This window comes from Myxococcales bacterium (assembly GCA_016703425.1).
Lineage (GTDB): Bacteria > Myxococcota_A > Polyangia > Polyangiales > Polyangiaceae > JADJCA01.
The window spans coordinates 283,774-338,236 of record JADJCA010000015.1 but is presented as its reverse complement, the minus strand read 5'-3'; the positions used below and the strand labels follow the sequence as shown (position 1 = coordinate 338,236).

Genomic DNA, 54,463 nt, shown 5'->3' with positions numbered 1-54,463 from the left:
ACGTTTCGGCTCCGCCCACGAACGCGGCTCCGGTGAACGCCGACGGCAGCTTCAGCCTGAGCGGCGCCGGAGTGGGGAACTCTTCGTGGAACAGCGCGTTCACGCGCGTGGAGGGCCACATGCTTCCGGGCCGCATCGCCCGAATCACCAAGTTCGAGACCTGGGGCTCGAACGCAGTGACGCCGGGTCCGATTGGCGGTGGCGAGGTTCCGCATCGCGACGCCGCAACATCGCCCTTTGAGATCGCTCTGGCGCCAGCGCGCTAACGCAGCGCGCTCGTGTCGAGCAGCATGAGCGGTGTCTTGCGAGCTGGCTCTCCTCAGCGGGCCACGCTTACGAGACCGCGCAGCGCCGTGAAGTCGGCGCCCATGGCCGTGAACGCTCCTGTCAACCCAACGGCCACCCCGATGACGACCGCCACGACCAACGCGCGCCGGCGCTCGCGCCGCTCTTGACGATCGAGCTCCTTCCAGAAGTCCTCGGTCAGGATGGGGGCCGGCGCGGCGTTCGTCGCCTCCGTTCGAGGGCGAGGCTCCGGCTGCGGCCATTGAGGCGCCAGGCTGGGCGCGAGCATGAGCACAGGTGTCACTTCGCTGATGTCGCCCACGTGCGGCTCCATCAAGGCTGCGATGTCGAGCGGACGAAGGGCTGGCACTGTGCGGGCCGATTCTGCGCGTCGCCGCTTTCCCGTTTGGAGCGGGGGCGCCTCGGTTTCGTCTGCATCGACGTATCGGCGCTGCGGCTTGGCGAACGCGGCTTGGTGCATGACGAGCCCATACGCAAGGCCAAGGCCATGCCAGGCCTCGGCGCTTTTCAGGCACTTGCGCCGAGGGCCGCTCCCGAAGTCCCAACGCCGATCACCCCACTAGGAGCGAATCGATCACGGGGCGCATGTGGGGGCAGGCCCGCCTCAGCGGCTCCCTTCAGCTTGCGTCGCCGCTGGCCTTCTTCATCATGGCGGCGCGACGCTCGCGAAACTCACCGCGGATCGCGTCGACGTCTTCGGCGGTGAGCTTCTCGCGCAAGAGCGGAAAGAGCTGCTGCTCTTCGTTCTCGAGGTGCGCGTAGAGGAGCGTATGCATGCACTCTCCAAGCATCCGAAGCTTCTGCACCGCCTCACGGCACCGCGTCGCGTCGCCGCTCTCGAGGCCGTCGCAGACGTCGAGCAACTCGGGCAGCTTCGCGTCCAAGCACCGGTGCTCGAGCTCGAGTCGCTGGAGGAGCGGCTCCACTTCGGGCGCCCGCGCGCGCAGTCGCGGCAGGACGGAGTCGTGCTCGTCTGCGAGGTGGAGCGGGTAGGCCTCGGTGAAGTAGCGGCGGATCCGGGCGGCCGCTTCGGCCGCGTCGACGGGGCACGACTCGCCCTCCGCGAGGCGCACCGCCAGGTCTGCGAAGTAGCGGATGCGAGCGTGGCAATCGGCCAGCAAGTCGGAGACGCACGCGCAGTTGCTGGGAGGGTCCCAGGGCAAGAGCGAGCGACTTTGCTTGAGGGTCACGGCCGGCACTTCATGGGTGAATGGGACGCTGGGCCCCGAAGGCAAGGGTGTAAGCATACCTTGCAAAACGCCAGGTATGAACGCCGCTGAAAATCGTTCATCATTCCGTTCGTGACGCGGACCGGCTCCAACCAGCCTCACGACGAGCGGCGCGCGCTCATCTTGGCGGCGGCCGAACGGCTCCTTCGGCACTACGGCCCCCAGAAGACCACGATCGCCGAAATTGCCCGCGAAGCCGAGGTTGGCGTCGGAACGGTCTACCTCGAGTTCCCGTCCAAAGAGGCCATCGTCGAGGAGCTCTCGGCCGGCCGTCACCAAGCGGTTCTCGACGCGATGCGGCATGCCCTCGCGGGCGGCGGCACCTTCGTCGAGCGCTTTCGGCGGATGTTCGACGCGCGCCTCGCCGCCTTTCAAACGATCGAGCGGGAGGGCGCCCACGCGCGCGATCTCGTGCATTGCGTGAATCCGGCGGTGAAGACGGCGCATGGACGCTACAAGGCGGCGGAGCACGAGCTGCTCGCCGTGCTCCTCACGGAGGCTGTCGTCGCAGGGGAGTTCGACTGCCCGGACGTGGCCGACTGCGCCGCGGCGCTCCTCCAGGCTTACGCAGCGTTCGGCCCACCGATGGTGTTCGGCCAGTGTGCCGGCCTGACGGAACGCCTCGAAGCGCTTCACCGCGTCGTTCTTTACGGCCTCGTCCGGCGATAGCGACGACACGATCCCGCGAGGGCGAAGCGGCCCGGGGGGGAGGGCGCGAGGGCCGGGCCGGGGAGGGGCAGTTTGCATGCTAACTGTTGGGGCCGGCGCCCCGCGCGCCCGCCTCCCGACCGGCCGGTCGCGCCCGGCGACGCGTTCCGGTCTGTGGTCGCCTCCGTTGTCCTCCATCCGTCGCAGGCCCCCTTGACCGCCTCATGAACGAACTTAGGTTTCGTTCATCGCTCAACGGCGATGGCTCTGGGCCCGCCGGCTCAGGCAGAAAATCGGGCGCGGGAGCGCCCTCAAACCTCTTGCTCCTTCGCACGCGCACTCGTGGCGCGCGCGAGATGAGGCTGCATGACCACGCAATTTGGAAGTCTCCGCGGTGGCGCCCAAGCGCCCACGAACCCATTCCCGATCCTCCCCCTGCGCAACGGCGTCGTCTTTCCCGGCACACGGGTCACGCTGCCCGTAGGCCGCGAGAAGTCCGTCGCCCTTCTTCGTCACGTTCACCCGGGCGACATCGTCGGCCTCGTGACGCAAAAGCAGGCGTCGCTCCTCGACCCCGGTCAGGACGATCTCTACACGACCGGCGTTTTCGCCCGAATTGTGCAACTTACACGCGTCTCCGACTCGGAGATGCGCCTGGTCATTGAAGGGCTCGGACGCTTTCGCTTCGATCGCCTGACGGTGCGCGAACCCTACTGGCGCGGCGACGGCGAGCTGCTCTTGGACGTCAACACCGACGTCGCGAACGCCAACACGCTCGCGGAACGACTGCACCAAGATGTCCTCGCGCTCGCCGAGCGCGGCCTCGCGCAACCGCTCGCCTTCGCCGAGGGTGATGACCCGTCGCTCTTCGCCGACCAAGTCGCCTCAAGCCTCGGGCTCTCGACCGAGAAGGAGATGCGCGTCCTCGAGGCGCTCGACGTCGCGGAGCGACTCGAGCTCGTGGCCGCCTTCGCCGAGGAGCGGAAGGGCGCCGCCGACGTGAAGAAGAAGATTGAGAGCGAGGTGCGCAAAGAGATCGGCAAGAACCAACGAGACGCGCTCCTTCGTGAGCAACTGCGCGCCATCAAGAAGGAGCTCGGTGACGACGACTCGGACGCCGTCCAGCGTCTTCGAGAGCGCCTCGACGCGGCGGGGCTGCCGGACGAAGCGCGCGGCGTCGCCAACCGGGAGCTCAAGCGGCTCGAGTCCATGTCGGCGCAGTCGGCCGAGTGGAACGTCATTCGCTCGTACCTCGAGTGGCTCGCCGACTTGCCTTGGTCGGCGCGCGCCGACGCGAAACACGACATCGACGCCATCGCCCAGAAGCTCGACCAAGATCACTACGGCCTCGAAGACGTGAAGAAGCGCGTCCTCGAGCACATGGCGGTGCTCAGCCTCTCGCCGGAGAACCGTCGCGGTCAGATCCTGTGCCTCGTGGGGCCGCCGGGCGTCGGCAAGACGTCCCTCGGTCAGTCGATCGCCGACGCCACGGGCCGCCCCTTCGTGCGCATCGCCCTCGGCGGTGTGCGCGACGAAGCGGAGGTGCGCGGCCATCGTCGCACTTACGTGGGCGCGCTCCCGGGGCGCATCGTTCACGCGCTGCGGAAGGCCAAGGTCAAAAACCCCATCGTCCTCTTGGACGAGGTCGACAAGCTCATGGTCGGGTGGAGCGGTTCACCGGAGGCGGCGCTCTTGGAGGTCCTCGACCCCGAGCAAAACAAGACCTTCACTGATCACTACCTCGAGACGCCGTTCGATCTCTCGGAGGTCATCTTCATCTGCACCGCCAACACGCTGGAGCCGCTCTCGCCGCCGCTCCGTGACCGTCTCGACGTCGTCGAGCTCGGCGGCTACACGCTCGAAGAGAAGCTCCACATCGCGAAGAACCACCTCATCCCCAAGCAGCTCAAGGAGCACGGAATGGCGGCAGGCGCCGTCTCGATTACGACCGATGCGCTCAAGGAGACCATCTCCGCGTACACCCGCGAGGCGGGCGTGCGTCAGCTCGGGCGCCAAATCGTGCGCATGTGTCGCTCCGTAGCGCTGGAGGTTGCGCGGCGTCCAAAGACCCAAGCCGCGGATGCCCCTTTGGCGCCCATCACCCTCGACCAAGGCGATCTCGATCGGGTCCTCGGCAAGCCGCGCTTCTTCGCCGACGTCGCGGAGCGCACGGCGCTTCCCGGTGTGGCCACGGGCCTCGCTTGGACGCCGGTCGGTGGCGACATCCTCTTCATCGAGACGTCGCGCATGCGCGGAAAGGGCCGCCTAGAGATCACCGGGCAGCTCGGGGATGTCATGAAGGAGTCAGCGCGCGCGGCGCTCACCTACGTGCGAAGTCACGCCGAGCTCTTGGGCGTCGACCCGGACTTCTTCGAGAACAACGACGTGCACGTGCACGTGCCTGCTGGCGGCGTGCCCAAAGATGGTCCCTCCGCCGGCGTCACGATCTTCACAGCGCTCACGTCGCTCCTCACGAGCCGACCGGTGCGCCCCGACACGGCGATGACCGGTGAGGTGACCCTTCGCGGTCGCGTGCTCCCCGTAGGCGGCATCAAGGCGAAGGTGCTCGCGGCGCATCGCGCTGGCATGAAGCGCGTGATCCTGCCGAAGAAGAACGCGCGCGACCTCGACGACGTGCCGGCGGAGGTTCGCGCTTCGCTCGACATCGTCTTCGCCGAGGACATGAGCGACGTCCTCGCGGCGGCCCTCGCGGAGCCGACGATCGCCGCGGAAGACGCTGTGGCCAACGCCGCCGGCGTGGTCCCCGTCTGAGGCCGGGCGGGAAAAGACGGGCGCTCCGTCGGCCGCCAAGGTGGCGCCATGTTGGCGGTTCGCGCCGCGCCCCGTCGCGATAGACTCGGCCGCGCCGCCCGTTGCGGCGCACGCCAAGGAGTTCGCATGAGCCTCGTCACCTGGAGCTTTCCCACCCGCATCGTCTTCGGCGCCGGCGCCATCGCCGGATTGGCAGACGTGGTCAAAGCGGCGGGAGGCAAGCGAGCGCTCGTCGTCGTCGACCCTGGCGTCGTCAAGATCGGCATCGCGGCCAAGGTGCAGGGCATCCTCGAGAAGGGCGGCGTTCCCGCGGCGCTCTTCGATCGCGTGGCTGCCAACCCCGTCGAAGAGAACGTGATGGACGGCGTCGCCGCGTACAAGGCTCACGGCGCCGACATCATCGTCTCCGTCGGCGGCGGCGCGCCGCTCGACGTGGGCAAGCTCATCGCCCTCAAGACCACGCACGAGCGGCCCCTCGTCGACTACGACGACGCGACGGGAGGCGACCGCTTCGTCACCGCGAACGTGCCCCCTATTGTCACCGTGCCCACCACGGCGGGGACGGGCAGCGAAGTGGGGCGCTCCGGCGTCGTGACGCTGGCAGCCACGGGGCGAAAGACCGTGATCTTCAGCCCGTACCTCTTGGCCAAGACGGCCGTGCTCGATCCCGAGCTCACGACGAGCATGCCGGCGCGCATCACGGCCGCCACCGGGTTCGATGCATTGACTCACTGCCTCGAAGCCTTCGTGGCGCTTGGCGATCATCCCATGGCCGATGGCATCGCCCTTATGGGCTTGGAGCTGTGCGCGAAACACCTCGCGCAGGCCGTGGCGGTGCCCGGCGATCTCGTGGCGCGCGGCGCCATGATGAAGGCCGCGATGATGGGCGCCGTCGCGTTCCAAAAAGGTCTCGGCGCGTGTCACTCGCTCGCGCATCCGCTGTCGAGCGAGAAGGACATGCATCACGGGCTCGCCAACGCGTTGTGCCTGCCTGCCGTTGTCGACTTCAACGAGGCCGTGGCCCCAGAGAAGCTCGAACGTGTGAAGAACCTCTTTGACAGCAAGGCGCCGAGCTTGTCGCACGCGCTCCGGGACCTCCGCGCACGCATCGGTCTTCCGAGCGGCCTTGGCAAAGAGGGCGTGACCAAGAACGACATTCCGAAGCTCGCCGCGAAGGCCTTCGAGGACGCGTGCCATCGGTCGAATCCGAAGCCGACGACGGCTGACGATCTTGCAGCGCTCTACGAAGCGTCTCTCTAAGGCGACGTTTCGGCGGGGGCGGAAGCCGCCAAAATTAGCCACGATCGCAGCGATCATGGGCGGTGCTCTCGCCGATCATCGCTGCGAGCGACTGCACGCTGCGGCATCGAGCGGCCTCGACTCACGCGCGCGAGCGGCACCGCTGCAGACGCGTGCGCGCGATCTCGCGGAGATGCCGCTGGCACGTCGAGTGCTCCGTTGCCGCTCATGCAACAGCAGAGGAAGCAGACCCTCATCTACGGGCTCCTCACGCCGCAGAGCGGCATCCGCATTCCTGCCGCGGCGGCCGTCGACTCGGAGCGGACGGTGCTCTTCCCGGCGACGTACCCCGAGAATGTGCTCGAGACGTTTGCGCCCGACGTGCGCGAGGCGCCGCCCGCGAACGCTATCTCGCAAGGGGACCAGCACGACGAGGCACCAGTTTCGGTCACCGACGTCGACGCCCGCGAGCCGCCAACGGAGCCACACATCGCTGTGGCCGACCCCTTCGAGGTCGACGCTCAGCTGGCCGACATCGGTGAGAGCGCGGCCGCGCCGACCAGATTGACGACTCGGAGGCGGCGTTCTTCGCGTCGGCACCCGTGACACCCCTCAGATGATGCTCGTCGTTGACAGCCCGCCGCCGCCGAGCGCCCGCACGCTGTGCTCCGTCGGCGTCGCGCCGCCGCGGGTGCCCTCGCCGCGCGAGCTGCGGCAAAGGCGCCATGACCTCACGTTCGTTGGAAAGCGGCCAGTGGCGCCCCGCTTCGACGCGCAGCGGCGATGGTTCCTGTGGCTCTCAGGCTGGTCTTTGCCGCCGTTTGCCGCCTAGGACTCCTCTTCCGCCGGAACCGACGACCCTTGCGCGAAGAAAACATATAAACGATCGTGGTCGCCTCACTTCTCGCGAGGCCCCATGACCATCCAAATCGGCGACCCAATTCCTGACGCGACGCTCTACGAGTCCACGGAGTTTGGCGAAGCGTGCCCCGTTTCGCCGGGTAAGGTCTCGGTCCGCGAGGCCACGCAAGGCAAGCGCATCGTCGTCTTCGGCCTGCCCGGCGCGTACACGCCCACGTGCTCATCGAAACACGTCCCCGGTTACCTCGAAGCGTTGCCGGCCCTGAAGGCCAAGGGCGTTGATGAGGTCTGGTGCGTTTCGGTCAACGACGGCTACGTGATGGCCGCCTGGGGTCGCGAGCAACATGCCATCGGCAAGCTCCGCATGTTGGGCGACGGCAGCGGCGAGCTGACGAAGAAGCTCGGTCTCGAACTCGACCTCAGCGAGAGCGGAATGGGCCTTCGCATGAAGCGCTTTTCGATGTTCGTCGACGGCGGCGTCGTCAAGCAGGTCAACGTCGAGGCGCGTGGCAAGTTTGAAGTGAGCGACGCCCAGACGATGCTCAAGCAGTTGGGCTGACGGCATGCTCCCGGAAAAGAAGCAGGTCCTCATCGTCGACGACGAGGTCAACCTTCGGAAGGTGCTCTCGGCGCAGCTCTCGCGCGACGGCTACGACGTCATGACGGCGGAAGACGGCGCCGAAGGTCTGCGCCTCTTGGGTGAGAACCACATCGACCTCGTCATCACCGACCTCAAGATGCCCAAGGTCGACGGCATGACGCTCCTGCGGCGCGCGCTGGAGGAGATGCCCGATCTGCCGGTGGTGATGATCACCGCGCACGGCACCGTCGATACGGCCGTCGAAGCGCTCAAGATTGGCGCCTTCGATTACCTTACCAAGCCCTTCGATTGGGACGAGGTTCGGCAGATCGTCGCCAAGGCCCTCAAGACGAAGCAGCTCGCCGAAGCCGACGCATCACCAGCGAAGGCCGCCAAGGACGCGCGCTTCGACATCATCGGTCAGTCGCCACAGATCTTGGAGCTCTTCGCCGTGCTCGAACGCGTGGCCGACACGCCTACGACGGTGCTGGTGACCGGCGAGAGCGGCACGGGCAAAGAGCTCGTGGCCCGCGCGCTTCACGACCACTCGTCGCGCCGCGGAAAGCCGTTCATCAAGGTCAACTGCGCCGCGATTCCCAAGGAGCTCATCGAGAGCGAGCTCTTTGGTTACGAGCGGGGCGCGTTCACGGGCGCCGTGGCGTCGAAGCCCGGTCGCTTCGAGCTCGCCAACGGCGGAACCTTGTTCTTGGACGAGATCGGCGAGATTCCCCTCGAGATGCAGGTGAAGCTCCTCCGGGCGCTTCAAGAGAGCGAGTTCGAGCGCGTCGGCGGCATCAAGACCATCCGCGTCGACGTGCGGCTCGTGGCGGCGACGAACCGAGACTTGAAGAAGCTCAAGGCGTCGGGCGCGTTTCGCGAGGATCTGTTCTACCGACTGAACGTCGTTCCGATTCAGCTCCCCGCGCTCCGCGACCGTACGAGCGACATTCCCCACCTGGTCGATCACTTTCTCGGCAAGTTCAACGAGCGCCTCAAGAAGGCCATCACGGGCGTCGACGCGGAGGCGATGGACGTGCTCGTGAGCTACCCGTGGCCCGGCAACATTCGCGAGCTCGAGAACGTCATCGAGCGAGCAGTTCTGTTCTGCGACACGCAAAGGCTCACGATCGGCGCGTTGCCGCCGGAAGTCCGCGGCTCGCACGCGGAGAACGCCGCGCTCATCGCCGCCGAGGGCCACGACCTGGCGGAGGCCCTCGCCGGCGACGGCGGCCTCAAGGAGCACGTGCGCGTGGCCATGAGCCGCCTCGAGCGTGAGCTCGTGAGTCGCGCGCTCGCGCAGACGAGCGGAAATGTGACGCACGCGGCGCGCCTGCTGAAGATCTCGCGCAAGGGCTTGCAGCTGAAGATGAAGGAGCTGGGCCTTCGCGAGAGCGAAGGTCCGAAGGGCGACTAAAGGGGCGCCTTCATGCGTCGACGCACGGCCGCGCTCGCGACCACCGCGCTGGTGCTCGGCGGCTGCTCCATTCGCGACAAGGGGGGGAGCCTCGACGCTTCGGCGGCCCCTGCGGCCTTGCCCAAGGCGGCGACCGCGCCCGAGCGTCCGGGCATGATCCTCATCCCCGAAGGCGTGTTGCGCGCCGGCACGCCCAGGGGTCGCGCCCCTCGCATCGCCGAGGAAGAAGCCGCGGGCGTCCCCGTAGCGCTCAAAGCCTTCTACATCGACCGTCTGCCGTATCCGAACGAAGCGGGCGGGATCCCCACCACGAACGTGACCCGGGATGACGCGGCGCGAATGTGTTCCGCGGAGAAGAAGCGCCTGTGCACGGAGCTCGAATGGGAGCGCGCGTGCAAGGGCCCCAGCAACAGCACCTACGAATACGGGGACGCCTACAAGGAGAACGTCTGCGACACGGGGCGACCGGCTCTCGTGGCCGCACGGCGGCCATCAGGCGAACGGACCGCGTGCAAGAGCGGCTTCGGCGTCATGGAGCTGCACGGCGGTGCGTGGGAATGGACCGACAGCGTGTGGAATCGTGGCGCCGCGGCTCGCCCCGCGGTGCTGCATGTCCTGCGCGGAGGGAACGCCGAGGCCGGTGAGATCGTCGGCCGGTGCGCCAACGCCATCGCTCGCGGCGGGACGACGAAGAGTCCGGCCACCGGCTTTCGCTGCTGCGCCGGTGAGCCCAACCTCGCCGTCGTGAAGGTGCCGGACCCGCAGGTCATCGTCTTCGAGCGCGCCCTTGAGCTGCAGAAGGCCGCCACCGCGCTGAGGAGCGTCGGAACGAAGGCCCTCGGCGGCGGGCAAGGCGACGCCGAGTTCGTCGCCCGCGTCGCCTGGTTCTGGCGTCCGACGCCCAACGACGAGCTGCGCATCGTGTCGGGATGCATCGACAGCGTTGCGGCGCCCCGTGTAGACGCTGGCGTCGACAAGCGCGCGCGCTGCGGCGTGCTCGTCGCGCGCATCGTCGAAGCGGAGCCGACCGTTGACGAGCGCATGGACCAGCCGCCAAGTGCCGATGCCGGCGCGCCTCTCGTGCGCGCTGGTGGCGGGACCGTCGACGTGCAGCTCCTCGCGAGCATCGAGTCCGGCTACCAACTCTCGGAGGTCGTGCTCTTTGGCAACGCGAAGCGCCTTCGCATGTGGGGCATCGACAAGGCCGGAACGTTCGTCCGCGAATTCGGCTACAGCTTCGGACGCGTCGAGGTCGGCGAGCCTAAGCGGCATTGAGCTTCAAACAATGAGGTTTGAAGTACGCGCGCACAACCCCCAAACAAAATGTTTGAAAAACGCGCCGCGGACTTGACCGCCGGGCGATCCTGATGCACAAGTGAATGGTCGGCGCGCTTCCCGCGTCGAAGACCACGCATCCAACGAGCTCGCCATGAACTCCCCCTCCTCAAACTCGCAGCCAAACGCGCGACCTGCCTCGGTGCAGGGCTTGTGCGCGACCGTCGCGACGCTCGAGTGTCGGGCGGCGCAAGCCGGGCTCGGGCTCGAAGCCGAGCATGCCACCCTCCAGGGTGCGGTCATGCCGGTCCAGCGGGGGCCATCCTAGGGTACGCCAACAGAAGGTTTCAGACCTTCGAGGGCCACCTGGGAGACCCCCCCGGGTGGCCTTCCGCGTTTCAGGGCCGCGTGCGGCCCACCGGCGCGGTGTCGAACGCCGGTGCGCGCCTGTCTCGAGTCGTCCCGTTCGGGGCGCTCGGGATTGGCCGGTGCCACGGGCCCGTGTTCCGGGTGCCGCTCGCGCTCTTTTGCCCGAAGGTCCGACCTCCACCATCGGCGGGCCGGTTCGGAGATGCCGCCGCGTCTACCCCACGCGGGCAAATACAAACAAGATATTCAACACGGTAAAACGTTAACTCAATCACACTTGATGGCCCGAAGCCTCATGGCTTCGCGACGTTCCGGGATCGTCTAGCGGGAGGACGCTGGGCTCTGAACCCAGAAACGCAGGTTCGAATCCTGCGCCCGGAGCCCTGGCTTGCGTGTCGGTTGCGAGCTCGCTGCATCGAAGGGTGCCGCGCGCCCGCGCTCGCCTCCAAGCGCTGTTCTTTGACAACTCGATGCCAAGACGTTTTGGCGCGCGCGGTGATCGCCATCACCGCTTCGTGCGCGGAGGCCGCCTCAAGCGACTCTCGGCGCACGGCGCGCCACAACAACATTCCAGCGTGGCCCAATGGCAGGGCACCCGGCTGTTAACCGGGGGTGTGAAGGTTCGAGTCCTTCCGCTGGAGCCGCTCAAGTCGCTAGGACTTAGACTTCGCGCCGCCGCTCGCTGGCGCTCGCGGACGCGAAGTTACGAGTCCTTCCGCTGGAGCGAAATCTCTCGCGCTCGTTCCTGTCGTCCAATGGAGAAGATCTCCGGCTTTCACCCGGAAGATGCAGGGTTCGATTCCCGCCAGGAACTCCGATCGCGCATCGCACGCCGCTTCGTCGTGTGTCGCGCGCTCCATCGATGGTGACGTTGCTCGTCTGGGACGAGGGTCGGCCGTGAACCGACGGAGACGGGTTCGATCCCCGTACGTCACCCTGCGAAGCGCTCACGCCGGCTCAGCGTGACGCTCCGTGCATGAAGTTTGGGACCGTAGCTCAACGGGAGAGCACCCGGTTTGCACCCGGAGGATGTGGGTTCGATTCCCATCGGCTTCCACCGCCAGGTACCACCACGTCGCGCGTAAAAAAAAGTGGCGCGCGTCGTGGTGGTAGCCGGTATCCGCGGACATCGTCGAAAGGCAAGACCGCAGTCTTCCAAACTGCTGATGCGGGTTCGATTCCCGCTGTCCGCTCCACGTGCCACACGGCGCTCCTCCAAGCGTCGCCCGTGGCCACGTTCGAGCCGAATCTCTGAGAGGAGCGCGGACTGCAAATCCGTGCGCGAGGGTTTGATTCCCTCTCGGCTCTCGGTTTAGGGGAACCCTGGGCGGGTTCCCTCTTTCTTGCGTTCCGCAAGAAAGAGCCTCCCTCCGCCGCCTCGGCGGCCGAGGCGCTTCCGCTTCGGTCTTCGCCTCGCGGAAGCGAGGGCGTCGTTTCGAATGGGGCGTCGTCGCGGAGCCTGCCTCCGCCTATTGCTATGCTTTGGAGTGGTTCCGGTCTGGGGCCCCCCCCCCCCCCCCCCCCCCCCCCCCCCCCCCCCCCCCCCCGCCCCCCCCCCCCCCCCCCCCCCCCCCCCCCCCCCCCCCCCCCCCCCCCCCCCCCCCCCCCCCCCCGCCCCCCCCCCCCCCCCCCCCCCCCCCCCCCGCGACGCCTCCCCTCCGCCGCCTCGCCAGGCCGAGGCGCTTCCGCATCGGTCTTCGCCTCGCGGAAGCAGGGGCGTCGTTTCGAGTGGAGCGTCGTCGCGGAGCCTGCCTCCGCCTCGCCTACTTGCTACCTGTCCCCATCGTCTAGCGGCCAAGGACGTTTGGTTCTCATCCAGAAAACACAGGTTCGACTCCTGTTGGGGACGCTGGCGACTGACTCGCGCCTTCGTTCCGCCGGAAGCGGTCTCGAGCGTCCGAAGCTCGATGGCTCGGTTCGACTCCGAGCGGAGGCACAACAGAAACGACGACGGAAGCGGCAGATGCCGTGAGGACTACATCAACCTTGGGCGTTGAGAGCAACGATCGCTGATCGCTGCGCTCGTGTCTTCGCACACCTTGCTGCCGTTTACGTCCTTGCAAGCCGCCGCCCAGGCCCAGATAGCGGGGCACCTCACTGGTAACGAGGAGACGGAGGGTGCGATTCCCTCGGGCGGCTCGGCGCGAACGCTCGCGCGCTCGCGAAGTCACGAAAGCAAGTCACGAAAGCAAGTCACGAAAGCAACGCTGCGTCCCGGCAGGAAGGCGGGCCTCATAAGCCCGACCGTGGTGGTTCGACTCCATCCGCAGCGACCCACTCTTCCGGAGTCGTCCAACGGCCAGGACATGCGGCTTTGACCCGCAGAACGAAGGTTCGAATCCTTCCTCCGGAGCTTCGAACGGCCCGCCGCCTGCCGCGCGCTGCCGCTCCGCATGAATCATCTGGGTGTAGCTCAAAGGCAGAGCTCTCGGCTTGGGACCGAGAGATGCACGTTCGATCCGTGCCACTCAGACCAAAGGCACCGTGAGCCGCCCGCGCGGCGTCATGGTGCATCCGCGGGGGAAGCCATCTGGTGATGGCGTCTCTGTGACAAGGAGAATTGGGCGAGTTCGATCCTCGCTCCCCGCACCGCTGCCGCGCCTTCGCGGTAGCCAACTTCGCCGACGTAGCCCAACGGCAGAGGCCGCACGCTTAGAACGTGCTCAGTGTCCGTTCGAATCGGACCGTCGGTACTCATGCGTCGAGTCGTTCGACTCGATGCGTGCTTCACGCGTCACCGTGGTGGAACGGCATACACGGCAGGCTGAGAACCTGCGCGCGATTCGCGCATGAGGGTTCAACTCCCTCCGGTGGCACTTTTGCGGGGCTCGCTCTCTGGTGAGAGCACCTGCCTTACAAGCAGACCCAGGAGAGTTCGATCCTCTCGCCCCGCACCGGCTGGTCGCACGTCAGCACGATATCGGCGCTGTCGCGCGTCGCGCTCGTCAGCCGCGTGTGGAAGGTAAATTGGCCTCAGGGCCAAGCCTGTCTCGAAAACAGTGCGCGCCGCGAAGAGCGGCGTGGGGTGCGAGTCCTCTACCTTCCTCCTTCGCCGGGCGTCGTGCGCCCTTGCATGGCATCGGTTGTCGAAGAACCACCGCCCTACAAACCTGCGCATCTCCCGGACGTCCGCGCACGCCTCGATCTGGGTTGCTGGTGCGCTCGCGGAACGCGAGTACCTCTTGCTTCAGGCTTCCACCATCCCGCAGAAATCGCGCTCTGGTCGCAGAACCGGTGAGTCGCCCCCCCTATTTCTCGGGGAACCGCTTTTCGAAGTCGTCCACCACGGCCGCGCTCTCATTGACGACGCGCTGGCTAATCATCGCGTTCTTGCCGAACCAACCGAACGCGCGCAGCGACGACGTGAACCCTGAGGCCCCGCCGCGGAGCGACAGGTCGCGCGTCGACGTGAACGCGTCGGGCATCTTCGACAGCTCCGCCTGAAGGTTCTGCTTGGCATAGCCGGTGACGGCAGCCGAGACGTGGCACCCGGCGCAGGGCAGGTCGTCGGGTGAGTACTTCGCGGGATTCTCGATGCGCGCGAAGGCCCCCAGGGCCTTCTCGAGCGCCTCTCGCGACGCGGCCTTCGCGCCGTCGCTCGAGAGGAGCAGCGACGTGTCTTCGGGGGCCTTCTCGACGGGAAGAAAGTCGAAGCTGTAGCCGCCGTCCGACGGCGTGAGGATAACCCGTTGATTGCTCTTTCCAACGCCGACGATGTCGAGCTGCGCAAGGACCCCGTCCTTGCGGTCGAAGCCTCCAAAGAACCAGACCTCGTTGGTGGGCGGGGCCCGGAGGAAGAAGGTCATGCGAATGAAGTTCTGCTCGCCGGCGAGGCGAAGGACGAGCGCGTTCAGCGCCGTCGCGTACGGGCCCTCGCCGCCCTGGGCCGCAAACCCTGCATGCACGTCGAGCGGTCCGTCGGCTACCTCCGGCGCGAGCGAGCGGAGGCGGCGCAGCTCCCGCACCAGCCCCGGCAGTTCGGCGTCCGAGAGTTTGTAGAAGAGGTGAACGGCTGAATCGCGCGTGTCGCCCTTGTCCGTGATCGGCTGCATGACGAGACGAATCTGCGCCTCGCAGTCGCTCTGCGGGTGTCGGAAACATCCGTCGAAGCGCACCGCCACGGCGCGCAAGCGCGTGTAGTCGAGCCCTTGCTTTGGCACGACAGGGAAGGGCGGGATCGCGTCGTAGACAGCCATGGGCAGGAGCTCACCGCGCTCGCCCGCGCTGGTCGGGCCCAGGTACCCGGGAGCGGACGGCGAACTCGGGACCGGCAGGAGTACCGACACGTCGTTGAGACCAAGCGAAGGCAGCTTGGCCGCCGGCGCTGCCGCGTCGGGCGTCACGCTCGGTTCGGAAGAGGCTTCGCAACCGGCCGCCGCGAGCGCGAACCAAACGAACACAATGGCGGACCCACGCATGAGCGGTCTGCTAGCAGAGTCGCCTCGTGGGCGCCACCGTTCGGCCTCACCCCGGGCGTGCGTGACCTACCAGCCCGTCGTGCGGTAGTCCTTCAAGAACTTCCCGTACACGTGCGTCCCCGTGAGAAGGCCCGAGAAGAACGGATCGCAGATGCGGGCGGCGCCGTCGACGATGTCGAGCGGCGGCTGAAAGTCGTGCACGTCGGTCTTGCGCGCCGCGATGGCCGCCGGGTCTTCGTCGGTAACCCAGCCCGTGTCGACGGCGTTCATGTGGATGCCGTCCTTCACGTAGTCGGGCGCCGACGTGAGCGTCATCATGTTGAGCGCCGCTTTGGCCATGTTCGTGTGCGGGTGCTTGTCGGTCTTCGTGCCGCGCGAGAACTGCCCCTCCATGGCCGAGACGTTGACGACGTGCTTGTCGCGATTGGCCGTGCGCAACATGAGCGGCTTGAGCTTGCTGCACAGGATGAACGGCGCCACGGCGTTGACGAGCTGCACCTCGATCATCTCGGGGCTCGGCACGTCGGCGAGCGTCAAGCGCCAGCTGTTGATGGCGCGGAGGTCGACCTGCTGAAGGTCCGCGTCGAGCCGCCCTTCGGGGAAGAAGCTCGCGGCCGCCGGCTCGCCGTCTCCGTAAGGCATTTGCGACAGGAGCGCCGACGCGGCGATGCCCACGCCCGCACGCGAGTCCTTGAGCGGCCCGAGCAGGGCGCCACCGGCCAGCGAGCCAGACCCAGAAAGCGCCGTCATCTGCGGTGCTGCGCTGCCGCCGAGCGCGAGCTCAGCGAGGTGATCATGCGCGCGGAGGAGGGCACGCTCCAGCTCTGGAAGCTGCCTCGACGGCAAGAGCTCTCGCTCCAGGAGGTGCGCGTAGTAGGCCGGCGGCCGCCGGACTGTTTGCGCCGCGTTGTTGATGAGGATGTCGAGGCGCGGCTCGTTCTCCTCCAGGTAGCGCGCGAAGATCTCGACGCTCGGTGCGTGCCGGAGGTCGAGACCGTGCACCGTGAGCCGATGGCCCCAAGCCGCGAAGTCCGTCTCGGCGGCGTAGCGCTTCGCGGCATCATGCGGAAACCGGGTCGTTACAACGACGCGGGCGCCAGCACGCAGCATCATCAGCGCGGCCTGAAAGCCGATCTTCACGCGTGCTCCCGTGATGACCGCGACGCGACCGTCGAGCGGCGCCGACTGAAAGCGCTTGCCGTAGTTGAAGTCGCCGCAGCTCGCGCACAGAGCGTCGTAGAAGAAGTGGAGCCGCGTGAACTCGGCCTTGCAGATGTAGCAGTTGCGAGGCTGCGAAAGCTCGCGCCGCGCCAGTGCGTTGCCTGGCTGCTCGGGACGCGCCCCCGGTTCGGTGACCCCCGGTTCGGTGAGCCGTGCCGGCGCTGAGAAGACCTCGGCCTTCCGCGCCTCGCGAATCCCGGTCTCGCTCCGCAGCACACGATCCTGGTTCTTCTTCTTCTTGGCCTCCACGCGACGGAATGCCTTCGCCGTTCGCACCACCTCATGCCGAACGGGGCGTGACAGGCGGCCGGCCGCGATCAAGAGCGCCCGCCTCGTCGGTTCGTCGAGGTCGGTCAGTCCCGTGCGATCGGTCACGAGTGCCTCCAGAACACTGAGGCAGCGGCGGATGTCGTCGTCGGAGATGGAGGCCATGGGGACTACGGCCTCGCAGCATGGCGCAAGGAAGCCCTCGCGGAAAGACCGACTTCGTTGACGTCGCCGCGAAAATACCCGGAATTGCCCGGGGAAGAGCCTCTCCCGCATGAGCGTTCTTTGGGCATGGGAACGCTACGAGTCGTCTTCGCCTGCTCCGTTGCAACGGCCCTCCTCGCGGCTTGCAGCGGAGACCTCGGGGCGAACGATCGGTCGGCCCCGCTCGCCGAAGGCGCGGCGTCGATTGAGCCCATGGCGCCCGCCGCCGATGCTGGACCGACCCTTGCCGAAGAGCCCCTCGCGCTGAAGCCCGAGCCTCGCCAACGCGTTGTGCCGGGCTTGCTCATCGCCGCGCCCACGACGGGCGCCTTCGCCACGGTGCAGGGGTTGTGTCGTGCCGTGGTGCGGGACGCGCACCGCACCCTCTCCGCTCGGGTTCGAGAAGCCCGCCATGAGCTCTCGCCCGGCGTTCCGTCGTGCAAAGAGCTCGCGAGGTTGCCGTTTGTGCCGAGCGGTGACTTCCGCTCGCTTCACGCCATTCGCGTCGACGACGGCGTCGCCGCCTCCTCGCAGCTCGTCGTTGAGCGCGCGCGTGGCTTCGTCACGACCGGCGTCGCGTGGGATCTGGCGGACCCCCTCGACCCGGGCTGCGGTTCCATCGTTCGGCCGGAGGCCCTCATCCCCCTGCGCGTCGAGGGGCGGCACTTGGTTGCGAGCCTCGTGGCGTCGCGTCTCCTCTATCAGGAGCCCCCGGCGTCAGCGTCGGACCCTGAGGGTTCGTTCGCGGAGCCGCTCGCCGAGCGCGCTCACTTCAAGTTCCCCGGGTGGTGCGCCGACGAGTGCGGGACGTTCGGTTGCCGCAGCATGGACCTCTACGAGGCCCCGGTCGGCGTGCTGCTCCCCAAAGACAACACGAACCTCGCGCCGCTCGACGTCACGTGGCCCGGCGAGGCTCCCTTCTTCGTGGGCTCCGACGGCGCGCTCGTCGTATTCGACAAATGAGCCAAGCGCTCCGCCTCTCGAAGGCGTCTTCCAGCGGAGAACGTAGTAAGACGTGGCGTGCGTTTGGCCCGCGTTTTCCTCATCGTCGCCTTGGGCGCGTGCAGCGCGTGCGACCCCGAGAGCGAGCAGGCGTCGCCCTGCAGAGAGGCCTGCGGAGACGCATCGGTGCAAGATGCACGTAGCGACGACGGCGGCGCGTTGCCCTCGGCGTGGCGCTGCCTGAGTCAGCCGCCGACTCGGCCGTCCGCGGTGCCGGCCACCGTGACGAGCCGTCATCGCTTCTTGCGACTCTTCACGGAGACTGCCGTCGTCGGGATGCCCGTGGAGGCCTGTGAGCGCTTCGAGGTCGATGCCGCGTCACCCGACGCCGGCAGTCCCCTCCGCTGCGTCGGGCCGCTCGCACAAGGCACCACCGATGCGGCTGGGTACGTGGCCTTGGCGTTGCCCGGAGGAAAGACCGCCGCTCTCGCGCTTCGGCCCAGTTCGTCGTTCCCGGACATGTTGCCGGTGCTCACGGATCTGCCCGCGAAGTACGAGAGCGACGACGGCGCGCGGGAGATCGCAACGGCGGAAGCCCAACACCTCTTGAGCGTCGCGGACGTTGAGCTCATCGCGTCGGTTGTGGGGGTCTCGATCGATCGGAGCCTCGGCGCCGTGCTGGCGTTGGGCGTCGATTGCGATGGCAAGCCGGCAAGCGGAATGAGCGCGCGCCTCGCTGCACCGGGGCCGACGACGGCTGGCTATTACGTCGTCGCCGGCGTGCCCAGTACGACCGCGACGGAGACTGGCGAACGAGGCGAGTTGGGCTTCTTCAATGTTCCGCCGGGTCAAGCGTCGGTGACGTTAGCCGTGCCTTCGTCCGGCCTGTCACTCGGGACGCGCAACCTCCCGGTGGCACCGGGCACGATCACGATGAGCGGCTTCGGGCCGCGCTTGTAGGGCGCGCTCATGACTTGAGCGTCTCCGCCGATGCGGCGCACGCTCAAGAAGAGACAGCGACCCAACCAACGCAACGCGCAACAGGAACGCCGATCGCTGAAGCTAGCGACAGGCACCGCGGCGGGACGCTATGCTCCGAAGACGCCGCGGCGCGGCGAGCTCGATGAAGCGTTGGAGTCTCCTCACGGTCGTGGCGGTTGCCCTGTGGGTGTCGCCTTCTGCGGCGCAGACGCCGTCGCCGGCTGATCGTGAAACGGCGCGGACGCTGATGGACCAGGGCGACCGCGCCTACGCGGAGAAGCGCTTCGCCGATGCGCTCCGCGCCTACCGCGACGCCGACGCGATCATGCACGTGCCGACGACGGGCGCCGAGCTCGCGAAGGCCCACGAAGCCCTCGGACAGCTCCTCGAAGCCAAAGAGGCGTGTCGCCTCGTGCTCGCGTATCCGAGCGAGGCGACGGAGCCGGCGCCGTTCAAGGCAGCGCGCGAAGGTTGTGCGACCCTCGCGCAGTCGCTCGGCGACCGAATCCCGAGCGTGACGTTCCGCATCACGGGACTTCAGCCTTCCGATGCCTTCCAGATGACCATCGACGGGGTGCCGGTTCGCGGGACCTCGTTGGAGGTGCTCCGTCGCGTAAACCCGGGGCCGCACCGCGTCGTGATCGTTGCGCCGGGGTACGACGACACGGCAGCAACGTTCGCGGTCACGGAGCGGAGCGCCCAGCGCGTGGACCTCGCGATGCGCGCGTTGACGTCCGCAGCGACGCCGGTGACAAGACCACTGGCGGCGGAGCCCGCGAGGGCCGAGGCAACGCCTTCTGCGCGACCCGCTCCCGAAGAACACGCGGCGGTGCCGCTCTACGCGAAGGTCGCCTTCGGCGTTGGGGCCGTCGGCGTCGGCGTGGGCGCCGTCGTCGGGGCCATGGCGCTGTCCCGCGTGAGCCGCGCAAGGGAGCTCTGCGTTGGCAACGAGTGCGATCCCGCGGCGAGCAACGACATCGAGGCTTCCAAGTCGCTCAGTCACGTGTCCACGGCGGCGTTTGCCGTGGGCCTAGTGGGCGCCAGCATCGGGCTCGTTGGACTTCTCACGCGGTCCACGGCCGCATCGTCGCCGCGCGTCGAGGCCTACGTGAACGCGACCGGCGCCGGCGTCGCGGGGAGCTTCTGAGCGTGGCCATGAAGATCGCCAAGACGCGCCAGAAGAGGCCCCTTCGCGGCCTCATCGCCCTCGTCGCGCTCACCACGGCGTGCGAGCTCATCACCGGCGCCGATGATCTCTTCCTTCGCGAGCGCCCGGCCGCAACGTCAGACGCAGCCGCCGCCGATGCGGCCAACGAGGTCGACGCCAACGTTGACGGTGAAGCCGCCGACGGTGGTGTGTCCATCGATGGCGCCGTCGCCGACGCCTCAACAGCAGACGTCTCCCTTCTCGACGGCGGAGCAAACGATAGCGCTTTGACCGACAGCTCGAACGCCATCGACGCGAACGCCACCGACGCGAGCGCCACCGACGCGAGCGACGCGGCGCCGGGCGCGTGCGCGCTCGCGGGGTGCGATCCAAAAGCGACCTGCAGCTTCGTCGACGCGTCGGTCGTGTGCTCGTGCCCCAGCGGCTACGGCACTCCCGATGACGGACACACGTGCGTCGACATCAACGAGTGCTCGCCGGTGAACCCCTGCGGCAACGGCACCTGCACCGATCTCACGGGTGGGTTCTCGTGCAGTTGCCCCGGCGGCGGCTGCGTCGTCGCTTACGCCGCGAGCGGCCCGTACAAGTTCCGCGTGCCGTCGGGCGTCTCGACCATTCAGGTTCATCTCTGGGGCGCCGGCGGCGGCGCCTCGATCGGCAACAACGTCTTCGGCGGCGGAGGGGCTACACCACGGGCTCGCTCATCGTCGCCCCCGGCGCGACGCTCGACGTGCTCGTTGGAGCCGGCGGCGGCCCGGGCTTGAACGGCCCCACCACGGCGAAGGCGTTTGGCGGCGGCGGCGCCGGCGTAAACTACGGCGGTGGTGGTGGTGGTCGCAGCGAGCTTGGTCTCGGCGCGACGCCGTATCTCGTCGCCGGCGCCGGCGCAGGCGCCGGGTACCACACCCCAAACGTGCCTGGCGCCGGGGGCGGCCAACAAGGCACCGATGGCACCGCAAACTGCGTCGGCGGTGGTCACGGCGGAACGCAGACGGCCGGCGGCACGCCCGGCTCGGGCGCTGTAGTCGGCAACCCCGGTGCCGCCGGCGTTGGCGGTGACGCCACGTCGTCGCAGTCCGGAGGTGGCGGTGGTGGCTATTACGGCGGTGGAGGCGGCGGCAATACTTGCAGCGGCGGAGGAGGCTCCGGTTACGTTCGCGGCTCGTCGCCCGTCGTGTCGGGCACCACGACCGCGGGCAGCGCGACCACCCCTGCTGGGACGGCCAGCCCTCACTACGCCGGCAACGCCGGCAAGGGTGGCAGCGGTACGAAGTACACGGCGGTGACCAACGGAGGCATCGACGGGCGCGTCGTCGTCACGTGGTGAGACTCGTCGCGGCGCCCGCTCTTGGCTGGTTGCCGAGCGAGCTACGACCTTGGAATCTCGATGAGCGCGAAGGCCGCTCCCTGAGGATCGTCGCACACGGCCACTTGCCGGCCGTCCGGCAGGGTCGTCGGTCCGATCACGTGGCCGCCTTTGTCCGAGACATACGCCGTGGCTGAGCGCAGCTCCGCGACGCGGAAGAAGAAGAGCCACTGGGGATGAATGTGTGGCTTGCCCGTGATGTCGCCCAGCGAGCCGACGATGGGTCCGTCGCCCCACGCAAACGTTTCAAAGACGCCGTGGCCGGGTACGTCGAGGTGGCCCCGCATCGTCATCCCGAAGAGCTCGCCGTAGTCCTTCGTTGCGGTCATCGGATCCGACGTGAGGAGCTGCTCTGAGAGCACGTCGCGCCGCGAGGGCACGACTTCGGAGGTGAGGCCAAGGATCGCCCCGCTGGGATCCCGCAGCGCGTAGCCGTTGCCGAGCAACAGGGCGCGACGCGCGACGAAGGCGGCGGTTGAGGCGGCGACGTCAGGGACAGAGAGCTGCCCGAGCCAGTGCGGCTTCGCTCCTCGTGCAAGCGCGAGCTCGGGGAGCTTGGTCACGTCGGGCGCGCCCTCCTCGAGGACTCCTTCGTAAAACGATCGCGCCGCGTCGACGTCGAGCGTCCGCAGCACCCAGTGGACGAAGCCGGGGGACATGGGGCGACGCTAGAGGAGATCTTGTCGTCGCGCGCGGCCGAGTTGCGATCGGGCCGCCGGGCATCGGCCAGCACGACCGGAGCGCCTGCCGACCGCCGGCCTTTACGTCAGGACCCGCGTGGGATACGAGAGATTGGTTCGCGCCCGTAGCTCAGCTGGATAGAGCGGCGGCCTCCGGAGCCGTAGGTCGGAGGTTCGAATCCTCTCGGGCGCGCCAAAGCCAACATGGCTTTGGCTTGCCGAGAGGAATGGTCGATCACTCGGCTGGCTCGCGCCAGCCTCGTGCGAATCCTCTCGGGCGCGCCCTTGTAAGATACACCTATTATCGCGGAGCGCCCGAGCGGTCGGAATCGCTGCGGGTTCCGGGGCACAAGCCTCCGGAGCCGTCGGTCGAGAGTCGCCGACGGGCGCGCTAGGCCCGGTCTTGAGTCCAAAACCGCGTTCTCTGGGGCAGACTTCTCGGAGAGAAGTGACCCACGGCTCCGGAGGTTGCTCCGAGCGTTTGGTCGGCGACCACGGGTTCCCGGGGGGGACGGGCGGAGCGCCTCGAGACCATCACACGACTGCTCGGTGATGGGGCGATGGTCGTGAGTGCATTAGTCGATCAATGCGCACGCCTGTTGCACCGGTCGGGTCAGGTCCCGGCACGATAGCTTTCCTTGTAGTCCCTCTTGCGTTGACGTTTCTCCGACCGAGCGATACGTCGAGCGCATGTGGACGCGCGAGCCGACATATGCAGACGGGAGGTGGCGCGGGGTCTGGGGCGGGCTCGAGGTGCACAGCACGTGGTATGGCGCCGCAAAGTTCCGCAAGGGCAGTGCCCCGCCGTCTCGCGTTGAGAAGAAGCTCACTTCTCGCACCGAAGCCGTAGCCTCGAGGATCCCGGGCGATGTGAAGCTCGCCGCCGGCGAGCTGGCAAAGCTGTGGAACACGCAGTGGCGAGGAGCCAAGAAGGCGCTCGACGGCACGCACTTCGTGAAGGCCGCAAAGCCGACGCTACTACTCTTCAACGCCGGCGAGACTGGTGACGAGTACATGCTCTTCTTCCCGGTGATGCGCGAGTTCGGGGGGCGCGGGGCGCACCTGCTCGTAAGTCGCGGGGTCCCAAAGTACCTCGTCATCGACACGCCTACGGATGCCAAGGGGAAGCCGACGAAGTCTTGGCTCGGGGTCGAGAAGCAGCACGTGACCCTGAAGTCCGTGCCCGTGAAGTCCGCGAAGACGAGGAGCCTGAAGCCCGCGTCGAAGCCCGCGAAGCCGGTGAAGCTTGGGTGGCAGAAGCCGCTCCGGTTCGACACTGTCTCGAGCGAATGGCGGGGCACCGCGGATCTTTCGGGCAAGCGGCTGCCGGTCGTGCTGCGCGTACAGAGCGATGGGGAGGCCGCGCGCGCGAAGGCGACTCTGCAGCTCGAGGCTCTGCTCGGGAACCTGCCTGCCCTGATGACCGCTATCGGTGCTCGACTCGCGGTGCTGCACGAAGGATCCTGGGCAGACACGTCGAAGCCGCCGGTCGATGCCGTGACTGTGCTCCGCCGCGTGAGGCCGAAAACGCTAACGCTCGACGGCGCGCGCTTCACGCTCTTGTTGGCTGACGGCGGGCTCTTCGCCGGCCACTTCGTCGAGGCGACCGGCGAACGCGGCAAGCTTCGGAGCGTGGGGCTCGTGGGATGACCGCGGATGCACGAGATAGTGGCGCGTGCCCGCGGGCCGTGTCGCTAGAACGTGGTAGGCCGCGCTTCAGAATGAGTCGACGCACCGAGTTGGTGCAACCTACGATTGGACCCCATACAAACCGAGCACTCGCAGACTCTCGATGGAGAACACGCTCAACCCCGCGGTTCTCCATCTGTTCTCTGCATGGTTCCTAAGACCCGAGCGGTTCCCATCAAGACAAAGAGCAGTTCGTAAACGTTATCGTTTGGGGCGCCACTCGATAGCGGTTACGAACTTTGGTGACCCGGGGCTCCGGAGGTCGCCGAAGCGCATGAGCCGCTGGAATTGCCGAGGCGCGGCTCTCACGGCGCTCTCCACAAAGAGCAGGCGGTGCGTGTAGGGTGCACGCGAGTGCTCGGTTTACGCGTCGCGAGGGCGCTCTCCGGGGCAGACCTTCCGGAGGGCGCAGGTCAGTCCGCGCGTAATGCCTGGAGATTGCTCGGGGGGCGATCGCGACGAAGAACGGTCGGTTGTAAACACGACTGAGAGGGGTCCGGGCGTGGCGTGCACCAATTCGCCGGCTCACGACTCGACGCGCGGTGGGCTCGATCTAACGGCCATCGGTTCCGTCGCGAAGGACCTCGACGGCGTCGTCTTCGTCGCAGACTCGCAGCCCGCGCGGCAGGTGGCGAACGTCGACGCGATGCGGCTTCTCGAAGGCCACCCGAAGCTGAGGGATGCGCCCGCGGCGCTTCTCTACACACGCGCGACGTGGCCGATGTCGTGACCGTCGAGGAGATGAACCGCCTGCTCAATGAGCGGGCGCATCCCTTCTTCGAAGGGGAGGCAATCGCCGAGGTCGAGCGCTGGCCCGCGCGCTGCGTCGGCATCGCGCTCGACGAAGTAGTGGTCGAGCTCGTAGCGGGGGATGCCAAGGACCTTTCCGCGTGAGTCGCTCGCGAACCGAACAAGCAGGTTGAGCCATCCGGCGCAGCGCTTGCCCTGCCCTCACCGCGTGCGTCCGCATCGTCTAGCATCGCTTCGTGAGTCAGACGACCCGCCTGACGATTGCGTCCGCGGACGTTCGCGAAAGCAGCATCGTGCTCGTGGTCGGGCGCGAGCGCGTCACCGACGATTGGGGCTGGCCCGGCAAGCGGGAAGCGGAGGCGTCGAATTGGAAACAGCCGTTCGACCCCCAAGCCGCGTACGAGTGGCTCGCGGACTTCGAAGCGATGACGGAAGAGGAGTGCGAGCGTCGCGTCGAGCTGACGGTCGACTTCGACACCGTGCTGGCGCTCGGGCCGTTGACGGGATCCTTCGAACGGTTCGACTTCGAGACGGTCGCCGGAGCCGTGATCGTCGGCAGCGAGCGGGCGTCGGCGCTGATGGTGGAGGAGTCGGGCAAGTGGGTTGAGTGGCCTCTCGAGGAGGGGGCGCGAGAGCCTGACGAAGGTGAGCTGCCGGCGACGCGCGTGGAGAGCGTCGCAAGCGCGGGGGATGTCGCCTTCGTGCTGACGTCGACGGGGATCTTCCGGCGCGAGGGCGGTGGAAGCTGGCATCGATGGCTCGAGCTCGAGGCGCCGGCGGGTCACCGTCGATCCCGGTTCGAGTTGATCTCGGCACGTGGGAGCCATGACGTCGTCCTCGGCGGATCGGGGCCCGAAGTGATGCGCGTGAAGGAACAAGTGACTGAGAGCTGGGGCTGGCCCGCCGGTCGGGTCACCGCGCTCAGCGCGGGTGAGGGGCAGCTGATGGCGGGCACGTCGAATGGTCACGTCCTGCGGCTATCCGCGTCTGGCGCGGTCCAGCCTCTTGCCCAGCTCCCGAGGCCAGTCGGATCCGTGGTCGAGTTCCGCGGGGCGATCTACGCCACAGTTGGGCAGCGACACGATCGAACGCACATTCCGCTGCCACGTCGGGCTGCCGTGAGCGCTCTCTACTCCAACGAATCGGGTGAGTTTCGTCCGTCGAGCGACCGGCACGGCAACAGTCTCACCGTCGCCAACGGGCGGTTGTGGCTCGCTGGCCCAAACGAGTTGCGCCAGTTCGATGGCCACGATTGGGTGAACCATCCGCTCTGGTGAGACGCCACGAACACGGACAAGGCGTCGTGGCCCTCGCGCGCCGAAGACCGCACGCGACGCTGGAAGATGCCGCTGGCGGACGTGCCGAGGCAGAGCGTTCCGTCGAGGGCGACGTCGGCGGAGGCGGGAATCGCCGCCGGGCCGATGGCCGTGAACCCCGTACCGCCCGTCGTGCTCGCGAGTGGCCCCTGCGTCCCGCTCGCGTTGTCTGCGCCCACGTAGATGGACGCGGTGGCGACGGGGTCGACGGCGAGCACGGCGTAACGCGTCGCGACAGGCGTCGAGAGCGCTGCCCAACTCGAGCCGCCGTTCGTGCTCTTGAAGAGACCGGCGCCGTTGGTCTGCGCGTAGAGCGTCGCAGCCGCCTTCGGGGCGATCACGATGCGAAGGACGTTCGCACTGGCGCCGGCGTCGCCGAGCGGCAACCCGCGTTGGCTGCCGCGAAGGTACCGCTCCTGCGCCCGCTGCGGCGGTAGGCTCCAGGTGCGTGCCCTTGACGCCATCCCGACCACCGCTCGCGCTCCTCGGCCCGCCGACCCAATCGTCGCGTACGACGCTGCGCTCGTCTGACCGACCGCGAGCCGAGGGCGACGTGCGCCTCTCGGGTGGGCTTTGCGCCGCATTTCGCCCCGTTGCACCGCTGACGACATCCGCCCCTTTACCGCGCCCCTTCCCCCGCTCGCACATGCCGACCTCAGGTCGCTATGACTTCCTACCCCCCCTCTTGCCGATGGGGGCTGACGACACCTGCGTATGGATCGTCGTTGGAGCAGACTCCCTCTTCCCAGGTGCCTCGCGAGGCGAGGTGCGGCTCGCCTGCGACGATCAACGTTTCGCGTCGCTGCGACGATCCATCACCACATGATCGATGCCGCCGTGGATGGGCCGGCCATCGTCCTCTGGCTACGTGCGGGCAAGCTCCTCTCGACCAAGGAGCCCTTGGTCGTCGAGACGAGAGACTCGTGCGTCGAGGTTACGCCCGAGGGCGTGCGCGAGATCCCCATCGAGCAAGGCGAAGATCAGAGCCGGCGATGTGGACACTTCGAGCTCGTCCCGTACGAGTGGGCCGCGTTCGGCAAGCTCAGGAGGCGGCCCGCGCCGTGAGCGCTTCGTCGGTGAACCGGACAGCTGACGCAGCGCGAGGCGCGAACCGCGGCGCTGTTCTCGTCGATCTGGCCACTCCGCGATGACTTCCTCAACCACGCTCCGCGTGCGGCACGGCGCACCCGAATTGACGCCGTTGCCGCCCCAGCTCGCGCAAGGTTTCAGCTGTACATGCCGTCGGTCGATGGGGTGGACGGTGGCGTGGACGGTGATCGGGATCTGGCCAAGCGACGAAGTGTCGTTGCGACCGAGAACGAGCACAGGCCGCCGCTTGTCCGGTGACGAGAATCGGAACCAGCGCACGTCACCGCGGCGAATCATGAGAGCTCTGGCTCATCGTCGTCGGTCACAGGGCCTTGCGGTCCACGTTTAGCCCACGCGTCCCAAGCGCGTTGTTGTTCGGCAGGCTTCTCTGCTGGCAGATCGTCCACGGCCTCTACGGTGACGCGAAAGCGGCGACCCTCGAGCGCGGGTACAGCTTCGTCCAACTCAATCACGTTGCCGTGCACGACCCCGGACACTGCGGCTGCCATCGCTGCAATGTAGCGCGTCTTCATTCCGCGGCTTGCGAGCCTCGCGCGTTCGACGAGGCGAGCGCGCTACGAGCTGCTCATCGACACACCGGGCAACCCGTCACGACGCAGCGTTACGCGTTCGAGCATGGTCGCTGTGTGGTGCAGTCCAGTCGGCGGCGGAAGGATTTCGATCGGAAGCGAGGCTCGGGCGACGCGCGGTGTGCCACGTTGCGTCGCGCGCGATCTCCCGATCGCATCGCGGGCTGCACCCGCGCGATCCATCGCGCAGGGCGACGTGCGGCACGTGCGTTGCTGATGCCGCGACATGCGCTTCTTCGTACTCACCGTGCCGACGATCATCATCGCAATGGCCTGTGGCGGCACCGTCGCCACGGGGCCCGCGGAGCCAGACGGGGGCGCGTCACGGATTGGCGTGCCGCCGCCCGGGAGCGGGAGGCGCGCCGCCTCGTCGTGCCCTGAAGAGCTCCCGGTGAGCGGTGAGGCCTGCACACGCGAGGGGCTCGCGTGTGAATACGGCGGGGAGGAGGATCCGCGATGCAACGACGAGCGGACGTGCACGAACGGGCGCTGGACGACGACCCGTGCGGGCGCGTGCGCCGGCACCGTTCCGGTCGCGACTTGTCGGGCCGTGCTCGGGCCGCCGAGCGGCTTGCCAGCCCAATGCACACCAGAAGCCATGGGCGCGTGCACCATCGTCGAGGACAACACGTACGTGCGATGTGCATGCGAGCGCGGCACCGACGCGATCGCTCGACACCAGTGCCTCCTTGGGCTCCTCGACGCGGAGTGCGCCTCGCCTCGTCCGCGCGTAGGGGATGGGTGCGCGCGCGAAGGATTCACGTGTGACTACGGCTCTTGCTGGGAAGTTGGCGGCGGCGTCCGCTTACGATGCGTACGCGGGACGTGGGTCCGTGAAGCGCCGGTGTGCGATCGCTAGCCAATCGCGTCACAGATGCCAGCGCTTGCGCGACGTCGTGCGTGTCGATGACGAACGTGCCTTGCACGGATCGACCGGCTTCGGTATCGGCTTCACGATCGTGCAATTCCCACGTGCTCTTGGCGCATCGAATCGAGTCTCGCGTGAAGCGCGTACAACGCGTCTTCGTCCACGCGCCACTCGGGCTCTGCCTTGCGGTGGACCGCGCCCCCGCCTTCTCGATGACGAGATGCCAAACCGGAACGCTCCACGAGGGCGAGCCGTGGGTCACGATGCGCGCGCCGCCGAGGCCGATCTGCGACAGCTGCCCATTGAAGCGCTGAATCGTCCAGGGAGACGCGGCGTTGCTCATGAGGCGAGCGCTTTGCACCTTACGTCGAGGAGCGCTTGAGCCTGTCGTGCGCACGGACGCGCGGTCTGCACCAGCGAGGCTCGCAGGCGGAGGCTCCATTTGCGGTCGGTCTCTCGCTGGGCATTCTGTCCCGTGCTGGCTACTAATGCGATCCGCGCGTCATGCAGCGCGGCGGTAGTCGTGGTGCAGGCCGCCGAGAACGGCGACGGCTCGGATCGAGCCATTGACCTCGGGTGCTCTCGGGATGGGCTGCTCGTGGAGCAAACGGGCTTCGTTGTAGAAGTGCACGTATTCGGTGACGAGGTTGCGGAGGTGTTGCTCCCCCGAAGATGAGGACATGATCGAGCAGCTCGCGACGGAACGTTCCGACGAACCGCTCGGCGAAGGCGTTCATGTTCGGCGCGCGCGGCGCTGTCCGCACGATGCGGACGCCGACACCCTCGAAGGTCGATGCGAAGGCGCCGCCGAACTTTCCGTCGCGTTCGCAGACGAGGACTTGCGGAGCCTGATCCATCGTCGCGTTGCGGGCTTGCTGCGCGCACCACGCGTCGGTCGGAGCGTATGTCACTGCAGCGTGAACCACCGTGCGACGGCGAAGGTCGAGAAAGAAGAGCACGAAGATCTCGCGGAACCGGACGTCGACGGTGGCGGCGACCTCCGCGGCGGCGGCCTTGGCCGTGACGCCGCTGCGGACGAGCGACGCCTCGAGCTCGTCAACGGCGCTCGCCTCAGGACACGTCGCGGTCGCGAGGTGGGAAAGACCGGCGACAGTGGCATGTCGTCGAGTCCCGTAACCCCCGGTCGAACATGCACCTCCCATGAGCTCTTCGTCGCCCCGCTCTACACGAACGGGCCCGCTTTGGATCCATCGACCCCAAGAGCGCTGCGCAGTGTGGAGCTTTGCGTCTCGAGCGACGACGTCTACAAGGACCACGGCCCTTCGCCTTTGGACCCATGACGAATCCTCCTCGCGCGCTGACGTAGCGGCTCAACGCCCTCGCGTGAATCCATCTCCATCCGAGCAGCACTCCCTTTCTCCTCGTGAACGGTGACGCGGAGGTCCATGGTGGGCGCGAGAATCGCAGCCGGGGGAGCACCGAGCGACGGCGAGAGCGCGGCGCGCTGGCCGGCCCGAAGCCTCCGGTCCACCGTGGCCTTGGCGTCGCCGAGCAGCCATGCCGTATAGGACAGCAGTGTAGGTTCCTCGTTGGACGTGAGCACCAAGGGAGGTCTCGTCGGCGGGCACGTACAACGAAACATGCGAGCCATTCTCATGGGCACTCTTATGGCGATCGCATGCACGACGGGGCGCGAACTCCCGCTGTCCGAGGTGTGGAGCCTCGACCTCCACGTCGGGGGCCCAGGGAAGCGCGTTGCCACAACGGGGATATTGGAGAACGTCTCGTCCGATGGTGAATCGTGTCAGGCGGAGCTCGTTGACGAAAAAGAGAGGGTTGAAGTGGGCGCCCGCGGGTCCGTTTGCGAGCAGGTGCGCTCTGCGAACGGACGGCGCGTGAAGGTCGATGGGATCGCGTCACTCGGCTGCATGGAGCTGGACATCAACCTGCGACCCGATGGCGGTAGTCGGCCGTTCTTGGCCATCAACGCAACGCAGGTGCAGCTGGTTCCCTAAGAGAGGAGTGCATTGAGCAGGGTGCGGCTCCACAGCCCGAACCCTACCGTCAGCGCTTCAAGCGACGGCGATGGTGCGGTGGATCGATCCATTAGGAGTGAGCGAACGCGCTTGGTGAGCATGGTATACGCGCGTCATGAGCGATCTGCCGGCCTGCCCGAAGTGTGCGTCGACCTATGCTTACGAGGACGGATCCGGACTCCTCGTCTGCCCCGAGTGCGGGCACGAGTGGAGCGCGGACACCGCGGCGAAGGCGGTCGACGCGGAGGACGGCCCGCGCGTGTGGAAGGACACGAACGGGAACGTCCTGGCGGACGGGGACACCGTCGCGCTCATCAAGGACCTCCCGGTGAAGGGTGCGCCGAAGCCGCTCAAGGCAGGCACGAAGGTGAAGAACATCAAGCTCGTCGACGGCGATCACGACATCGACTGCCGCATCGAGGGCTTCGGCCAGGTGGGCCTCAAGTCGATGTACGTGAAGAAGGTGTGAGCGGCGGAAGCCAACCGCGCCATTCGCAACATGTTTCGGATCGTCTTCTCGTCCACCCCGAGTGCTCCTCGATCGCCTGAAGCGTCATGCAGAGCCTTAGGAGGAAGCGGCAATTGCTAATTAATTAGCGCCCGGTGCGCTCTCGATGCTTGCACCCAGGCCAACAGCAGGGTCGGCGCTGACCCTCCTCCAATTCCTCCTGCGTTCGGCGGATGCGGCGAGATCGGGTCGTCAACTGCTTGGCATCCTCGACCCAGCAGATGAACTCATTGCGGGCCAAAGGCGTGATGTCGATCCAGGCGGCGAGCGCTGCATCGTTCGCGATCAGCGCCTCCCGCAGATCTGCGGGAAGCTTGTGCACGACACCGCCGGGAACCCGCTGGCTGCTCACGGAGCAACGGTAGAAAGGAATGCGCTGGTCGCCAAGGAGCGCGCTCGCTGTCGTCCTCCCGCCCTGGCATGCGGATGAACCCGGTCACGCACCTCGGACGAGTCGAGCTCGGGCTGGAGCCCCAGCGCGGTGAGGCGCTCGAGGGCGACGGCTGAAGGGCTCGTAGACGATCCCGCCGACGGGCACGCTGTTCCGGAGCATCGTCGCGACGAGCTCCACTGGCTTCATCGTCGGGTGCTCCTCGTTCGAGGCGGCTTCGGCACCTCGAACACGCTCGCCTGCGCGTTGTCGCCGTACCAGCCTTCTCGCGCTCAGGCGCGATGGAATGCGTGGCTCGACGAGCATCGCGGTCGGCTCGCATGGAACGCCGAGGCCGGCGCCTTCGTCCCGGCTGGCGGCGCCAACTAATCCCAGAGCTCCCTTGAATGGATGCGTCAGGCGTGATCAAAGGCGGTCATGCCCGCTCCGCATCCGATCGAGCTTCGAGAGCGTGTCGTCCGAGCGTACGAGCGGGGCGGCGAGTCGATCCTCGTCGTTGCCGCACGTTTCGGGGTGGCTCCGGCGGCCCTGCAGCGATGGCTTCGACGCAAGCGCGAGGCGGACACTGTCGCTCCGCACCTCGGGGATCACCCAAAAAAGGGGGCCAAAGAGGATCGCCTGAAAACCGGCCAACGAGGTAGCGGAGGGAGGCGTTGACGAAGTCGCGGGGTTGAGGCCCCACGACGGGATGGGCAACGTCTTGAGCGACGATAAAAAGCAGCAGGTTTTGGCGCTTGGACGACTCGGATGGTCGCTAAGGCGCATCGAGACGGCGACGGGGATTCGGCGCGAGACGTCGAGCAGGTACCTGCGCGAGGCAGGAATTGCCGTGCGTCCGGCCCGGGGATGGGGACATTCAAAACCGGCCAAAGAGCCGATCCCCGAGTCTGATGCGGAAAGCGGGCCTGCAGGATCGGCGGCGCTCGAGCTGACAGGTCCAAAACCGGCCAAAGAAGCGATCCCCGACTCGACCGCCGGCGCGAGCCGCTCGCCGCGGGCGAGCGAGTGCGAGCCTCACCGTGCCTTCATCGAGGACGCGCTCGTGCGAGGCCGGAACGCGAAGGCGATCTATCAGGACCTCGTCGTGAGCCACGGCTTCGCGGCGCGCTACGCGAGCGTTTCGCGCTTCGTGAAGAAGCTCCACGGCACGCGAGAGCTTGAGGCGCACCCCGTGATCGAGACGCCGCCTGGCGAGGAAGCGCAGGTCGACTACGGCGAGGGCTCGATGGTCCGCGACCCTGCGACGGGAAAGTACAAGCGCACGCGGCTCTTCGTGATGACGCTGGGGTACAGCCGCAAGTCGGTGCGCCTGCTTTCGTGGCGCTCGAGCGCGCAGATTTGGAGCGAGCTGCACGAGCGAGCCTTTCGGCGTCTCGGCGGCGCACCGCGCGTGACGGTGCTGGACAACCTGAAGGAGGGCGTCCTCGCGCCGGACATTTACGACCCGGCGATCAACCCGCTCTCGATCAACCCGCTCTATCGAGACGTGCTGATGCACTACGGCGCCGTGGCGTTGCCTTGCCGCATCCGGCACCCGGATCGCAAAGGCAAAGTCGAGTCGGGGATCGGGCACACGCAGCGCACGGCGCTGAAGGGCCTTCGCTTCGAGAGTCTCGAAGATGCCCAGGGCCACCTCGACCACTGGGCCGCCCGGTGGGCAGACACGCGGATCCACGGGACGACGAAGCGTCAGGTTGCGGCGATGTTTGCCGAAGAGAAGCCACACCTCTTGGCGCTCCCTGTCGAACCGTTTCGCTACTACCGCTACGGAAAGCGCACGGTGCACCTCGACGGGCACGTGGAAGTCGACGGTGCGTACTACTCGGCGCCGCCCGGCACCATCGGACACGTCCTTGCCGTGCAGTGGGACGACCGGCGAGTGCGGATGCTAAACGCCACGGGAGAGCTTCTCCGGGAGCATGTGCCGCAGGCGCGCGGCAAGCACCGGACCCACGAGGCCGACAAGCCGAAGAGGACGCCCGCGTCGACCGAGCAGCTACTCGCGCGAGCGCGCGGTGCAGGCAAGTCGGTGGGCGCCGTCGCCGACGAAGTCCACCGCCGCGATGGGGAACTCGGGGTGCGCCGGATCGTGGCGTTGGTCGGGCTCGTGAAGAAGCACGGCCCCTTCGCCGTGAACGATGCGTGCGCCTTCGCTCTCGAGGTGGGCAACGCGACCTATCGCTTCGTGCGCCAGTACCTCGAGAAACAGCGAGGGCCGCAGTTGGCGCTCAAACAAATCGATCCGCTCATACGCGACCTCACGCACTACCGCGATCTCATCGCGCAAAGGACCCAGGAGACAGCATGAATCTCATCGAATTGACCCACGCGCTGATGAAGCTGCGCCTCGGAGGCATGGCGGCCGTGCTCGAGTCGAGGCTGTTGCAGGCGCAGACCGAGGCGCTGGCGCCCATCGACATCGAGCGCCGGCGCGGCGCGAATCGCTGCGAGGTTCACGGGTTGCCGCTCCGGAGCTCCGGAGCGGTGGGGCGCAGGTTCGTGGTCGGGCACGAGAGAGCCGGTTTTGGGGTCGAAAACGGCGGCCTCCGGAGAAGACTTTTCCGAGACCGAGTGACCCACGGCTTCGGTGGAAGTGACCGAAGGCTACCGGAGGTTTTCTCCGTAGCCGCAGGTCAGCCGTCCGGGCCGACGGCGGGCAGCGGTCCGCTTGCGCCAGTCCTCCTCGCCGCGGCAGTGCAGGAATCTAGGTCGCCTCGATGGCCTTCACCAGCGGGTGGTCGCTAAGCCGCTCGTCGTACTTCGCGTTCCGCTTGCGCGCTCTATTGCGGAGCTTGTCGAAGTCAAACGCGCATGTGATGCGGACGCCCGCGCTGACGGCCTCGCTCACGACCAAGTGGATCAGCGACGCTTCTTCCACCCAGAGCTCGGGCTCCGCTTGGTAGCGCGCGATCGGATACTCGCCGGTCTCGTCGGGCTCGCCCACGTAAAGGAAGATCAGCTGCTCGCCCTTGGGGTTCGAGTGGAGGGGAATGCACGCGGGCAGGTTCGGGTCGTCGTTCCAGACGGGGACGCGCGCGGGCAATTTCTTGAATGCCTTCGCGAACGGTGTCCACTTGTCCGTGCGGACCAGTTGGTCGACGTTCGCGGAACGTACCGCGCGCTTCGCTCCGATCATTGCGCGGAGCAGGGGCGCGTCGCCTTCCCACAGCGCGAAGTTGCGATCGTATCGCAAGATGGTTTTCGCGCTCTCCGGCAGCTTCACGCTGTTGCCGTTCACCCTGCGGTTCGGGAGGCGGAGCTGATCGATGGTGGCTTCAGGCAATGGCTTCGGAGCTCGCTTAGAGCCGTGAGTCTTCTGTAGCGCACGGGCGATCTCCCCAAACTTCTCGTGGAAATCGCTCGGCCTCTTGAGCTCGATGACCGGTGCACCCTCCAGAGGCTTCAATCGTCGCAACGCGTAGCCATCCTGCGGTTCCCACTCCAGCGCTTTTCTGTACCAAAAAGCTGCTTTGTCGGGTTCGCCTAGCCGTTCGCACAAGTAGCCCTGGTTCTTGAAGACCGTGACGTCTTGAGGATCGACCCTGTGCGCTCGTTTCATTGCACTCACAGCTTCGGCGAGCCTGCCTTGAAGGAGCGCGACGAGGGACGCGAACACCGCGACCGAGATGCGCAGTTTATGCCGGCCCTGCTCGCGAGTTCTCCGCGCGGCACTCACCTCGCCGAATCGAGCGCGAGCTTCGGTGAGGTCATCATTTCGTAGCGCGATCATTCCCAAATAAAACAAAGCCTCGGGGTCACCGCTGAGAACATGCGCCCGCTCGAAATGGCGCACGGCCAGCGAGTAGTCGATGCGCGTCGCCGGCTTCATGCGGCGTCGTGTGATCTTCGCGGGGGCTACCATCGCCTTGTACACCGGCTCAAAGTCCAGATCGTTGAATCGGCAGGACAGATCCGGACCGTCTTCCACGCGCGGTCGCTTCCAAAAAGCACGCTCAGCGATGAGGAATGCTTCGCGGCCGAGCGTGATATGGCATTGTGCCAAGACCTCGTTCGTTTCAGCGGAGCGCTTGAGATCTACCGTGTCCAATTGGTCGCGGTCCCACCTCGTGGCCTGCAAGCGGACTCGTTTGAGGCACGCCCTAAGGTGCTCGATCTCGCGCGCAACGGCTGCGGGTTTGACCATAGGTGAAAGATACACCTTGAAACGATCACCGGAGATCAGAGTCTCCGGCGGAGCGATTCGGCGTCTTGGCGACTACCAGCGAGCATCCTGATTCGCGGACGGGGGCCGTCAACATCCAAGCCGACGGTCAGCTCGAGCTTCCCGTGACGTGTCTCGCTGACGCGGGCTCGCTCGACGAGCGCGTCCCGTACGCGATGGCCGTCACGCTAAAGGTCGCACCCGGCGTGAACACGAAGATCTGCGACGAGGTTCGCGCACGCGTCGCCCCGCGCGTACCGGTGCGTCCGGGCGCCTGACTTACGCGCGTGGGACTCCACGGCGCCGCTTCCTGGGGATCGGAACCGGCGCGTCGTCGTTCAGGACCATCTCGAAGAGCCCGTCCGCGAGCACGTCGACGAGGTCGTCGTACTTCGATCGCTTCGGCGGCACGTACGGCGGGATTGGCGACGGCTCGGGCGGGGTCGGAATCGGGGAGGCGTTTGCTCGGTTTCGCATCCCACGACCGTTCGCTCCACTCGGCCGGCGAGATCAAGCGAGAAGAAAAGGTGCACCACACGAGTGGACCCCATACAAACCGAGCACGAACTCGTCTCCATGGAGAGCGGCGCGCATCTCCGGAGAACCCCGGTGTTTCTGGCTCTTTGTCTGGGCCGGTTCCCATCAAGACAAAGAGCGGTTCGTATTCGTTATCGTATGGGGTGCCAAAGCCAACATGGCTTTGGCTTGCCGAGAGGAATGGTCGATCACTCGGCTGGCTCGCGCCAGCCTCGTGCGAATCCTCTCGGGCGCGCATATTGTAATATGCATGTAAGTCTCTGGAGAGCCCGCGAGGCCGGAATCGCTGCGGCGTCAAGGGGTTGGGCCTCCGGAGGCCCGTTGGCTTCATGTAGGCTGACTACGTCGAACGGCTCATCTCGCTGGTAGCTCACCGCGTCCGCCCCGATGCCCATGGAACACCGCCCCTACCCCAAGATCCCGTCGCGCCCCGACCCGTCGCAGTCGAGCCCCGCCGGCATCTGGGTCGCGACGGAAAAAGTTCACGGCGCCCAGGTCGTCGTGGGGTGCGACGGCAGCGAGACACACATCGGCAAACGCAAGGCCTGGCTCGCAGACGGCGAACCCTTCTTCGGCTGGCAGCTCCTCCGCGCAGAGCTCGCCGCCGCCGCGCGAGGCGTCCACGCGGCGCTCGCCTCGCCTCGCGCCGTTCGTCTCTACGGCGAGCTCTTCGGCGGCGCCTACCCGCACCCCGCCGTGCCGCCGAGTCCCGGGATATCGGCAGTGCAGACCGGCATCTGGTACTCGCCGAACCTGCACTTTGCCCTCTTCGACGTCGTCGTCGAGACGGCGGCCGACGACGCGGCCGAGTTCCTCGCCCACTCGGAGGTCGAACGGCTCGCGGCCGCCCACGGCCTCTTGGTCGTGCCGCTCGTCGGACGCGGACCTCGCAGCGTCGTCGATGCCCTCCCCATTCGAGCGCCAACGCGAGTTCCCGCATGGTTCGGGCTACCCCCCATCGAAGGCAACGTGGCCGAGGGGCTCGTACTAAAGCCCGACGTCCGTGCCGCGCCCAGCGACCGCTTCGTCATCAAACGCAAGATCGTCGAGTTCGACGACGCCCGCTTCGACGAGGCCACGCCCTTCGAAGCCGACGTCGTCCTCGGTGTTGGCGAGCTTGCTTCGCATGCCGCACGCCTGGTGAACGACGCTCGCGTCGCCTCCGCGCGTTCCAAGGTCGGGACGGCGCTCGCGGCGGTTCTCGACGAGATGGTCCTCGACGTGCTCGTCGATCTCGAGGCCGCCTTCCCGGCCGCGCTCCGTGCGCTCACGCCCGATCAGGAGGCGCAGCTGCGCGACGAGATTGAGCGGTTAGCGACCGAGATGAGCGGGCTATTGCCCGGCCGATAGTCCCAGAGCGTCTAGCGCCCAATGACGGCAGTGCGTGGGCCGCTACGTCCTCGACTTCGCTATCCGTTCGAGCTCGGCGGCGATGGCGCTCTTATCGATGCGGCCTTCGGCGACGCTCATGGTGAGCTCGTAGAGGTCGTCGGACGGATGATCGATGCCGATGCCGTTCACGTCGAGGAACACGACCGCGGCGAGCATCCCCGTTCGCTTGTTGCCGTCGACGAACGGGTGGTTGCTCACGATGTGGAACAGATAGGCCGCCGCCATCGCGAACAGCCCCTCGTGGACGAGCTCGCCCCCGAACGACGTCTGCGGCTGCGCGACTGCGGACTCCAGGAGCCCGCGATCGCGAAGGCCCGCCGAACCGCCGTTTATTTCGAGCTGCGCAGCGTGCATCTCGAGCACGTCGTCGACGTCGAGGAGCAGCGGATCGCCCGAGCTCACTTCGCGAGCTTCCGCAGGGTCTCGGCGTGAATGCCCATCATCTTCTTGGTGGAGGCCCGGATGCGCGCCTTCTTCGTCAGCTTCGCCGGCCGGATGATGAGCGCCTCGCCGTCGGTCCTGACCTCAAGCTCGGTGTCCTTGTCGATGTCGAGCAGCTCGAGAATGGGGCGCTCGATGATGAGGCCGAGACTGTTGCCGACGGCGGAGAGCTTCTTGATCATGGGGCGCCTCGTTACACGTTAGTACTAACAATGGTGTAACGCGGTACGGCCTCGTGCGCCAGTTCGGCGATCTCCGGGGGGCGACCCCAAGCGTTCGCGGATGCGACGAGCGCTTGGTTCTCTCGAGGCTTTCGCTGAGGGGTGACCCACGGCTACGGAGACGAGACCTTTCGAAACAACGTGATTTTGTGACGACGTGCCCGCTCAGCATGGCAGGCCGAATTTGTGCCACTCGATAGCGTTTACGAACTTTGACGACCCACGGGTCCGGAGGTCGTGAATGTGCACGACGCGCTGGAATTCGCGAGGGTTGGCTCTCGGGGCGCTCTCTACAAAGAGCACGCGGTCCGTGTGGGGTGCATGCGAGTGCTCGGTTTACCGGTTGCGAGGGCGCTCTCCGGGGCAGACTCGGGGAGACGAAGTGACCCGCGGCTCCGGAGGAGAGACCCACGGCTACGGAGCAAGCAGGCACGTCGTGGAGATCGCTCGTGGCCGTGTTCTCTCGATCGGCCACGAGTTCGTAACCGTTACTGCATGGGGTTCATGCGTGGGGCCGTGCTGGCTACTAATGCGATCCGCGCGTCATGGCGCGCGGCGGTAGTCATGGTGTAGGCCTCCGAGGATCGGCACGGCTCGGATCGAGCCGTCGACCTCCGGTGCTCTCGGGATGGGCTGCTCGTGCAGCAATGCCTGATGCGGACGGGCCTTGTTGTAGAAATGCAATGTTCGGGGAAGACGACGTGACCAATGGCAGGTCTCAGTGCTTCGGGACGAATGGCTGAACGTCCGCCTTCCGGTTCATGACCGTCCCTCACCCGGGAGCACGATACAAGGCGTCTTGGTTACCAACCTCTTCGACCACGTAGCTGGCGGTTCCCATCGAGCCCGCAATGAGGTTGCGCGTCCCGGTAGGAACAGCGATCGCGCCATCGCGCTCTTTCGAGAGGCGTTCCGTCGACGCGGCGCATCGCCTCCCTCGTTAGGATCCCGGGTGACGGCGTCTGCTGGATCGGACACCATTCGCGAGATGGCAGGTACGGACGACGTGATTGCGCTCGCGTTCCGACAGCTCGATCTTGCTTACGGAGGTACGCCGCGCAAGCCCGACGCGGCGCGGAATGCAGTGCTCCGCCTCCCGCATGTCGACGCGCGCAGCACGACCCCGCACCACCTCCAGGGGACGGCGCTGCACGCGGTCGTTCGCTACGCCACCAGCGACGAGGTCGCCGACGCGACCTGGCGCAAGACGCCGGGTGGTGAGCGCGTCTCGCGGCGCAAGTTCGCCCGCGAACTCGTTGTCTTCATCCTCGCGCAGGGCGCGACGCCGGATCTCCGCGACGCGCACCATGACACCGCCCTCCACCTCGCATCCGACGGCGATCCGGACATCCTCCGCCTCCTCATCGACCACGGCTTCGATCCCAACGCAACAAGGCCGGATGGCTGGACGCCGCTGATGCGGGCGTGCGGCTCCCGTCGCGTTAGCGCGAAGAACGTGGAGCTGTTGCTCGCCGCCGGCGCTGACCCCAAGCGCCGTCTCCCCAACGGACGTACCGCGGTGCGAATGCTGGGGGGCAAGCACAGGGAGGTCGCGAAGCTGCTCGCGCAGTCGAGTGCGGGCCCCACCGAGGCCAAGGCCCCGCAGCCGAGCCGCAAACCGGCACGCGATGCACGGCTCGGCAACCTCGATGCGCTCTACGCGCTCGTTGACGAGGACGACGATGGCAGCCTCGCGGCCTACAAGTGGCTTTGCGCAGCGCGCGACTTCGGGCACGCCAAGGCCTCCAAGCTCGCCAGCGACGTCCTCGATGCGTGCGACGAATTCGACGACGACGGGTTCGAGCAGGCCCACGCGCATTGGGAGCTCGCGGTCGCCTACCTCGAAGGCGGCGACGGCCTGCCCAAGCACCTCGACCATGCGCGCTCGCACCTCGCGTTCGCGGCCAAGCTGCTCGGCCGGGAGCTGGCTAGCCAGTGCGATGCGAAGGGCGTCCGCAAACGACTCGCCGACGACGCGCGCGAGGTCCTCGACGGATTCCTCCCGCCGCCACGCGTCGCGGCACCCAAGACGCCGCGCAAGCGCGCAGCCGCGCGCCGTTGAGAGCGCCCCCTCGGTTCTCCACCCGCTCTCCGAGGACCACCTAAGACGAGAGCGGTTCCCATAAAGAGACGAGAGCGGCTCCCATCAAGACAAAGAGCGGTTCGTAACCGCTACCGTTCGGGGTGCGCGTCATGTCCTCAGCATCACTTATGAGCAGGCTATGCGGGGCGCGCAGGACACCACGGGCAAGGTTGGGCCTGACTGCGCCGAAGCAAAATTGAACGCCTTCGTCATCGCTTCGCACAGGCGGCCACGCTGCACCGGCACGACGGGCCCGCCGCTGCCGGAAGAGCGAGCCTACCGGCCTCCTCTCCGGCTTCATCCACGTGCGGTGCTCCGCAGCCATCTCCTCCACGTCCTCGCGGGGTTGGGCGCGCGGGGGTGCGACCATCGCGCGCGCCATGGCCTACGTCTCACGGAAGCGGCGACGAATCTCGGCTGGGCTGGCGTCCTCGTCCAGGGGCGATGCGGCAAACTGGCGGACCTGGTCGAGCGTCGTCGACTGGAGATAGGCGACGACGTTCGGGTCGTCGACGCTGCGGTTGACCGCGTAGCCGGGTGCGTGCGCTTGCGTCGCCGTCGAAGACGTTCTTCCACGAGTCGTAGGCCGCGACCTTGTGAACGACGATGGCGCCCGGTAGGGCGCGGTCGCGCCAGCCTCGTGCGAATCCTCTCGGGCGTGCCCTTGGAAGATGCATGTATTCTCTCCGAGCGTCGCCGCGATCGGAACCCCTGCGAGTTCCAGCGGTTGAGCCTCCGGAGCGCTGCTTTCCGGGAAGACGGGTTATGGGACCGAATCGGGCGCTCTCCGGGGCAGACCTTTCGGCGCCGCAGGGCAATGGCATCGGCCCCCGCGACGGCGGTTGACACGCGCGCCTTGTGAACCTAGTCACTGAACGCGTTCATAGAATGGTCAGTCGCAAGGAGCAGAAGGAGGAGACGAAGAAGCGCATCCTCGACGTTGCGCGTGCGCATTTCGAGCGCCATGGCTTCGAGGCGGCGAGCTTTCGGGCGATCGCCGAGGAAGCGACGGTTGCCGTCGGAACCGTCGCGTTGCATTTCGAGGACAAGCGAAGCCTGCTGCACGCCGCGCTCTACGACGACCTCGAGCGCGCGATCGCGCTGTGCCTCACCCGCGGCAGACGCGGATCGCTCGTCACGCGCCTCGCGGACATCTTCGAGCCGGCGTACGCGTACTACGCGCGCCGTCCGGAGCTCTCGCGGACGCTTCTCGAGAGCTCGCTCTTCGCGGCCTCTCCGTGGAAGGAACGCTTCGCCGGCCAAGCCATGCGTGTCCACGTGCGCATTGTCGAGGTTGCGGAAACGGCGCGCGATCGAGGAGAGATCGCGAAGGACGCCGACGTGACCGTCTTCGGGGCGGCGGTCTTCTCCTTCTATTACATGGCGCTGATTGGGTGGGTCCAAGGGCAGGTCGCCGCGCCGTTGCCCCTCTTTCGTTCGATGGTCGAGCAACACGTACGCGGAGTGACCGATGCCGGATGACGTGAAGGACCTGGGCGAAGAGTCCGTGGACACGGCCGTTGCGCTGCCGCGCCCGAAGGCGAGGGCGTGGGATTCGATGCGCGTCGTCGGCGCCGCGCTCGGTGCAATGCTCGGCGCGCTGTTCCGTCGTCTCGTCGGACGACGGCGGCATCCGAACTGGCCGTTCGCGTTCGAACTCGTCGTGTCCGCGACGCGTGGCTCTTGGGCGGTCATGCCGAAGATCGGCATGGTGCGGTGGCGAAACGTCGGTGAAGCGATGAGCCCGCTCAAGACCGACGGCCTTCCGCCTCGCTTCGTGAAGATCGATGCGGGCGAAGGTCGGCCGCTCTACGGGGCATGGCTCGAGCCACCCGATGCCGGCGAATCGGTCCTCCTCTACTTCCATGGCGGCGGCTTCGTCTTCGGGTCCCTGCGCACGCACGGCGAGATGATCGGCGCGCTCGCGCGCGCGTCGCGCGCGAAGACGCTCGCCCTCGAGTACGGGCTCGCGCCCGAGCACCCGTATCCGGCCGCGGTTGCCGATGCGGTGAAGGCGTATCGCTATCTGCTTGCACGCGGCCTCGCGCCGAAGCGCATCGCACTCGCCGGCGATTCGGCGGGCGGCGGTCTCGTCCTGAGCACGCTCCTCGCACTCCGTGCCGAGGGCATCGAGCTGCCCGGAGCGGCCGTCGCGATCAGCCCCTGGGTCGATCTGGGATGCTCCGGCGAAAGCTTCGCAACGAACGAACGCTACGACTTCGTCGGCAGAGAGCACTGCCTCCTCGCTGCGCGCAACTACCTCTCCGGCAAGGACGCATCGAGCCCCGACGTGTCCCCGCTCTTCGCCGACTTCGCAGGGCCGACGCCGGTGCTCGTCCAGGCCGGCGCGCTCGAAACGCTCGTCGGTCAGATTCGAGCCTTCGCTGCTCGCGCGAAGGAGCAAGGCGCTCCGGTGACCTATTCGGAGACGCCGGACATGGTGCACGTCTGGCATCTCCTCCGCGGCGTTACGCCCGAGGGTACGAAGGCGATCGCCGACGCGGGCACCTTCATCCGCGAGCACACGAGCGCGTCCCAACCCTAGAGCGACGTGGACGGAGTCCAGTGACGGCCACAGAGCCTAAGGCGGAGTGAACCTTGGTGACCGGCGGCCTCGGAGGTCGTGAGCGCGCACGTCGCGCTGGAATTCGCGGGTGATGGCTCTCGGGGTGCTCTCTACAAAGAGCAGGTGATCCGTGTGGGGTGCACGTGAGCGCTCGGTTTGCCGGTCGCGAGGGCTCGGCACGGGCGCTCGCCTTGGCCGTTCGACTACGTGCCGATCTGGAGCCGTCTCTCCAAGAGCTCCCGCACGGCATGGGTCGGGGCGGAGTTCACCGCGACATCTCGATAGCGTCGGGCGGCATGGTCGTGTCCGCAGCGCCGATGCAGGTCCGCGAGCACCGCTGCCCACTGATAGGACCCGGCGAGCCAGCTCGGCGGTTCAAAGCCCTCGAGCAATGCGAGCCCCGCCGCGGGGCCTTGCCACTGCGCGACCGCCACCGCGCGGTTGAGTTTGTGCAGCGCGGAGGGGGCGACCTGCTCGAGCAGCTCGTAGCACTCGACGACCTTCTCCCAGCGCGTCTCCGCGAACGACGGGGCGAGGCTGTGCTCGGCCGCGATCCCTGCCTCCGCGTGGTAGCGCGAGAAGACCTCGCCGCGGGCAGAATCCGCGAGCCAGGAGAGCCCGAGCTGGATCCTCTCCTGGTCCCACAGCGCTCGGTCCTGCTCCTCGAGCAGAATGAGCCCGCCCGAGGCGTCCTGGCGCGCCGTGATCCGAGCCGCGTGCAGATGCATCAGGGCGAGGAGCGCAGAGGTCTCGGGAGCCTCCCCGACTGGATGTTCCGCCAAGATGGAAGCCAGTCGTATCGCTTCGTCGGACAACTCCTGGCGGATGGCGGTCTCGGCGTGCGACGAGAGGTAGCCCTCCGTGAACAAGAGGTAGAGGATCTTGTGCACCGCAGGCAGGCGCGAGGCGTACTGCTCCGACGTCAGCTCGTCGATAGAGGGCGGAACTTCTCGCAGCCGATTGCGGGCCCGCTCGAGGCGCTTGTAGACATTGGCCTCGGTGCTGAACAGCCGGAGCGCGATCTCCCGAACGTCGAAACCGCAAAGCGTCTTGAGAGCCAAGACCAGTTGCGACTCGGGCGGGAGCCCGTCGTCGCAGCAGACGAACAGCATCCTGAGCAGGTCGTCTTGCATCTCACCGGCCAGGAAGGGCTCCGGAGCGTCCTCCGAAGCCCCCATGGGCTCGGACCCGTTCTCGCGTACGATGCGGCGGCGACGGGTTCGCTGGCGGAGCTCCCCGACGAGACCGTTGTGCGCGACTCGAAAGAGCCAGCCGGACGGATTGTCGGGCACGCCCGCCACGGTCCACGTCTCGAGCGCGCTCATCAGCGCGGACTGAACGGCATCCTCAACCGCCTCGAGGTGGTGCACTCCCAGGCGGCGCGAGAGCGTCGCGACAAGCCGGCCGTACTCGTGCCGGAAGAAGTGCGGAGCGAGGCGCGGCGCGCTCAAGGCGTGTGGATCTCGATGACCTCCACGCCTGAGCTGGGGCCCACCAGTCCCGGACACCCACGAGCGACCTCGATCGCTTCGTCGAGGTTCTCTGCCGAGACGATCATGTAGCCGCCGACCAACTCCTTGACCTCGACGAACGGTCCGTCCGCCGCCGGCTGAGAGGTGACGAGTCGTCCCTCTCCGAGCTTCCCCCCATGTCGACGAGGTTCTTCTTGAACTTCGCCTGCCAGGCGCCGAACTGGGCGTACATCTCCTGCATCTGGGCGGGCGAAGGCTTCTCACCCTTTGGGCCATTCGCAGTCCGTAGATTTCGTTGCATACACAGGTACTTGGGCATGATTTTGCTCCTTCTGCGGTTGGGTCGGTCAACGCGATCGACACACTATGACGCCCGAGCGGACGCGTCTTGGACACTGCCTCGTGCATTTTTCTGGAGGGCCGCCGCGCCGGGCGCTCCGGAAGCCCGCGCCTAGCGCGATGCTTCGGCCGTCCACGCATCTGACGATAGGCACGCGCAGCGCGGTCACGTCTCTCTCTCGTGGAGTTGAGCCCTGAGCTCGCGGACGAGCGCGTCGCGATCCGTGCGGACGCGTCGCGCGAAGCCTCGCGGCGCAGCGGTCTTCGCATCGTAGCGGGCGCTCCAGGCGATCATCTCGAGGAGCATGGGCATGAGATCCACGCCCTTCGGAGTGAGCGTGTAGCGCGTGCGTGCCGCCGCGGTGTGGATGACGTCCTTGGTGATGATCCCGTGCGCTTCGAGTCGCTCTAGACGTTCCGCCAGGATGTTCGTCGAGATGTGTTCATCAGACGCAAGCAACTCCCTGTAGCTGCTCTTGCCCTTGAACATGAGGTCGCGCACGACGAGCAAGCTCCAGGCGTCCCCGAAGATATCGAGGGCGAAGTGGATGGGGCAGTGTGAACTCGGCTGCGGTCGGCGCTTGGGCACGGCGAACGGTCCTTCTGGTGAAACTTGCAAAACGCAAGGCACACTGTTACACCCAAGCTTGCAAAACACAAGTCACGAAGGGGTGTGCCATGACGGTCCTGGAGAACTCGATTCGAATCAACGCCTCGCCAGAGGACGTCTGGTCGGTCCTGGGCAAGCTCGATGCCCTGCACGAGTACGATCCAGGCGTCACCCTGGCGAAAATCCTCGACGGAGCGCCTGCTGGCGTTGGCGCCGCAAGGCAGTGCGATCTGGCGCCGGGCGGCTGGTTTCGCGAGCGCGTTACGTCATGGCAGCCCGCAGAGACAATCGGCTTCGAGCTCTACGAGTGCGCGCTCCCGGTCAAGTCGCTCCGGCATACGTACACCCTCGAGAAGGCGGGCGACGAGACCGTTGTCCGTCAGCGAATGGAGTACGAGCTCAAGTTCGGACCTTTGGGCAAGGTGATGGACGCGCTCATGGTCCGCAAGAAGTGGGACTCGGGCATCAAAGGCTTCTTCGTCGGGCTGAAGCGCCACGTGGAGGAGCAGGCGCAGGCAGGCGGTGCGCGAGCCTCGTCGTCCGCCGGCGCGAATAGAAGCTCGCCGTCGCGATGAGCTACAACGAGCCATTCGCGGACAGGGTTCGCGTTGCGCTCGCCGATCGCGGGGACGTCGCGGAGAAGAAGATGTTCAGCGGGCTGTGCTTCATGGTCAAAGGGCACATGTGTTGCGGCCTCACGGCGACCGACTTCATGGTTCGAGGACTGGTCGATCACGAGGCTGGCTCCCGCCAGCCTCGTGCGAATCCTCTCGGGCGGGCCACTCGATACTGCGACGAGCGTGTTTCGCGGTGTCGAAGGAGTCGCCGATCTCCACCGCGTCGCCCTTCGTAAGCCCGCAATCATGGACCGGGAACCAGAAGCGACCGCGCGTCGCGTGATCGACGAGGACGCGGTCGCCGCCGACGAAGAATACGTTTGCCTTCTCGAGCGCGAAGGACGGGATCTCGATCGGAACCACGCGCGCCCGATACGTTTTCTTCGGCAGGTCGAGGATCGATCGCAGCGAGAGTCGTCGGTGGCCCTCCGATTCGATCCAAAGGCGTACGGCATGTCGGGACGCCTCGCCAATGTCCGGCCGCTGCGTGAGCAATGCCTGAAGAGGACGCGCCTCGTTGTAGTGTCGAGGAAGAAGGGCACGAAGATCTGCGGTCGTGTTTGACACGTGTCAAGCTTGACATATTTGTTATGCTAGCTACGTTTGTAGGGTGCTCCCACTCCCCGTATTCGATGACGACGGCCTGCTTCCCGCGGGGGACTACGAGCTCACGCTCGACGAGCTTCGCGCGTCGGCGCTGGTCTCCGGAAACGGCGTGGGGTCCGGCACGTGGGACGCGCGGTGGCGAGCATATCTGGTCGAGAGTCTCGCGACGCTCGTGCGGCAGCTCTGGCAGGTCGGCGTTCGCGACATCTTCGCCGACGGTTCGTTCGTCGAGGACAAAGATCATCCGAACGACATCGATGGCTACTTCGTCTGCGACCTGAAAACATTTGCGAGCGGCGAGCTGCAGCGCCAGCTCAACCTGCTCGACCCCCACAAGGTCTGGACGTGGGATCCCGCCGAGCGGCGCGCATTTCGCGGGTACCCGAAGAAGCAGCTGCCGATGTGGCACCAGTATCGCGTCGAGCTCTACCCGCACTACGGACAGTTCTCGGGCATCCGGGATTCGTTCGGCAACGAGCTCGAGTTTCCCTCGGCATTTCGCCTCTCTCGTACGGACGGCAAGCCGAGGGGCATCATCAAGATTGGAGGAGCGCCATGATCCGCAACGAGGCTGAATACAAGGAGGCGGTGCAGCGCCTGGCGGACGAGCGAAAGCGTCTATCCGACCACCGGGTGGCGCTGGCCAAGACGGGGCTGACGAAGACCGAGATCAAGCGGGCGATGGACCCGCTCCGTTCCTTTCATCTTCAGCTCGAGGAGGAGGTAGAGGCCTACGAGCGCCTGAAGCGCGGCGATCTCGGCGAGCTCGAGAACCTTCACGGGCTCGGGCGCACGCTGGTCGCGCTTCGCATCGCCCTTGGCCTCACCCAGAGGCAGCTCGCCGAGCGCCTCGACGTGAACGAATCGCAGGTGTCACGCGACGAGCGCAACGAGTACCACGGCGTCACCGTCGACCGGGCGAGTCGGATCCTCGACGCGATGGGCGTGAGTCTGAAGAGCGCGTTCGAGGGGCCGGTTCTCGAGAAGTCGACGGCGACCGCCAACGACGGTCGGTAGCTCGGCCGTTCGCGCGGCGTCGCCGTGGTGCCTACCAATGCGATCGCTGTGTCATGCGGCTGGATCGAGCCGACGAACCGTTCGGCGGCGTTCATGTTGGGCGCGTGCGGTGCCGTCCGCGCGACCCGGACGCCGACGCCTTTGAAGGCGCCGCCGAATTTTCGTCGCGATCTCCTGGAACCGGACGTCGTAGGCTTGGACGAAATCGCGTGCCCAGACCACGTGGTTGCTCCGGTAGCCGGCGGCTCGGCGGTTGACCAGCTTAGCCTTGCCGCTGAAGCCCTCGGTCATGCCGTTGGCGGCGCGGCCGTGGAAGTAGGCGGCCGCCTAGAAGCAGCAACGCGGAGAAGAGAAGACCACCGGAGCCATCTCCGCCTCGCGCCCCAACCGTGTGCACACTGCATGCAGCTCGCTTTTCACCAGCGCCCTCCGCGGCCTTGTTGACGAGGCCAGGACCGGTCGAAGGAGGAGGCGCGCCCGCGTCGTCGACAGAGCCCGCATCCACGTCACCAGCGGGTGCGGTTGCGTCATCGACGGCGATCGTACCGGCATCCACATCACCATCGGCTAGATCGGCGTCGACCGCCCCATCGACGGCACCACTGTCTGCGCCGCCTTCGGGGATACCGCCATCGTCCGCTCCGACGTTGACCGTTGCCGTCGCCGTCGCGCCGACCCCGTCTGTCACTTGCACGACGTCCACGACATTCCCTGTGGCGCCCGCTTGGTAGGCCCCCGTCGATGCGTTGACGCTTCCGCTCGATCCGTTGGTCTTGAGCACGAACGTGTAGCCCGGGACTCCCCCTGCCGCCGTGAAGGCCTTCGTTCCGAGCGGTGCGACGCTCGCCGGGTTCGGCGACACGAGGAGCAGCGCGGGAATTTGAAACGCGCCGATATCGACGGAAGTCGGGACACGCGTGACGCCGCGCTGGTCCAGACCTCCAACACCGGTCGGCAGTGCCGCGTAAGCCGTCGCGCTGTCGCCCGCACCGTGCGCGGGGCTGTTCGATGGGATGGCACACGTGGGCGTCGGTCCGCCATTGTCGGCGAGCGGTGCGAGCATCGGATCGGCCGAGACAAAAAACTTTGGTGGGGTGAACGCTCCGCCGTTTGCGAGAGAGCCGATGATGTTGTTCGCGCCGGAAAGATTGCTGTAGGAGGCGACGTCGCCATTGGGGTCGGACGGTTCGATGTACGCGATCGAGTCGTTGACGCTCGCCTGCGAGCCGCTGGCAAAAATAGCGCTTCCGTGACCCGCTCGACACTCGGAGAACGTGCTGAAGACGACGGAAACGACTCCGTTTCCAGGGGAGCCGAGGTACGAGGCGACGGCGCCCCCTGAGCTCACCCCATCGGCCAGAGCGTCGAAGCCACCGTGTCCCGGCCCGCCCTTCGCGTAGCACGCCGAAAACGTGCTGTTGGCAGAGACAAGCGCTCCGAGGACCGCGACGGCTCCCCCGAAGCCGTCGCCGCCGGTGCCCGGGCTGCCGCCTCCCTGCGCCGCGCACCGTGCGAACGTGCTCCCGACCGCGTTGAAGGTTCCCAGTGCGAAGACGCAACCGCCCATTCCCGCGCCGCCGCCGCCGTAGCCGATGCTTGTCGCGCTGCCGCTACCGCCGTTTCCGCCGCCGAGGGAACTCGCAGCGCCCGAACCCCACGTCGAGCCTCCGGCGCCGCCCCCGCCACCCCCGCCAATTCCGCCCGAGCCTCCAGACTTGCCCACGCTGCCCTGGTTGCCGCCGCCGCCGCCACCTCCGCCGAAGCCGCCGTTGCCACCGCCAGCCGCGGGGCCGACGCCCGCGACGCCCGCTCCACCTTGGCCGCCTCCACCAAAAGCACCATCGCCGCCGCCGCCATTGGGGCCACCACCCGTTCCGCTCGTAACGCCCGCGATGCTGCCTGCGCCACCCATGCCGCCGCCGCCTCCGCCGCCGCCCCCGCCACCTCCGTTCGGCCCGCCGCCGCCGTAGCCTCCTTGGGCTACGCTGTCGCGAACGAACAGGCGATCGAACGTGGCGGTCGCGCCCACGTCCACGAAGAGAACGCCGCCCGCGCCCGCGCCGCCGCCACCACCGCCGCCTCCGCCGCCGTCGCGTCCGCCGAGGGCGCCATCGCCTCCCTTCGCGAGTCCGGCGGCGAGTGTGAGATTCCGCACCGTGAGATCGCCTGCGGTGGCCGGACGATTGATCCCGGAGCCTCCTTGCCCGGTGACCGCAAAGAGTCGTTGTGTGTTGCCGCCGCTGATGACGAGGCCCGGCGCGCCTTTGCCGTCCATCACGAGCGTCTTGCCGTCGACGACGATGCCTGTCGGACCAAACGGCGCCGCGACGCCGTCCGTCTGGTTCACGAACTGCGTAGCCGTATCGGCTGTCGTCAGCGTGATGGTCTGCCCGGCGAGGGTCGCAGAAAACGTGATGGTGTCGCCCGTCGCGGCATCGAGAACCGCTTGGCGGAGCGAGCCCGGGCCAGCGTCATTCGTGTTCGTCACGACGATCGACGCTGCACGCGCATGGCCAGCGAAAGAGAGCGCGACAAGAAGCGAGAGCGGCAGGAGCGAAGCGGACGATGCGCGCATGAGCGCAGCGTATCGATGACTCGAACGTGGCGGGCTCCGAAACGCCAGCTCCCACCTTGGGCGGTCCGCTCCACGCGGACTGTACCGCCCGTGTATCGGGTGTATCAGCGGGTGCATCCGATACGGACGCCCATACGCACGCGGCCAACTGCGCGGAATTCGTGGGCACGCGCGTCTGCAATGCCTGGCTCGGATGATGCAAACCATCGAGACGTCCGCATCCACCACCAAGGAGCCCGTCTCATGTCATCCCAAAGCCGCTCGGTCCTCTCGCTTCTCCGCTTCGCCGTTCCCGTCGCCGGCCTCCTCGCCCTCGCGGTTGGCTGCGCCGCCGCGGACGGCTCCGACGATCCGAGCGCGTCGACGGTCGAAGGTTCAGACTCGGAAGGCAATATGCCGACGGTCGAGACCGATACGATCGCGCCGCAGGCCACGGGCAACAACTGCGCGTGTCCCGCGGGCGAGGAGTACCAGGCCGGCCTCTGCTACCCGAGGTGCGCGGCGGGCTACCGTGGCGAGGGCCCGGTCTGTTGGAGGAACTGCGAGTCAGGCTTCACCGACACCGGCTGGTTCTGTCAGCGCAACTCGAAGATCATCTCGGCCGATACGAGCTCCTGCCCCTGGTACAACAAGTGTGGCGTGGACTCGGACTGCAACAAAGTGCCCCGCGGGCTACAAGAACGACGGCTGCACCTGCCGTATCGACGCGTACATCTACGCCCAGCCGTCGTACGGCCGCGGCGCCGGAACCACTCCGTCCTGCACGACGTACTGACGCGGACCAAGAGCGCGGCAGCACCTTCCTCCGCTCGCCCGCCGGAGCTTCCTCGAGGAACGTCCGACGGCTCGCTTCACGAGGCTCATGCCCTCTTCAACCCGGCCCTCGCGTTGCGAAGTACGACACGCTTCACCGTGCGCCTGCGAGGTGGGCGCGTCGTCGTTCAGGACCTAGCGTCTTCGCATTGGCCTTCGACACGCCTTCGAAGGCGAGCGCCTGCGTGCGGACCTTCAAGCAGATCGCACGGAACGCCGCGTCCGCGCCGGTAGCCTCGTACTTCCACTCGGGCGTGGCGAACTTGTAGTGCATGGCCTCGTCAGGATGCTGGCGCTGCATCGCGGCGAGGTGCTGGGCGGTGTTGACCGACGGGCGCGTATGCCGCTCCGCGCTATCCTGGCGCGCCGATGATGCGACTCGCGGACATGTTGATGCTGGGCGATCCGAAGGACGTCCCGTCCGAGGCCGTGTTCCGTGAGGCGGAGGCCAAGCTCGGTGTGCGCCTGCCGGCGAGCTATCGCGAAGCGCTGGGCAGGCTGGGACGAGGGACCGTCGGCAGCTCGTGTTGGCTACTTCTGCCGAACTACCTCCAGACGTATGGCAGCCTCCTCGGTGGGGAATTCGTCAAGGGCGAGCTCGCCGACATGCTCGTCTTCGCCATGCGCGATGATGGACATTATTGGGGGTGGTCGGCAAAGGATCTCGCGCGCGGAGGAGAGTCCTCGATCCGTCTTATCCCGCGGACCTTCGACCTCGACGAGACGTCCATCGTGGCGGCGGACGTATTCGGGCTACTTCAGGAGTGGATGCACGACCTCCAGGTGCCCTACTTCGTGCCCGCCGGGCCTACTCTCTTGGTCAGCGATGTCGCCGCGAATGGACCTGAGCACGACGCGCTTGCTCTCCCTGGCTCGATCCGACTCTTCGGGGCCGACGGTATGTCGAAGTTCTACGTCGAAGACGCCGGGCTCATCGTCTCGATCCAAACGGTGCCCGCCGCGCACACGCGCGCGTCGTGGACGTCCGCGTTGCGTTTCCAGTGGCTCCGCGCCGACACCGTGATGCGCTCGAAGGTCGTGCTCGACGCCCTCGTGGCGGAGGGGTGGGAGCTCGTGGCGACCCCTCGTGTCACCTTCCGGTGGGAGGAGGCGCGTGGCCTCGAGGAGATCGTCGCGTTGTTCTCGTCGTACGGGATCGTGCTCGCGAGATGAACGGGAGCGTGTTCTTGCCGACGACGTGACGAGCGGCAATCCGTCACTTGCCGAGGCAGGATGGTCACGTCCCGACGGTCGATCACTCGGCTGGTTTGTAACCGCCCTGAGCGCTCCGATCGGGGAGCCGCTGAACGAGGAGGAGTCTCGGCTGCTTGCGCGGGCACGCGCGTCGCTCGCCGGCGGTACCAGGGCAACCAGCCCGTTGCGACGGGCTGATTGCCGCAAGGGGACGGTGCTTGCATCCACGATCGACTCGAGCATCCACGCTGCGTTTTCACGTACCCACGCTCTCGGTGCGGGAATTTCGTAGGCACACGGCCAGCAACCACCAGGGTCTGATGGAATCGGCCTTGCTCGGGCGCAGCCATGCCCCAAGCGCTGTCGGTTCGGTCGTGGTTGGTCGGTTTGGGTGTCGCGATCGCTGGGATCGCATGTGGAGGCTCTTCGGACGAAGGGGAGGGAGGCGGCGCCGGTGAAGTCGTCGACCTCGGCGTCACATCGCAAGGCCTGACGGCCAGCGACAGCCAACCCCTTGCGAACACGCAGGTCGCAGGCACGATGCAGGGCTCGCTGAACGTGACGCGTCTCGGACAAGCGCGCTACTCGGTTCCGCTCGCCATCACGCAGGGGCCGGGCGGCATGACACCGACGCTCTCGCTCGAGTACATGCACGACGGCGCCGATGGCGTGTTCGGCGTGGGCTTCTCGCTCTCGGGACTTTCAGGCATCACGCGCTGCAACAAGACGACCGCGCAGGATGGTGCACCCGACTCGTTGCGGTGGGATTACAACGACCGCTTCTGTCTGGACGGACAACGCCTCGTCGCGATCAGCGGCGCCTACGGCGGCGACGGCACCGAGTACCGCACGGAGGTGGAGTCGTTCTCGCGGATCGTCTCGCGCGGCGCCGCAAACGGGGGTCCCGTCGCCTTCGACGTGTGGACGCGCGACGGTCGGTACCTCCAATACGGCGCGACCGAGGACTCGCGGGTCGAGAAATGGCAAGCGGCCCAGGTGCACCGCTGGCTCGTCAATCGCGTAAGCGACCGCGTCGGCAACGGCTACGACGTCGTCTACAACGAGCACAACGGCTCGAGCACCGCGACGCCGTCGTGGATCCACTCGTTCGGCGCGAACGGCGTGCGCACCGGCCAGAGCATCGAGTTCAACTACGACACGCGGCCGGACGTGAAGACGGTGTTCCAGTCCGGGAACTTCTTCCGGCCGCATCGACGCGTGACCCAGATCGCCTCGCGCGACGGCACGAGCGTCGCCCGCAAATACAAGTTCGCCTACGACGCGGGCGCAGCCGGCGGACGGAGCCGACTCGTCACCGTGACGGAGTGCGGCGCCGGCGACGTGTGTTACGCGCCGACGCGCTTCACCTGGTCGGCGCCGTCGTTCTCCTACGACCGGCGATATTTCGGCGGTGGCGGCCAAGGTGGCCTCGTGCCCGGTGACTTCAACGGCGACGGCAAGACGGATCTGTTCACCTGGTGGAACGGCGACTGGCGCGGGTGGGTCAACTACTCGAACGGGACGAGCTTCACGGGCTGGCAAGAGAAGGTCTGGGACATGCCGCCCCAGCGCATGCCGGTCGTCGCGGACTTCAACGGCGACGGCAAGAGCGACCTCTTGACCATGTGGACCGACGGGCAAGCCTTCGTTTGGCTCTCGAACGGCAGCGGCTTCGGGCCCCGTCAAACCTGGGGTCAACGCGCCGATCTGTTTGGCAGCGTTCACGCGACGGACATCAACGGTGACGGCAAGGCCGACCTCGTCGACCGCCAGCCTGGCTGGGTGCACGTCTGGTACTCGACGGGCGGAGGCTTCGGTTATCTCGCCTCGATGCCGATCAGCGGTGATGTGTCGTTTGGTGACTTCGACGCGGACGGCCGCTCCGACATGATGGAGATCCGCGACCATCAAGTGTTCGTGCGCCGCGCGAACGGTGGCGGGTTCGATCCGGAGGTCTGGTGGGGCACGTTGCTTGCGGGCACACGCCAGTTCACGGACGTGAACGGCGATGGGACGACCGACGTCGTCGTGCGCGACGCGGGTGGCCAGTACCAAGTGTACTGGTCGGCGGGTGACAAGCTCGTCTACGCCAACTCGTACGGCATCTTCGGCGCGCAAGACGTGTTGGTCGACCTCAACGGCGACGGCAAAGCAGACGTGCTCGGCTACTCGGAAGGGGTCATTCGCGCGGGCTTCGCGCTGCCGCAAAGCACCGGCTTCGACCACATGCCCTCGTGGAGCGTGTGGTACGGGGCGCACGCCGCGCCAAACAAGCAGTTTCGACTCGATTCGACTTGGCTCACGCCGACCGGCGCCTTGCTGAACGGCGGTGGCGATCTCTACTGGGAGGCGAGCACGTGTCAGGAGCTCGGCTATCCCCCCGCGAACGCGGGCTTCGAGTGCGGTCACCGCTGGGGCAACGTCGACGGCATGGCCCCAAGCCACAGTAACCACTGTTACGACACGGGCGGCGAGGGGGGCGGACAGTCCTGCTACTCCGAGTGCAGCAACACGCCGCAGATCTGGAGGAGCAACGGGTGGGGTGGCAGCGAGCCATGGAACCCTCGATGGACTACACGCCCTCGCAGGTGAACTGCCGCGAGGAGTGCAACGCGTGGTGTGACTCCGGCGGAGAGGGCGGGGGCAGCTATTGCTGCGGCAACGGCACCATCTGCGACAC

General features: G+C 67.0%; 56 protein-coding genes and 16 tRNA genes (2 of these 72 running past the window's edge). 53 read left to right on the top strand and 19 right to left on the bottom strand.

Going from position 1 to position 54,463, the window contains the following annotated elements:
* Nucleotides 1-266 carry the 3' portion of a hypothetical protein gene (locus IPG50_28515; GenBank protein MBK6696108.1) on the top strand. 739 nt of this gene lie to the left of the window's left edge, so the window shows 266 of its 1,005 coding nt (coding positions 740-1,005); its start codon lies off the left edge, out of view; its stop codon occupies nt 264-266.
* A gap of 53 nt (nt 267-319) precedes the next feature.
* Here the strand turns inward: IPG50_28515 and IPG50_28510 are convergent, their stop codons facing one another.
* Together IPG50_28510 and IPG50_28505 are read right to left on the bottom strand one after the other, a co-directional pair.
* Entirely contained in the window at nt 320-766 is a 447-nt protein-coding gene (locus IPG50_28510; GenBank protein MBK6696107.1) for a hypothetical protein, read from the bottom strand.
* Between the two features lie 157 nt (nt 767-923).
* A complete protein-coding gene (locus IPG50_28505; protein ID MBK6696106.1) occupies nt 924-1,496 on the bottom strand; it encodes a hemerythrin domain-containing protein in 573 nt (190 codons plus the stop codon).
* 111 nt (nt 1,497-1,607) lie between these two features.
* Here IPG50_28505 and IPG50_28500 point away from each other — a divergent pair, with 111 nt between their 5' ends.
* The 23 genes from IPG50_28500 (at nt 1,608) to IPG50_28390 (ending at nt 13,739) form a co-directional block, all read left to right on the top strand.
* Nucleotides 1,608-2,204 (top strand): TetR/AcrR family transcriptional regulator, encoded by a 597-nt coding sequence (locus IPG50_28500; GenBank protein ID MBK6696105.1) that lies wholly within the window; start codon nt 1,608-1,610, stop codon nt 2,202-2,204.
* Nucleotides 2,205-2,549: 345 nt separating this feature from the next.
* Entirely contained in the window at nt 2,550-4,955 is a 2,406-nt protein-coding gene (gene lon, locus IPG50_28495) for an endopeptidase La (GenBank protein MBK6696104.1), read from the top strand.
* 126 nt (nt 4,956-5,081) lie between these two features.
* Nucleotides 5,082-6,215 (top strand): iron-containing alcohol dehydrogenase, encoded by a 1,134-nt coding sequence (locus IPG50_28490; protein ID MBK6696103.1) that lies wholly within the window; start codon nt 5,082-5,084, stop codon nt 6,213-6,215.
* Between the two features lie 207 nt (nt 6,216-6,422).
* A complete protein-coding gene (locus IPG50_28485; protein ID MBK6696102.1) occupies nt 6,423-6,800 on the top strand; it encodes a hypothetical protein in 378 nt (125 codons plus the stop codon).
* A gap of 10 nt (nt 6,801-6,810) precedes the next feature.
* On the top strand, nt 6,811-7,026 hold the full coding sequence (locus IPG50_28480; GenBank protein ID MBK6696101.1) for a hypothetical protein: 216 nt from the start codon (nt 6,811-6,813) through the stop codon (nt 7,024-7,026).
* Between the two features lie 84 nt (nt 7,027-7,110).
* A complete protein-coding gene (locus IPG50_28475; GenBank protein MBK6696100.1) occupies nt 7,111-7,614 on the top strand; it encodes a peroxiredoxin in 504 nt (167 codons plus the stop codon).
* 4 nt (nt 7,615-7,618) lie between these two features.
* A complete protein-coding gene (locus IPG50_28470; protein ID MBK6696099.1) occupies nt 7,619-9,049 on the top strand; it encodes a sigma-54-dependent Fis family transcriptional regulator in 1,431 nt (476 codons plus the stop codon).
* Between the two features lie 12 nt (nt 9,050-9,061).
* On the top strand, nt 9,062-10,324 hold the full coding sequence (locus IPG50_28465) for an SUMF1/EgtB/PvdO family nonheme iron enzyme (GenBank protein MBK6696098.1): 1,263 nt from the start codon (nt 9,062-9,064) through the stop codon (nt 10,322-10,324).
* Nucleotides 10,325-11,003: 679 nt separating this feature from the next.
* Nucleotides 11,004-11,074, top strand: a tRNA-Gln gene (locus tag IPG50_28460).
* A 188-nt stretch (nt 11,075-11,262) separates the two neighbouring features.
* Nucleotides 11,263-11,334 (top strand) — tRNA-Asn (locus tag IPG50_28455).
* A gap of 100 nt (nt 11,335-11,434) precedes the next feature.
* Nucleotides 11,435-11,507: transfer RNA gene (locus IPG50_28450), tRNA-Glu, on the top strand.
* Between the two features lie 171 nt (nt 11,508-11,678).
* Nucleotides 11,679-11,750: transfer RNA gene (locus tag IPG50_28445), tRNA-Ala, on the top strand.
* Between the two features lie 65 nt (nt 11,751-11,815).
* Nucleotides 11,816-11,889, top strand: a tRNA-Gly gene (locus IPG50_28440).
* Nucleotides 11,890-11,933: 44 nt separating this feature from the next.
* Nucleotides 11,934-12,001: transfer RNA gene (locus IPG50_28435), tRNA-Cys, on the top strand.
* A gap of 468 nt (nt 12,002-12,469) precedes the next feature.
* A tRNA-Glu gene (locus tag IPG50_28430) sits at nt 12,470-12,542 on the top strand.
* 217 nt (nt 12,543-12,759) lie between these two features.
* Nucleotides 12,760-12,832 (top strand) — tRNA-Thr (locus IPG50_28425).
* Between the two features lie 142 nt (nt 12,833-12,974).
* Nucleotides 12,975-13,046: transfer RNA gene (locus IPG50_28420), tRNA-Gln, on the top strand.
* A 49-nt stretch (nt 13,047-13,095) separates the two neighbouring features.
* Nucleotides 13,096-13,169, top strand: a tRNA-Pro gene (locus IPG50_28415).
* Nucleotides 13,170-13,209: 40 nt separating this feature from the next.
* Nucleotides 13,210-13,282: transfer RNA gene (locus IPG50_28410), tRNA-Val, on the top strand.
* A 31-nt stretch (nt 13,283-13,313) separates the two neighbouring features.
* Nucleotides 13,314-13,386 (top strand) — tRNA-Leu (locus IPG50_28405).
* A 40-nt stretch (nt 13,387-13,426) separates the two neighbouring features.
* A tRNA-Leu gene (locus tag IPG50_28400) sits at nt 13,427-13,509 on the top strand.
* Nucleotides 13,510-13,514: 5 nt separating this feature from the next.
* Nucleotides 13,515-13,587 (top strand) — tRNA-Val (locus tag IPG50_28395).
* Nucleotides 13,588-13,650: 63 nt separating this feature from the next.
* Nucleotides 13,651-13,739, top strand: a tRNA-OTHER gene (locus IPG50_28390).
* Between the two features lie 202 nt (nt 13,740-13,941).
* Here the strand turns inward: IPG50_28390 and IPG50_28385 are convergent.
* Both IPG50_28385 and IPG50_28380 read right to left on the bottom strand, forming a co-directional pair.
* Nucleotides 13,942-15,111, bottom strand: a complete 1,170-nt coding sequence (locus IPG50_28385) for a hypothetical protein (protein ID MBK6696097.1) — start codon at nt 15,109-15,111, stop codon at nt 13,942-13,944.
* 66 nt (nt 15,112-15,177) lie between these two features.
* Entirely contained in the window at nt 15,178-16,764 is a 1,587-nt protein-coding gene (locus IPG50_28380; GenBank protein ID MBK6696096.1) for an SDR family NAD(P)-dependent oxidoreductase, read from the bottom strand.
* A gap of 126 nt (nt 16,765-16,890) precedes the next feature.
* Between IPG50_28380 and IPG50_28375 the strand changes: the two genes are divergently transcribed.
* The 5 genes from IPG50_28375 (at nt 16,891) to IPG50_28355 (ending at nt 21,221) form a co-directional block, all read left to right on the top strand.
* Nucleotides 16,891-17,766, top strand: coding sequence for a hypothetical protein (locus tag IPG50_28375; protein MBK6696095.1), 876 nt, complete (start codon nt 16,891-16,893; stop codon nt 17,764-17,766).
* Between the two features lie 57 nt (nt 17,767-17,823).
* Entirely contained in the window at nt 17,824-18,705 is an 882-nt protein-coding gene (locus IPG50_28370) for a hypothetical protein (protein ID MBK6696094.1), read from the top strand.
* A 163-nt stretch (nt 18,706-18,868) separates the two neighbouring features.
* Nucleotides 18,869-19,873, top strand: coding sequence for a hypothetical protein (locus tag IPG50_28365; GenBank protein MBK6696093.1), 1,005 nt, complete (start codon nt 18,869-18,871; stop codon nt 19,871-19,873).
* Between the two features lie 8 nt (nt 19,874-19,881).
* Nucleotides 19,882-20,658 carry a hypothetical protein gene (locus tag IPG50_28360; protein MBK6696092.1) on the top strand — a complete coding sequence of 259 codons (777 nt, stop codon included), beginning with the start codon at nt 19,882-19,884 and terminating at the stop codon, nt 20,656-20,658.
* Nucleotides 20,625-21,221 (top strand): hypothetical protein, encoded by a 597-nt coding sequence (locus tag IPG50_28355; GenBank protein MBK6696091.1) that lies wholly within the window; start codon nt 20,625-20,627, stop codon nt 21,219-21,221. The genes IPG50_28360 and IPG50_28355 overlap by 34 nt, the downstream gene beginning before the upstream one ends.
* 41 nt (nt 21,222-21,262) lie before the next feature.
* On the opposite strand, the gene IPG50_28350 is transcribed toward IPG50_28355, so the two are convergent.
* Nucleotides 21,263-21,919, bottom strand: a complete 657-nt coding sequence (locus IPG50_28350) for a hypothetical protein (GenBank protein ID MBK6696090.1) — start codon at nt 21,917-21,919, stop codon at nt 21,263-21,265.
* A gap of 140 nt (nt 21,920-22,059) precedes the next feature.
* On the opposite strand from IPG50_28350, the gene IPG50_28345 reads away from it, so the two are divergent.
* From IPG50_28345 to IPG50_28320, 6 genes are all read left to right on the top strand, one after another.
* Nucleotides 22,060-22,136 (top strand) — tRNA-Arg (locus IPG50_28345).
* Between the two features lie 494 nt (nt 22,137-22,630).
* Complete coding sequence (locus tag IPG50_28340; protein ID MBK6696089.1) at nt 22,631-23,590, top strand: hypothetical protein; 960 nt, start codon at nt 22,631-22,633, stop codon at nt 23,588-23,590.
* Nucleotides 23,591-24,131: 541 nt separating this feature from the next.
* Nucleotides 24,132-24,359, top strand: coding sequence for a hypothetical protein (locus IPG50_28335; GenBank protein MBK6696088.1), 228 nt, complete (start codon nt 24,132-24,134; stop codon nt 24,357-24,359).
* Entirely contained in the window at nt 24,344-24,523 is a 180-nt protein-coding gene (locus tag IPG50_28330) for a hypothetical protein (protein ID MBK6696087.1), read from the top strand. Before IPG50_28335 ends, IPG50_28330 begins: the two co-directional genes overlap by 16 nt.
* Nucleotides 24,524-24,615: 92 nt before the next feature.
* Nucleotides 24,616-25,656 carry a hypothetical protein gene (locus IPG50_28325; protein MBK6696086.1) on the top strand — a complete coding sequence of 347 codons (1,041 nt, stop codon included), beginning with the start codon at nt 24,616-24,618 and terminating at the stop codon, nt 25,654-25,656.
* Between the two features lie 861 nt (nt 25,657-26,517).
* Complete coding sequence (locus tag IPG50_28320) at nt 26,518-26,760, top strand: hypothetical protein (GenBank protein ID MBK6696085.1); 243 nt, start codon at nt 26,518-26,520, stop codon at nt 26,758-26,760.
* Nucleotides 26,761-27,077: 317 nt separating this feature from the next.
* On the opposite strand, the gene IPG50_28315 is transcribed toward IPG50_28320, so the two are convergent.
* Nucleotides 27,078-27,293 (bottom strand): hypothetical protein, encoded by a 216-nt coding sequence (locus IPG50_28315; protein MBK6696084.1) that lies wholly within the window; start codon nt 27,291-27,293, stop codon nt 27,078-27,080.
* Nucleotides 27,294-27,600: 307 nt separating this feature from the next.
* Between IPG50_28315 and IPG50_28310 the strand changes: the two genes are divergently transcribed.
* Nucleotides 27,601-28,233, top strand: a complete 633-nt coding sequence (locus tag IPG50_28310; protein MBK6696083.1) for a hypothetical protein — start codon at nt 27,601-27,603, stop codon at nt 28,231-28,233.
* A 494-nt stretch (nt 28,234-28,727) separates the two neighbouring features.
* On the opposite strand, the gene IPG50_28305 is transcribed toward IPG50_28310, so the two are convergent.
* Nucleotides 28,728-29,153 carry a transposase gene (locus IPG50_28305; protein MBK6696082.1) on the bottom strand — a complete coding sequence of 142 codons (426 nt, stop codon included), beginning with the start codon at nt 29,151-29,153 and terminating at the stop codon, nt 28,728-28,730.
* A 6-nt stretch (nt 29,154-29,159) separates the two neighbouring features.
* On the opposite strand from IPG50_28305, the gene IPG50_28300 reads away from it, so the two are divergent.
* From IPG50_28300 to IPG50_28290, 3 genes are all read left to right on the top strand, one after another.
* The gene (locus IPG50_28300; GenBank protein ID MBK6696081.1) at nt 29,160-29,543 is read left to right on the top strand and encodes a hypothetical protein; all 384 of its coding nucleotides are present in this window, start codon (nt 29,160-29,162) and stop codon (nt 29,541-29,543) included.
* A 255-nt stretch (nt 29,544-29,798) separates the two neighbouring features.
* The gene (locus tag IPG50_28295; GenBank protein ID MBK6696080.1) at nt 29,799-30,218 is read left to right on the top strand and encodes a hypothetical protein; all 420 of its coding nucleotides are present in this window, start codon (nt 29,799-29,801) and stop codon (nt 30,216-30,218) included.
* A gap of 136 nt (nt 30,219-30,354) precedes the next feature.
* Nucleotides 30,355-30,708 carry an alkylphosphonate utilization protein gene (locus tag IPG50_28290; protein MBK6696079.1) on the top strand — a complete coding sequence of 118 codons (354 nt, stop codon included), beginning with the start codon at nt 30,355-30,357 and terminating at the stop codon, nt 30,706-30,708.
* Between the two features lie 124 nt (nt 30,709-30,832).
* Here IPG50_28290 and IPG50_28285 read toward each other — a convergent pair whose 3' ends face one another.
* The gene (locus IPG50_28285) at nt 30,833-31,099 is read right to left on the bottom strand and encodes a YdeI/OmpD-associated family protein (protein ID MBK6696078.1); all 267 of its coding nucleotides are present in this window, start codon (nt 31,097-31,099) and stop codon (nt 30,833-30,835) included.
* A 129-nt stretch (nt 31,100-31,228) separates the two neighbouring features.
* Here IPG50_28285 and IPG50_28280 point away from each other — a divergent pair, with 129 nt between their 5' ends.
* The 3 genes from IPG50_28280 to IPG50_28270 are packed head-to-tail and all read left to right on the top strand — an operon-like array spanning nt 31,229 to nt 33,446.
* Complete coding sequence (locus IPG50_28280; protein ID MBK6696077.1) at nt 31,229-31,507, top strand: hypothetical protein; 279 nt, start codon at nt 31,229-31,231, stop codon at nt 31,505-31,507.
* A gap of 48 nt (nt 31,508-31,555) precedes the next feature.
* Nucleotides 31,556-31,795 carry a helix-turn-helix domain-containing protein gene (locus IPG50_28275; GenBank protein MBK6696076.1) on the top strand — a complete coding sequence of 80 codons (240 nt, stop codon included), beginning with the start codon at nt 31,556-31,558 and terminating at the stop codon, nt 31,793-31,795.
* Between the two features lie 31 nt (nt 31,796-31,826).
* On the top strand, nt 31,827-33,446 hold the full coding sequence (locus IPG50_28270; protein ID MBK6696075.1) for an IS21 family transposase: 1,620 nt from the start codon (nt 31,827-31,829) through the stop codon (nt 33,444-33,446).
* A gap of 396 nt (nt 33,447-33,842) precedes the next feature.
* Here the strand turns inward: IPG50_28270 and IPG50_28265 are convergent, their stop codons facing one another.
* Nucleotides 33,843-35,282, bottom strand: coding sequence for a DUF5066 family protein (locus tag IPG50_28265; protein ID MBK6696074.1), 1,440 nt, complete (start codon nt 35,280-35,282; stop codon nt 33,843-33,845).
* Nucleotides 35,283-35,347: 65 nt separating this feature from the next.
* On the opposite strand from IPG50_28265, the gene IPG50_28260 reads away from it, so the two are divergent.
* Nucleotides 35,348-35,578, top strand: coding sequence for a hypothetical protein (locus tag IPG50_28260; GenBank protein MBK6696073.1), 231 nt, complete (start codon nt 35,348-35,350; stop codon nt 35,576-35,578).
* Between the two features lies 1 nt (nt 35,579).
* Here the strand turns inward: IPG50_28260 and IPG50_28255 are convergent, their stop codons facing one another.
* Nucleotides 35,580-35,777 (bottom strand): hypothetical protein, encoded by a 198-nt coding sequence (locus IPG50_28255; protein ID MBK6696072.1) that lies wholly within the window; start codon nt 35,775-35,777, stop codon nt 35,580-35,582.
* 453 nt (nt 35,778-36,230) lie between these two features.
* On the opposite strand from IPG50_28255, the gene IPG50_28250 reads away from it, so the two are divergent.
* Nucleotides 36,231-37,187 (top strand): RNA ligase, encoded by a 957-nt coding sequence (locus IPG50_28250; protein MBK6696071.1) that lies wholly within the window; start codon nt 36,231-36,233, stop codon nt 37,185-37,187.
* Nucleotides 37,188-37,229: 42 nt separating this feature from the next.
* On the opposite strand, the gene IPG50_28245 is transcribed toward IPG50_28250, so the two are convergent.
* From IPG50_28245 to IPG50_28235, 3 genes are all read right to left on the bottom strand, one after another.
* Nucleotides 37,230-37,583 carry a type II toxin-antitoxin system death-on-curing family toxin gene (locus IPG50_28245; GenBank protein MBK6696070.1) on the bottom strand — a complete coding sequence of 118 codons (354 nt, stop codon included), beginning with the start codon at nt 37,581-37,583 and terminating at the stop codon, nt 37,230-37,232.
* A 44-nt stretch (nt 37,584-37,627) separates the two neighbouring features.
* Entirely contained in the window at nt 37,628-37,852 is a 225-nt protein-coding gene (locus tag IPG50_28240; protein MBK6696069.1) for an AbrB/MazE/SpoVT family DNA-binding domain-containing protein, read from the bottom strand.
* An 811-nt stretch (nt 37,853-38,663) separates the two neighbouring features.
* On the bottom strand, nt 38,664-38,774 hold the full coding sequence (locus tag IPG50_28235) for a hypothetical protein (protein MBK6696068.1): 111 nt from the start codon (nt 38,772-38,774) through the stop codon (nt 38,664-38,666).
* 69 nt (nt 38,775-38,843) lie between these two features.
* On the opposite strand from IPG50_28235, the gene IPG50_28230 reads away from it, so the two are divergent.
* From IPG50_28230 to IPG50_28220, 3 genes are all read left to right on the top strand, one after another.
* Entirely contained in the window at nt 38,844-39,953 is a 1,110-nt protein-coding gene (locus tag IPG50_28230) for an ankyrin repeat domain-containing protein (protein ID MBK6696067.1), read from the top strand.
* 909 nt (nt 39,954-40,862) lie between these two features.
* Nucleotides 40,863-41,456 carry a TetR/AcrR family transcriptional regulator gene (locus IPG50_28225; GenBank protein MBK6696066.1) on the top strand — a complete coding sequence of 198 codons (594 nt, stop codon included), beginning with the start codon at nt 40,863-40,865 and terminating at the stop codon, nt 41,454-41,456.
* Entirely contained in the window at nt 41,446-42,519 is a 1,074-nt protein-coding gene (locus IPG50_28220) for an alpha/beta hydrolase (protein ID MBK6696065.1), read from the top strand. Before IPG50_28225 ends, IPG50_28220 begins: the two co-directional genes overlap by 11 nt.
* 224 nt (nt 42,520-42,743) lie before the next feature.
* Here IPG50_28220 and IPG50_28215 read toward each other — a convergent pair whose 3' ends face one another.
* The 3 genes from IPG50_28215 to IPG50_28205 form a co-directional block, all read right to left on the bottom strand.
* Nucleotides 42,744-43,991 (bottom strand): sigma-70 family RNA polymerase sigma factor, encoded by a 1,248-nt coding sequence (locus tag IPG50_28215; GenBank protein MBK6696064.1) that lies wholly within the window; start codon nt 43,989-43,991, stop codon nt 42,744-42,746.
* Nucleotides 43,988-44,224 carry a hypothetical protein gene (locus IPG50_28210; GenBank protein MBK6696063.1) on the bottom strand — a complete coding sequence of 79 codons (237 nt, stop codon included), beginning with the start codon at nt 44,222-44,224 and terminating at the stop codon, nt 43,988-43,990. The genes IPG50_28215 and IPG50_28210 overlap by 4 nt, the downstream gene beginning before the upstream one ends.
* A 293-nt stretch (nt 44,225-44,517) precedes the next feature.
* A complete protein-coding gene (locus IPG50_28205; protein ID MBK6696062.1) occupies nt 44,518-44,841 on the bottom strand; it encodes a helix-turn-helix transcriptional regulator in 324 nt (107 codons plus the stop codon).
* Nucleotides 44,842-45,029: 188 nt separating this feature from the next.
* Here IPG50_28205 and IPG50_28200 point away from each other — a divergent pair, with 188 nt between their 5' ends.
* From IPG50_28200 to IPG50_28185, 4 genes are all read left to right on the top strand, one after another.
* Nucleotides 45,030-45,536 (top strand): SRPBCC family protein, encoded by a 507-nt coding sequence (locus IPG50_28200; GenBank protein MBK6696061.1) that lies wholly within the window; start codon nt 45,030-45,032, stop codon nt 45,534-45,536.
* Nucleotides 45,533-45,814: a TfoX/Sxy family protein gene (locus IPG50_28195; protein MBK6696060.1), complete on the top strand. Its 282-nt coding sequence runs from the start codon at nt 45,533-45,535 to the stop codon at nt 45,812-45,814. Before IPG50_28200 ends, IPG50_28195 begins: the two co-directional genes overlap by 4 nt.
* A 374-nt stretch (nt 45,815-46,188) precedes the next feature.
* Nucleotides 46,189-46,743, top strand: coding sequence for a hypothetical protein (locus IPG50_28190; protein MBK6696059.1), 555 nt, complete (start codon nt 46,189-46,191; stop codon nt 46,741-46,743).
* Nucleotides 46,740-47,201 carry a helix-turn-helix domain-containing protein gene (locus IPG50_28185; GenBank protein MBK6696058.1) on the top strand — a complete coding sequence of 154 codons (462 nt, stop codon included), beginning with the start codon at nt 46,740-46,742 and terminating at the stop codon, nt 47,199-47,201. The genes IPG50_28190 and IPG50_28185 overlap by 4 nt, the downstream gene beginning before the upstream one ends.
* Nucleotides 47,202-47,252: 51 nt before the next feature.
* Here IPG50_28185 and IPG50_28180 read toward each other — a convergent pair whose 3' ends face one another.
* From IPG50_28180 to IPG50_28170, 3 genes are all read right to left on the bottom strand, one after another.
* Complete coding sequence (locus IPG50_28180; protein MBK6696057.1) at nt 47,253-47,492, bottom strand: hypothetical protein; 240 nt, start codon at nt 47,490-47,492, stop codon at nt 47,253-47,255.
* Nucleotides 47,464-49,776 (bottom strand): hypothetical protein, encoded by a 2,313-nt coding sequence (locus tag IPG50_28175; protein ID MBK6696056.1) that lies wholly within the window; start codon nt 49,774-49,776, stop codon nt 47,464-47,466. The genes IPG50_28180 and IPG50_28175 overlap by 29 nt, the downstream gene beginning before the upstream one ends.
* Nucleotides 49,777-50,683: 907 nt before the next feature.
* Nucleotides 50,684-51,172, bottom strand: a complete 489-nt coding sequence (locus IPG50_28170; GenBank protein MBK6696055.1) for a DUF4303 domain-containing protein — start codon at nt 51,170-51,172, stop codon at nt 50,684-50,686.
* A 959-nt stretch (nt 51,173-52,131) separates the two neighbouring features.
* On the opposite strand from IPG50_28170, the gene IPG50_28165 reads away from it, so the two are divergent.
* Nucleotides 52,132-54,375 carry a VCBS repeat-containing protein gene (locus IPG50_28165; GenBank protein MBK6696054.1) on the top strand — a complete coding sequence of 748 codons (2,244 nt, stop codon included), beginning with the start codon at nt 52,132-52,134 and terminating at the stop codon, nt 54,373-54,375.
* Nucleotides 54,339-54,463, top strand: the beginning of a protein-coding gene (locus IPG50_28160) for a hypothetical protein (protein MBK6696053.1). Its footprint extends 4,504 nt past the window's final position; only the first 125 of its 4,629 coding nucleotides appear in the window; its start codon is at nt 54,339-54,341; its stop codon lies off the right edge, out of view. Before IPG50_28165 ends, IPG50_28160 begins: the two co-directional genes overlap by 37 nt.

What these genes read in the sequence shown, in the direction of transcription:
- IPG50_28250 (MBK6696071.1), top strand. Translation starts at nt 36,231, where the DNA reads ATGGAACACCGCCCCTACCCCAAGATCCCGTCGCGCCCCGACCCGTCG.
- IPG50_28360 (MBK6696092.1), top strand. Translation starts at nt 19,882, where the DNA reads ATGAAGATCGCCAAGACGCGCCAGAAGAGGCCCCTTCGCGGCCTCATC.
- IPG50_28240 (MBK6696069.1), bottom strand. Translation starts at nt 37,852, where the DNA reads ATGATCAAGAAGCTCTCCGCCGTCGGCAACAGTCTCGGCCTCATCATC.
- IPG50_28165 (MBK6696054.1), top strand. Translation starts at nt 52,132, where the DNA reads ATGCCCCAAGCGCTGTCGGTTCGGTCGTGGTTGGTCGGTTTGGGTGTC.
- IPG50_28510 (MBK6696107.1), bottom strand. Translation starts at nt 766, where the DNA reads ATGCACCAAGCCGCGTTCGCCAAGCCGCAGCGCCGATACGTCGATGCA.
- IPG50_28255 (MBK6696072.1), bottom strand. Translation starts at nt 35,777, where the DNA reads ATGCGAAACCGAGCAAACGCCTCCCCGATTCCGACCCCGCCCGAGCCG.
- IPG50_28290 (MBK6696079.1), top strand. Translation starts at nt 30,355, where the DNA reads ATGAGCGATCTGCCGGCCTGCCCGAAGTGTGCGTCGACCTATGCTTAC.
- IPG50_28480 (MBK6696101.1), top strand. Translation starts at nt 6,811, where the DNA reads ATGATGCTCGTCGTTGACAGCCCGCCGCCGCCGAGCGCCCGCACGCTG.
- IPG50_28350 (MBK6696090.1), bottom strand. Translation starts at nt 21,919, where the DNA reads ATGTCCCCCGGCTTCGTCCACTGGGTGCTGCGGACGCTCGACGTCGAC.
- IPG50_28490 (MBK6696103.1), top strand. Translation starts at nt 5,082, where the DNA reads ATGAGCCTCGTCACCTGGAGCTTTCCCACCCGCATCGTCTTCGGCGCC.
- IPG50_28320 (MBK6696085.1), top strand. Translation starts at nt 26,518, where the DNA reads ATGATCGATGCCGCCGTGGATGGGCCGGCCATCGTCCTCTGGCTACGT.
- IPG50_28225 (MBK6696066.1), top strand. Translation starts at nt 40,863, where the DNA reads ATGGTCAGTCGCAAGGAGCAGAAGGAGGAGACGAAGAAGCGCATCCTC.
- IPG50_28340 (MBK6696089.1), top strand. Translation starts at nt 22,631, where the DNA reads ATGTGGACGCGCGAGCCGACATATGCAGACGGGAGGTGGCGCGGGGTC.
- IPG50_28270 (MBK6696075.1), top strand. Translation starts at nt 31,827, where the DNA reads ATGGGCAACGTCTTGAGCGACGATAAAAAGCAGCAGGTTTTGGCGCTT.
- IPG50_28365 (MBK6696093.1), top strand. Translation starts at nt 18,869, where the DNA reads ATGAAGCGTTGGAGTCTCCTCACGGTCGTGGCGGTTGCCCTGTGGGTG.
- IPG50_28265 (MBK6696074.1), bottom strand. Translation starts at nt 35,282, where the DNA reads ATGGTCAAACCCGCAGCCGTTGCGCGCGAGATCGAGCACCTTAGGGCG.
- IPG50_28315 (MBK6696084.1), bottom strand. Translation starts at nt 27,293, where the DNA reads ATGGCAGCCGCAGTGTCCGGGGTCGTGCACGGCAACGTGATTGAGTTG.
- IPG50_28375 (MBK6696095.1), top strand. Translation starts at nt 16,891, where the DNA reads ATGGGAACGCTACGAGTCGTCTTCGCCTGCTCCGTTGCAACGGCCCTC.
- IPG50_28200 (MBK6696061.1), top strand. Translation starts at nt 45,030, where the DNA reads ATGACGGTCCTGGAGAACTCGATTCGAATCAACGCCTCGCCAGAGGAC.
- IPG50_28470 (MBK6696099.1), top strand. Translation starts at nt 7,619, where the DNA reads ATGCTCCCGGAAAAGAAGCAGGTCCTCATCGTCGACGACGAGGTCAAC.
- IPG50_28385 (MBK6696097.1), bottom strand. Translation starts at nt 15,111, where the DNA reads ATGCGTGGGTCCGCCATTGTGTTCGTTTGGTTCGCGCTCGCGGCGGCC.
- IPG50_28195 (MBK6696060.1), top strand. Translation starts at nt 45,533, where the DNA reads ATGAGCTACAACGAGCCATTCGCGGACAGGGTTCGCGTTGCGCTCGCC.
- IPG50_28485 (MBK6696102.1), top strand. Translation starts at nt 6,423, where the DNA reads ATGCAACAGCAGAGGAAGCAGACCCTCATCTACGGGCTCCTCACGCCG.
- IPG50_28245 (MBK6696070.1), bottom strand. Translation starts at nt 37,583, where the DNA reads ATGCACGCTGCGCAGCTCGAAATAAACGGCGGTTCGGCGGGCCTTCGC.
- IPG50_28205 (MBK6696062.1), bottom strand. Translation starts at nt 44,841, where the DNA reads ATGTTCAAGGGCAAGAGCAGCTACAGGGAGTTGCTTGCGTCTGATGAA.
- IPG50_28465 (MBK6696098.1), top strand. Translation starts at nt 9,062, where the DNA reads ATGCGTCGACGCACGGCCGCGCTCGCGACCACCGCGCTGGTGCTCGGC.
- lon (MBK6696104.1), top strand. Translation starts at nt 2,550, where the DNA reads ATGACCACGCAATTTGGAAGTCTCCGCGGTGGCGCCCAAGCGCCCACG.
- IPG50_28380 (MBK6696096.1), bottom strand. Translation starts at nt 16,764, where the DNA reads ATGGCCTCCATCTCCGACGACGACATCCGCCGCTGCCTCAGTGTTCTG.
- IPG50_28475 (MBK6696100.1), top strand. Translation starts at nt 7,111, where the DNA reads ATGACCATCCAAATCGGCGACCCAATTCCTGACGCGACGCTCTACGAG.
- IPG50_28275 (MBK6696076.1), top strand. Translation starts at nt 31,556, where the DNA reads ATGCCCGCTCCGCATCCGATCGAGCTTCGAGAGCGTGTCGTCCGAGCG.
- IPG50_28175 (MBK6696056.1), bottom strand. Translation starts at nt 49,776, where the DNA reads ATGCGCGCATCGTCCGCTTCGCTCCTGCCGCTCTCGCTTCTTGTCGCG.
- IPG50_28310 (MBK6696083.1), top strand. Translation starts at nt 27,601, where the DNA reads ATGCGCTTCTTCGTACTCACCGTGCCGACGATCATCATCGCAATGGCC.
- IPG50_28180 (MBK6696057.1), bottom strand. Translation starts at nt 47,492, where the DNA reads ATGACCGAGGGCTTCAGCGGCAAGGCTAAGCTGGTCAACCGCCGAGCC.
- IPG50_28185 (MBK6696058.1), top strand. Translation starts at nt 46,740, where the DNA reads ATGATCCGCAACGAGGCTGAATACAAGGAGGCGGTGCAGCGCCTGGCG.
- IPG50_28220 (MBK6696065.1), top strand. Translation starts at nt 41,446, where the DNA reads ATGCCGGATGACGTGAAGGACCTGGGCGAAGAGTCCGTGGACACGGCC.